This window comes from Methylocystis sp. (genome assembly GCF_021731785.1).
Classification (GTDB): domain Bacteria; phylum Pseudomonadota; class Alphaproteobacteria; order Rhizobiales; family Beijerinckiaceae; genus Methylocystis.
Window position 1 is genome coordinate 1 of record NZ_JAKFWS010000048.1, and the last position, 47,986, is coordinate 47,986.

A 47,986-nucleotide genomic window follows, 5' to 3' on the forward strand; every position below is an offset into this window, starting at 1 on the left:
AGCCCCCGCCGCCCCAGGAATCGTCTCCCCAGGAGCCGCCGCTCGGGGGCAATATGATCATCGGCCCGCCGCGTCGGTAGCCCCGATAAGCGCCCGCCCGACCGCGCGCGCTGCGCGCCATCCAGACGACGATGAACAGAAACAGCGCAAAAAAGATAAGCGGCGAAAGCTGATCGAAGCTCGTGGAATGGGGCCCCTTTGCACGTTTCGTCCATTCAGCGGAATCGCCGGAGAGCACCTCGATGATCCCCTCGACGCCGCGCTCGACGCCTGCGCCATAGTCGCCCGCTTTGAATCGCGGCGCCACCGCAGCCGCGATAATGATCTTCGACAGCGCGTCGGTGAGCGTTCCCTCCAGGCCGTAGCCGACCTCGATGCGCATCTTGCGTTCGTTCGGCGCAATGAGAAACAGAACGCCATTGTTCTTTTTTGCTTCTCCGAGCTTCCAGGCGCGAAACAGGCCGTTGGCGTAGGATTCGACGTCCAGGCCGTCAAGCGAATTGACCGAGGCGACGACGAGCTGAATGCCGGATTTGTCCTCAAGATTCTCCAGCTTCGTCTCGATCGCGCTTCGGGTCGACGGCGGAATGATATTGGCCTGATCGACGATTCGACCGGTGAGCGGCGGATAGTTCGCCGCCGCGAACGCGACCGAGGCAATGAGAAAGAGGAGCGGCGCGAGCCAGCGCGCTGCGCCGCGCATCGCTATTTGCCGTCGCACCGGGCGCAGCGCCCGGCGATTTCCACGACGCGCGTCCGAGCGCTGAAATTCGCCGCCCCGACGAGCGCCGCAAGTTCGCGGGCGAATCCTGGAGACGTCGCCTCTTTCACCTCGCCGCATTGCTCGCAGATGATGAAAACCACCGGCTCCTCGGCCTCATGCGCATGGCCGCAGACGATATAGGCGTTTTTCGAGGCAAGCCGATGCGCGAGACCATTGTCCATGAGATAGCCGAGCGCGCGATAGACGGAAACCGGCGCGGGGCGCTTGCCTTCTTCGTCGGCCATGAGATCGATCATCTCGTAAGCGCCGACCGGCCGGTTCGCTTCCGTGAGAATGTCGAGCGCCCGGCGGCGCGCCGGCGTCAGGCCGGCGACTTTGGACGGTGCAAGATTCTTCGATCGACTGCTCATTCGTATCAATTTAGTTGGCTCCGACACAAAAAACGAGGCTTTAGCGCTTGGCGCAGGCGGCAGCGAATTTCTTGAATTTCTCCGTCGCGTCGGCGAGGGGCGCCTTTCGCTGAGCCCCGCCGATGGCGATGTCGAGCGTTTCCCCGCTGGTCATCGCGGCGAAGATCGGGTCTTTCGCCGGAAGCGAGCCTTCAAAGCTCGGCACGCCAGCTTCCTCGTTGGGGACGAGCTTGCCGGCGACCTTCGTCGTTTTCTGGCCGACGGAGAGGGCCGCCGTCGCCTTGTCGCCGGCTTTTAGCTTGTCGCTGGTTTCGGCGATCCAGATTTTGACGAGGCCGCTCCCTGGCGCGCAGGTGAAGCTTCCCAGGCTGTCGTCGGTTTCGGGGACGCCATAGCCAAGGTAAATGCTGTCGGCGTCCTTTTCCTCCAGCCCGCCGAGCGTCCAGACGCGCTGGCCGGTTTGCGCGCAGAGATTCGACAGCGCGAGGATGGAAAGGACGCCCGCCAGGGCAAAGGTTCGATGCACGAGTCTCTCCCTGCGTGGACGTGCGGACCGTTGAGCCGCCTTGCGCTGGCGCGCACGGCGCCTATAGTCCCGCGCGCAGTCGCCGCCCGCCGAGCCAGAGCCAAAATGACCCGCCCGAAAAAAGAAATCAAACGCGTCGTCCTCGCCTATTCGGGAGGGCTCGACACCTCCATCATTTTGAAGTGGCTGCAGACGACATATGGCGCGGAAGTGATCACCTTCACCGCTGATCTCGGCCAGGGCGAGGAGCTTGAGCCGGCGCGCGCCAAAGCACTGCTTCTGGGCGTGAAGCCCGAAAACATCTTCATCGAAGATCTGCGCGAGGAATTCGTGCGCGATTACGTCTTCCCGATGTTTCGCGCCAACGCTCAATATGAGGGGCTCTATCTGCTCGGCACTTCGATCGCGCGTCCGCTCATCGCCAAGAAGCAGATCGAGATCGCGCGCCAGACGGGCGCCGACGCCGTCTGCCATGGCGCCACCGGTAAGGGGAACGACCAGGTGCGGTTCGAACTCGGCTATTATGCGCTCGAGCCGGACATAACCGTGATCGCGCCCTGGCGCGAATGGGAGTTCGCCTCGCGCGGCGATCTCATCGCCTTCGCCGAAAAGAATCAGATACCGATCGCCAAGGACAAGCGTGGCGAGGCGCCCTTCTCGACCGACGCCAATCTTCTGCACACGTCATCGGAAGGCAAGGTGCTCGAAGACCCGAACCAGGAGACGCCGGATTACGTCTATTCGCGCACCGGCGATCCCGAAGATGCGCCGGGCGCGCCGCAATATGTCACGATCGACTTCGAGAGAGGCGATCCGGTTGCGGTGGACGGCGTTGGTCTCTCGCCTGCGGCGCTCCTTGCCAAGCTCAACGATCTTGGACGCCTTCACGGAGTCGGTCGACTCGATCTCGTCGAAAACCGTTTCGTCGGCATGAAGTCGCGCGGGATGTATGAGACGCCGGGCGGCGCGATTTTGCTCGTCGCGCATCGCGGCATCGAGAGCCTGACGCTCGATCGCGGCGCCGCGCATCTTAAAGACGAGCTGATGCCGCGCTACGCCGAGCTGATCTATAACGGCCTCTGGTTCGCGCCGGAGCGCGAAATGCTGCAGGCCGCGATCGACAAGAGCCAGGAACATGTGACAGGCCGCGTGCGCATCAAGCTCTATAAAGGATCGGCGACGCTGGTCGGCCGCGAGAGCCCCTGGTCGCTCTACGATCAGGACCTCGTCACTTTCGAAGAAGGCGGAACCTACGACCAACGCGACGCCGGAGGCTTCATCAAGCTCAACGCCCTGCGGCTGCGCACGCTGGCCAAGCGCGCCGCGCGGGGGGCGAAGCAATAACGGACCGCGCGGATGATTTTTTCGCCGAACGCTTGGCGCCTTCCTCTCCCGCGCAGCGGGGGAGGGTAAGGGAGGGGGAATATATTCGAGCCGAGCGCAAACCGCATCGCCCCCTCTTCAACTCTCCCCCGCTTCACGCGCCAGAGAGCGATTGCGGGGCGGAGAAACGCTCGCCGCTGGATCAAGACGCTGCTGCTCTAACTCGCGCGCCGTCGCGCACGCTTACCTCGCTTGCCGATTTGGTTGACGCGCGCCTCATGAACGAGGTCAACGGTCTCGATGCGGTGGCGCTGCGCTACAGCATCGCGGTCACGCCGGAAATCGCGGCGCTGATCGACCGCGACGATCCCAACGACCCGATCGCGCGACAGTTTATCCCTGACCTGCGCGAGGCCGCGACCACGCCGCAGGAGCGCGCCGATCCGATCGGCGACGATGTTCATTCGCCGTCGCCGGGCCTCGTGCATCGCTATCCCGATCGCGTGCTCTTGAAGCTGCTCTCGGTTTGCCCGGTCTATTGCCGCTTCTGTTTTCGCCGCGAAACGGTCGGACGCGGCAAGGGCGATCTGCTGCCCGAGCGTCACGTCGCGGCCGCGCTGGATTATATCGCGGGCCGGCCGCAGATTTTTGAAGTGATCCTGACGGGCGGCGATCCCTTGATGCTGTCCGCGCGCCGGCTGGAAGCCGTGTCGCGCCGGCTTGCCGAAATCCCGCATGTCGCGCTGTTGCGGGTCCATACGCGCGCGCCGACGGCTGCGCCCGATCTTGTCACGCGCGATCGCCTCGCGGCGCTTCGCGAAAGCGGCAAGACGCTTTTCATCGCCTTGCATGTCAATCATTGGCGCGAATTGACCGAGCCGGCCCGCGCGGCGATCGCTCGGCTGCGCCAGTCTGGAGCGATCCTCCTGTCGCAGACCGTGCTGCTCAAAGGCGTCAACGACGACGTCGAGGTCCTGGAGCGCCTGATGCGTGATTTGGCAAGCATGGGGGTCAGGCCCTATTATCTGCATCATCCCGATCTCGCGCCGGGAACTGCGCATTTTCGGCTCAGCCTCGCGGCCGGGCGACGACTTTACGCGGAGCTGACGCGGCGCGTGACCAGCGTCGCGGCGCCGACCTATGTGCTCGACATTCCCGGCGGCTATGGCAAGGCGCGGGTCGCTGCTGGCGGCACCGAGCCGGACGGGCAGGGAGGATGGACCATCGTCGATCGAAACGGCGAGAAACGGCCCTATCACGACGAACTCGAGCCGCCGAAAGATTGATCGTTCATTCTCACGCTCCATCGGCTCGCTCCATTTAGGGAAAACATGTGCGCAAGCTGACTCTCCTGATCGCCATGTTGATTGCGACGCTGGCCGCTCCCCTGGCCGCTCCCCTGGCGCGCGCCGACGAAGCGCCGGACTCGATCGACCAGTTCAACGCTCGTCTCGATCGCGTCCGCGACACGCTCGATGAAGTGCAGAAGACGCTGGAACAGTCCGAGCTGTCCGACGCCGCCTTGCGCAATCTGCGCGCCCGCATCGAACCGCTGCCGCATGAGCTGGACGAGACGATCGAAAAGCTGACGCCGCGTCTGGCGGCCATCGAAGCGAGATTGAAGGAACTCGCGCCCGCTGCCACAAAACCTCAGGAAGCGCCGAAGGAAGCTCCCAAGCCGGCGGAGAAACCGCAGGAGCCCAAGCCGTCGTCTAAGCCTCCCGTCAAGAGCCGCGTCGAGAACGCGCCGCCGGCGCGAGGTCCGCCGGTCGCCGCGCCTGAGGCCGCGCCGAGCGAAGCGGAGCAGCCCGATGCGGCGGCGCGCGTCAGCGCCAACGCTGAGCTTGAAGACCAGCGTCGCCTTTTCGACGCGATCGACGCGACGTTGAAGCGCGCGCGCGCCATGCAGCTCGAAGCGCAACAAGTCGTCGTCGCGATCGTCGCGCGTCAGCGCGGACTCTTCGCGAAGAATCTTTTTCTACGCACCCCGAATTTTTTCTCGCCTGTATTGTGGCGCGCCGCGCTTGAAGAAGCGCCGACAGTCGCCAGCGCATCGGCGAACTTTCTTTCCGACCGAACGTCGAATCTCGTCGATCGCGTCAACAACGGCCAGCGCGCGCAGTTTTTCGCGGTTCTTTTTTTAATCGCGGCGGGCGTCGCGTTGGCGCTGTTCATGGCGCGCCGCATCGTGCGGCGCGTCGACCGCAACGCCACGCCGACGCCTTTGCGCAAGGCGGCGGGCGCCGGATGGTCAGCGCTCGTCGTGGCGGCTGTGCCCGTCGCCGCGATCGTGGCGCTGGGCTTCGCGTTCGATGCTTTCGATCTCATCGACTCGACGCTCGAACCGATTTGGCGGCGCTGTGTCGAAGGCGTAGCGCGCGTCGCCTTCGCCTATGCGATCGCGCGCGCGGTTTTCGCGCCATCGCATCCGAATTGGCGGCTCATCGATCCGGGCGATCGTCTCGCCAGACTCCTTACACAACTCGTCACGCTGGCTGCGCTGACATTTTCCACCGCGCGTCTCCTGGAGCAACTGGAAGAATCGGTGCAGGCTGGGCTTTCTCTCGTCATCGTGACGCGCGGGCTTGGCGTGATGATCGTCGCGGCGCTTATCACTATCGCGCTCTTCAACCTGCCAAGGCGCGTCGAAATCGGAAAGGGCGCGGTCGTTGCGACGGCTGAGGATCGCGACTGGGTGAGCGTCGCGCGTTTCTTCGGCGCCCTCCTCGCGGTCGTGCTCGTCGGCGCATGCGGGGTCGGCTATGTCACCTTCGCCAATTTCGTCATTCTGCAAATCGGCTGGACTGCGGCGGTCCTGGCGATTCTCTACGTCGTTGTGACGCTGCTGCGCGGCGGCGTCGAGGCCGCGTTCGCGCCAACAAGTTTCCTTGGCCGCAATATGATCAGCGGTCTTGGCGTGCGCCGCGAGCAGCTTGCTCCTTTCGCCGTGCTGCTGTCCGGCGTCGCCACGCTTCTCTGTTTTCTGGCGGCGGCGCTGGCGGCGATCGCGCCGCTTGGCTACGAGTCCGGAGATTTCCTCGTCAATATTCGTTCAGCCTTCATTTCCTTCAAGATCGGCGACGTCACCATCTCGCCCTCGAGCGCGATTGTGGCGATGCTGGTCTTCGCCGCGGCGCTTGCCGCGACTCAAGGCCTGCGCCGCTGGCTCGACACGCGTTTTCTGCCGCTGACCCGACTTGATCTGGGGTTGCGCAATTCGATCAGCGCGACGCTCGGCTATATCGGATTCATTTTCGCCGCGGCGCTCGCTCTGTCTTATGTCGGGCTTGGGTTCGAAAAACTCGCGATCGTCGCTGGCGCCCTTTCCGTCGGCATCGGCTTTGGCCTTCAGTCGATCGTCAACAATTTTGTCTCCGGACTGATCCTGCTCTGGGAGCGCGTGATCCGGGTCGGAGACTGGGTCGTCGTCGGCGACGAGCAAGGCTATGTCAAACGGATCAATGTCCGCTCCACGGAGATCGAGACCTTCGATCGCGCGACGATGATCGTGCCGAACTCCAATCTTGTCGCGGGCGTCGTGAAGAATTGGCTGCGCGGCGACAAAGTCGGCCGCATCAAGATCGGCATCACGCCCCATGCCGGCGTCGATCCCGAGAGAATGCGCGACATTCTTCTTGCCGTTGCGCGCGCGCAGGAAGGCGTATTGCGGATTCCCGCCCCTCAGGTCATGTTCCTCGGCATGGAGGCGAACGCCTTCAAATTCGAACTGTGGTGCTATGTCGAAGACGTCGAACAGTCGGCGCGGGTGCGCAGCGATCTGCACTTCGATCTTTACCAGCGCCTCAATGAGGCCGGAATCACGATTGGACCGGCCGCCGCCGCTCCGCCGCCGACGATCGTTCAGATACCGGAACTCGATAAGCTCGCCGCCGCCGCCGCCGCGAGCGCCTTGGCGATCGAGGCTGGTCTGGTGGGCGCCAAGAGCGACGATGAGCCATCCGCAAAGTCCGACGACTCGTTGGAAGAGGCCGCCCGATACGACCGCGCTCAGGCGAAGTAAAATCTCTGGGCGTTCATTGTTTCTCAAAGAATGGGGCGCGAGATGCGCGTGATGTCTCTGTCGCCACGTCCTAGCGTCGCCGTTCTGCTGGCGCTCGCCATGTTCGCGGGCTGCAACGCCGCGCCCGAGCCGGCGAGGCCGGCGGCGGAGTCGGAGCCGCCGATGTATCGCTCTCTGGCGAGGGCCGGCGCGCGCGTTGACCCCGTGGCGGCGCGCGACATGATCTCGCTGTATCGGCGCAATAGCGGGGTCGGCGCTCTGACGCTCGACGAAACTTTGCAACGCGTCGCCGAGGCGCAGGCGCGGGATATGGCGCAAAGCGGCGATCTTGCGGCCCGCGGCGAACTTGGCGACCGTCTCGCCGGCGCAGGCGTTCAGACGCCGGCGGCCGTGGAGAATGTTTCCGCGGGCTATCGCACGCTGGCGGAAGCCTTTTCCGGCTGGCGCGATTCGGCGCCGCATAATGCGCGGATGTTGGATAAGCGCGTAAGGCGCATGGGCATCGCAACGGCCTATGCGCCTAGCGCGAAATATAAGGTCTATTGGGCGCTAGTCCTTGCCGATTGAGTCAGCCGCGGCGCCGGCGCCGGCGCTTGCCGCCGGTCGGCGGCGCGCCGCAGGAGTCGGGTCCGGAAATCTTTTGTTGGTCGGAGAGAGCGTCGCCCATCCGCTCGTAACGCACGCCGAGAAAGAATAGGATCTCGGCGTCGCGCTCCAACGCGTCTTGGCGCATCGGCGCCGCTCTAGTGCGGCGCTGGAAGGCGATGACCTTCCCCATGGCGAACCCTCCGAAGCTCCTTCGGCCGACGATGAATCAGCTGTCCTGACGATTAGGAGTTGGCGAGGGTTAATGTTCCGTCAACGACCGGATGCTAAAATTTCTGCAAGTCGCGTAAGGGTTCGGGCGGTGATGAGTAATGGACGCCGATAAACAGCGTCGGATCGTTGATGCGTCGCTGCTTCGCGCGACCGTTGACCAGTTTGTCGAGCGATCGATGCATCCGGCCGCTGACATCCGGCAATTCGAAAAGCTCGCGCTCGGGCTGATCGACATTATCGACTCTGAAACAGTGGCCCGCGTGGCGCTGCCGCTCTGCTTCCATTCCGAGACGCCTCCCTCAATTTTCGCACGTCTGTTCGAGAAGGGCGGCGCTGCAGCTGCGCTCGCCTTTCAATTCGCGCCTAAGCTTGCGCGTCGCGACATGATGGCCGCCGCCGAGCAGGGGCCCGCGCAATTCGCGGCGGCCATCGCTCGCCGACGGGATCTCGATCGGGAGACGATGCTGGCGCTTGCTACGCGCAGCGAGGGGGAGGTGCTTCGCGCGCTGGCCGGCAATCTGTCCGCACACCTTGATTCGGCGTCAAGGCGCGCGTTGGTCATGGCGGCGCGAGACGACTTGGCGCTCGCGCGAATGCTGCTCAACCGCGACGATCTCGATCTTGATCCGGAACCGCTTTTCCTGGCGGCGAGCCGCCTCGAGCGCATGGCGATCGTGCTCAACGCCGCGCGCGAAATATTGGCGAGCGGCGCGACCGAGGCGCCGCTTCGCGCCGACGTCGACTTCGTTGCGAAAATGGAAGCGGCGGCGCGACGCTTTGATCGCGGCGCTATGGCCGTTCTCCTTTCCGAGGCGCTCGAGTGCCGAAAGGATCGCGCTCGCGCGATTGTCGTCGACCATCTCGGGGAAGCGTTCGCCCTCGCGCTCAATGCGATCGGCGTTCCGCTTGAAGCGGCGACGCGTATCCTGTTTTCCGCTTCTCCGAGCAGCGGACAGAACGCCGACGTCGTGCGCGCCTTGATCGGTTTGATTCGGTCGACGCCGCAGCGCGCAGCGTCGCGGATTGTCGGCGCAGTGACCGGCGCCGCGCGATCGGAGTGCGAGAGTTCTCGCCGCCCGATGCGAGAAGACACCGGTGGGTCGACGTGGCGCCGCACAGCGTCGCAATTGCCGCGGCCGTTGCGCAAACTCGATCAATCCGCTTGACGCTGGACCTCCAAGAGTCTGGAGCGCTCTACGCGGCGAGGTCGACGAACACGCGACCGTCGCGATCCTCGATCTCGACGATCCACAGGTCGGGGTCGAACATGATCTCGCGTTTCAATCGCTGCTCGGCTCCCGCCGGATCAAGCCAGTCGTCTGCATGGACCCGCGCGAACAGCCGGTCGACGCCCATCGGCAGTTCTTCGCTTTGCGGGGCAGGACCATAGACCGCGGCCCGTCCGTCCAGCCGATCGAGCTTTACGAAAATAGCACCCGCTTCGGCGGCGCCGCGCCGGCGCAGCATGGCGACGGCGCCTTGCACCTCAGCCCGGCGGATCAGCGCGGAGACGAATATGTCGGACCTCAATCGCATAAGGCGCAAATTAGCGCTTGAGCGGCGCCATTGTCGAACCCGAACCGTTTAGGGGCGCGCCAACCCTGAAAGCGTCGCAAGCAGCTTGAGAACCTTCGGCGTAATTTTGCCTTTGCCCGGCTGGCCGGCGTCGCGTTCGAACTTCTCCAAGGCGTGACGCGTCGCGTTGTTGAGAACGCCGTCCGCACGCACCACGTAGCCAAGCCTCAAGAGCGCGCGCTGCGCATAAAGGACGTTTTTGTCGACCTGCGCAGTTTTTTCAGGGCTTGCCGCCTTCTCGGTCTTGTCCGCCTTGTCGGCGCTCGCGGTCGGCGGCGCCTTGCTGAGAATCAACAGGCCGATGGCGTCGCGCGTCTTGTCCGTACGCGTCAAATCGGCCTTCGCCGGCTCGGTCTTGCCGGCCTCGAGGGGTTTGGCGTCGAGCTTTTCGAGCTTGCTGGCGATGGCGTCTTTGGGCGTAGGCCGCGCCTGAATGAAGGTCTCCCGCTCGGTTCGCGCAGCTTCGATCGCTGCCGGCCGCGTCGGAGGCGTCGGCGGGACCGTAATGGCATTTGAACGCTGAGCCGAGAAAAGCGGCGCCGGATGTCTTCCATCCTGAAAAAACAGCGCGTTCATCGGAACGCCGATCGCCGCCACCGCGGCGATGCCGAGGATCAGCGTCACGCCGATCCGCCTCGCTCCGAACATGCGTGCGAGGAATGAGCGGCGACCTTTGCGACTTGCGGCGCGCGGCGGCGCGCGGTCGCTGGGCGAAGCCTGAAAGCGTGAGGCGTAGAGCGAAGCGTCAGGCAATTTTCTTCACCGTTGCTGGTTCTGCGACGACGGCGGCCGCCGCAGGCGCGGCGCCGAGACGCGCAATCGCTTCAATTTTTGCCGGACCGCCGGTCGACCCGCGATGTTGGCAGTCGAGCGGCAGCCGCACGGAAACCGTCGTGCCGGCCCGCGGCTCGCTTTCGATGCTGATCGAACCATCGTGCAGACCCACGAGTCCGCGCACCATCGAAAGGCCGAGGCCTGTCCCGTCATGGCGGCGGTTAGATGAGGCGCGCGCCTGAAAGAAGGGATCGCCGAGACGTTCGAGGTCGGATGGGGCGATGCCCATTCCATCGTCGGCGACGGAGATGATCGCCTGGTTTCCTTCGGCCTGAAGCAGCAGCCTCACATTACCGCCGCGCGGCGTGAATTTCACCGCGTTGGACAGCAGGTTGATCATGATCTGCCTGCAGGCGCGCTTGTCGGCGACGATCTCGCCAAGGGTTTCGTCATATTCGCGCGCAAGCGTCACGCCCGATTGACTGGCTTTCAGCTGCATCATGTCGCAGCATTGATTGGCGAGCGCCTGCAGCGCAAACGACTCGGGCTCGATTTCCATGGCCCCGGATTCGAGCTTGGACATGTCCAGGATCGAGTTGACGATCTCGAGCAGATGGCGGCTTGAGTCGCTGATAATCGAGGCATATTCGCGCTGTTTGGAGGGCTCCGGCGGCGCAATCTCGTTGGTCGTCAGCATCTGGGAGAAGCCGATAATGGCGTTGAGCGGCGTGCGCAATTCGTGGCTGACATCGGCGAGCAAGCGCACGTTGCTCGGTCTGGCGCGCTCGGCCGCCGCGCAAGCCGCCGCGAATGCGATGTCGGCTTCTATTCCGGCGTTCGCGTCGCGCAGCGCGCAGAGGACGGCGTTCGGCGCGCCGGTCCCGCCGTCGGATGGGGCGCGACGCATGCGCGCCTCGAAATAGGCGAACACGGGCTCGACAAATCCGCCGGAAGGATTGCTTGCGACTCCAATCTGAACGCGAACGGCTGTGGTCGCCGTCGCCTTGCCGTCAAAGGCGTCGGAGACGAGCTGCAGAAAGGCCGGCCGGTCGGCGACATGAATCCGCTGAAAAAATTCGCGCCCGACCAGATCTCGGCGACTGAGATCGAAGGCGCGATGCCGGCCGCCCACGACCGCTCTGACGAAGCCGGCCCGATCGAGATGCAGCAGGATGTCGCCGACCGCTTCGGTTAGGCGCATGAGATCGAGGTCGTTGCGCGCTTCGGCCCGAGCGCGGGTCTTCTCCACGCGGACGGCGCCGAAGACGAGCGCGGCGACATAAACGAGCAATGTCGCCGCGAGGAAGCCGGTGGCTGCCGCATGTTCCGTCAGCAGTTCGTGGGACGCGTGCAGATTCTGGCCGGCGGTCAGCGCCAGAACGGCGATGGCGACGACTTCGACGACGACCATCGCGCCAATTTCGGGCGTAAGCGCGGACTCAATCAGCGCAACGAGCAGCAGCGCCACCGAAAACGCGTCGTAGCCCGGCATTAGCGCGCGGATGGCCGTCGCCGTCGCAATCCAACCGCCGATGGAGAGGCTCCGGGCGATGCGCAAATCTCCCGTGCGCGACAGAACGATGACGGAGACCAGCGGAATCTGCGCAAGAAGGAAGATTATGGACTCGCTCGCCGTCGGCGCGCCTCGCAGGAGCACAGCCAACAGCGTCGCGAGCAGGATGCAGCCGGCGACGATAAGCCGCGCGACGATGAACGCGCGATGGCGCGCTTCTTCCACAGGTCGTCCGGCCACCCGCTCATGCAACGCGGCGCTCACGCAAGACTCGTAATGGCTGTCGTCGGCGAAGCTACTCAAGACGCACGCTCCTAATCGCCTGAAAGGATAAGGGAGCGTTCTTAAGCAGCTGCTAAGCCGGGGCGAAAACCTCAAGAGTCATCCGGCGACGCGTCGACATGGTTTGCATATTATTGCCGAACCTCGCGAAGCAAAAAAATCCGCCGGGCGTTTACGAATGCTCAACCCAGCGGCGACATCCTTTTCAAGAAAGCCGCTGTCGATCACGGGGACGATTTTGGTTTTTCTCGTCAAATGCGCCATCTGCATTCTCCTCGTTCTCTGCGCGCTGCAGTGGCGCGCCGATCATGCGCCGGCTGCGAAGGACAGCGGGGTCGCGCGCCACCAGAGCCGGCAGAAGGCAGGCGGCCTCGTAGAGGACGCCATCGAGCAATTCTCTTCGCTCATTCATGCTGGCGGCGATGCGCTCGCCGGCGCCGCGCGCGACAAATGTTCGTCGGCGCCGCGCGACTGCCTGTCGGCTGCACAGCGACTGCAATCTGTGGCAGGCCGCGGGCATTGAATCAGGCAAATCCACGGCACCGCCGTGTGCAATAGCCGGCGCCGCTGCGGCCGATTTTGCCGAATCGGCTTTTTGACACTAAACATGGTCGCGCTTGGCGCGCGATTTTGAGGCCGAACCGCCACCGAGGCCATTTCCGTTGTGCTCGCGCGCGACCTGGTCGCCGTTTCGAGCCATCTCTCTCCAAAGGAGGCGGCCATGTCCGAAGAAACTCCGTCACAACCTGACGATACGGTGTCCCGCGCCGCATTGAACAATCTGCAGGAACAATTGAAAGCGACGCGCATGGAGCGCGACCGGCAGATTTTCGAAAAATCCGAGATCGTCGCCAAGGCCAACGCCTACGCCAAGGAGCGCGACGACCTCCGTGACAGCCTTGCGGCGATGACCGCCGAGCGCGACCGCCTCGCCGCAGAGAAGGCGGAGGCTTCGGCGCGCGCGACGCAGGCGTCGACGCAGTTCGAAGCCGCCAGTCGTCGCGCCGACGAAGCAGCGGCGGAGGTCGTGCGGTTGCGTCAGGCGATCGCGACGGCGCCGTCGTCCGATCCCGCCGTGGTGCTGTGGAATCTGATCGAGGAGAAGACCAAGCAGGGCGTCGGCTGGGTGAGGGGTAAAATTCCGGCGGACAGCCCGGCTTTGCCTTGGTTCGACAAGACGGTCGACGTCGTAACCCAAATCGGCTGCATCGCCGTGAAGGCGGCGGACGCCTTCATCCGCTGGGCAGTGCCCAAAGCCATCGAGCTTTTTAACAAGGGCAAGGCAGAGCTCGAGGCGCGGATGGAGAAGAAATAAGCCCTTCTTTCGGGCGCTTCGAGTCTTGCTGCGGGCGCGGAGCTGGCGCTGGCGTCGCCCGGCGCGCCCTTTCCTTCCTGGTCGGGCGCTGCTATCCCGCGCCCATGACCGCCCACAAAATCGAAAACATCCGCAATTTCTCGATTGTCGCGCATATCGACCACGGCAAATCGACCCTGGCCGACAGGCTCATTCAGGAGACGGGAACGCTCGCGGCGCGCGATATGGTCGAGCAGGTGCTCGACTCGATGGACATTGAGCGCGAGCGCGGCATCACCATCAAAGCGCAGACCGTGCGCCTCAACTACAAGGCGAAGGACGGCAAGGACTATGTCCTCAATCTGATGGACACGCCCGGCCACGTCGATTTCGCCTATGAGGTGTCCCGCTCGCTCAAGGCCTGCGAAGGCTCGCTGCTCGTCGTCGACGCTTCGCAGGGCGTCGAGGCGCAGACGCTCGCCAATGTCTATCAGGCGATCGACGCCGGCCATGAGATCGTTCCCGTCCTCAACAAGATCGACCTTCCGGCCGCCGAGCCCGACCGCATCAAGGAGCAGATCGAGGAGGTGATCGGCCTCGACGCTTCAGAGGCCGTGCTCATCTCCGCCAAGACGGGGATCGGCATCCCCGACGTGCTCGAGGCGATCGTTAACCGCCTGCCGCCGCCTTCCGGCGACGCAAAGGCGCCGTTGAAGGCGCTGCTCGTCGACAGCTGGTACGACGCCTATCTCGGCGTCGTCGTGCTGGTGCGCGTCTTCGACGGAACCCTGAAGAAGGGCCAGAAGATCAAGATGATGGCGGCGGACGCCCACTACGAAGTCGACAAGATCGGGGTCTTTCGTCCCAAGATGCAGGATGTCGCCTCGCTCGGACCCGGCGAAGTCGGCTTTATCACCGCGCAGATCAAGCAGGTCGCGGATACGCGGGTCGGCGACACGATCACCGACGACAAGAAGCCGACCGCCGAGGCGCTGCCGGGCTTCAAGCCGGCGCAGCCTGTCGTGTTTTGCGGGCTCTTTCCGGTCGACGCCGCCGATTTCGAGGATTTGCGCGCGGCGATCGGCAAGTTGCGTTTGAACGACGCGAGCTTCTCCTATGAGATGGAGACGTCGGCCGCGCTTGGCTTTGGCTTCCGCTGCGGCTTTCTCGGCCTGTTGCATTTGGAGATCATTCAGGAGCGGCTGCAGCGCGAATTCGATCTCGATCTGATCGCGACGGCGCCGTCGGTCATCTACAAGATTACGCTCACCAACGGCGATGAGATTGAGCTGCATAATCCCGCCGACATGCCGGACGTGGTGAAGATCGACGAGATCAAGGAGCCCTGGATCCGGGCGACGATCCTGACGCCCGACGACTATCTCGGCTCGGTCTTAAAGCTCTGTCAGGACCGGCGCGGCGTGCAGGTTGATCTCAACTACGTCGGCAAGCGCGCCATGGCGGTCTACGACCTGCCCCTCAACGAGGTCGTGTTCGATTTCTATGACCGGCTGAAATCGATCTCGAAGGGTTATGCGTCTTTCGATTATCAGATCACAGACTATCGTGTCGGCGATCTCGTCAAGATGAGCATTCTCGTCAACGCCGAGCCGGTCGACGCGCTCTCCATGCTCGTGCATCGCACGCGCGCCGACGGACGTGGCCGGCAGATGTGCGAGAAATTAAAGGAGCTGATTCCGCCGCATATGTTCCAGGTGCCGATCCAGGCGGCGATCGGCGGCAAGATCATCGCCCGCGAGACGGTGCGCGCCTTCCGCAAGGACGTCACCGCGAAATGCTACGGCGGCGACGTGACACGTAAGCGAAAGCTTTTGGAGAAGCAGAAAGAGGGCAAGAAGAAGATGCGCCAGTTCGGCCGCGTCGAAATTCCCCAGGAGGCGTTTATTGCGGCGCTGAAGATGGAGGAGTAGGGGGCTTCTCCCGCGTCATGCCGGCGCTTGTCGCGGGCATCCACGCGATGGGTCGCCCGCCAATCTTGCGAAATGGGCGCAACGTCTTGGCGTGGATGGCCGGGACAAGCCCGGCCATGACGGCGCTTGCAGTCACCCCCGCGCCAGCGCGATCATCACTGCCCCGATCAGCATTACCGCCGCGCCGAGCAATCTGCCGCTCGACTCCTCCTTCAACACATGCCCGCTCGCTAGCACGGTGAAGAGCGCCGAGAGGCGCTTGATGGCGATGACGTAAGGGGTGAACAGAATAGTCAGCGCCCACATTTGCAAGGTGTTGCCGAGGGCCATCGCCGAGCCCGCGCCAATTGCGTAGCGCAGCGCGGACAGGCGCGGCGCGGCGCGCCGTCCGGCGAACCAATAGATGAGGGCGCAGAGCGAGATGACGATGGTCACCGCCGTTATCCAGATGAGCGGCGTCGACGCCCTGACCCCGAGCTTGTCGATATTGGCGGTGACGCTCCAAATCACGGCAGTGCCGATCATCATGCGCGCGCCTTTGTCGCGCGCGAAAACATGGAAGTTGAAGCGGCGTCCGCTCGCCTGATCGGCGTCGAGCAGGCCGACGCCCAGCACGGTGAACAGCACGCCGAAGACGCCCATTGGTGGCGCCTGTTCGCCGGTCATGATCGGCGAGGTGACGAGCATCAGTACCGGCGTGAGCAGCACGAGCGGCGCCACCAGCGAAGCGTCGGACAGGCGAAAGGCGCGGATGTACAGCACATAGGCGACGACATTGAGCGCGCCCGACCAAGCGAGGAGAGTCCAGAATTGCGGCTGCGTCACTGCGGCGAGCGTCTCGCGCGGCGCGCTGAAGAGCCCCGGATAGAGGACGAAACACGCGATCGACAGCAGCAGCGCACCCGCGCACCATTGCGCGGCAAGGATGGCGCGATCGTCCGCCGTACGCGTCGCCGCCTTGGTGCCGAGATCGGTGACGGATTGGCAGATCGCGGTGACGAGCGAGGCGAAAAGAGCGAGAAGCGCAAGGTCCATGGCGCGCTATAGCGCATGAACGGCATGAGTTGGAACTGGCTCTAGGGCGCTCTTGGCGAAGACAGCGCTCCTCGCCCTCATGCTGAGGAAGCGGCGCAGCCGCTGTCTCGAAGCACGAGGGCGAAGCCGAGGATGCGAACGAAGGTTTCCTCCTCCTTCGAGACGCGCCTTCGATCTCGGGCCTGCCCGAGATCGACATTAAAATCCGCAAGTCGGGTAAACCGCGACTTGCGGGCGCTCCTCAGGATAAGGAAACCTTACGCGGCCGGCTTCGCCGCGGTCACCAGAGTGTCCACGCCGTCGCGGAATTCGACTCTGACCGGCGCGAAGCCGACATCGCGCAGCTGCTGCAGCGCGGGCTCGAAATACATGATGCGCCGAGGCGATTCATCGCTCAATAGGTGCACGACCCAGTCTTCAAGCAGATCGAGCCGGTTCATATCGATGAAAATCTTGAACCATCCGCGCACTACGGCTTGCGTATCGGCAAGGTGCGCCGCCGGGTCGTCCATCGCGTAGCGGTCGCCGTTGACGAACAGGCCGCCAGGCTTCAACGCGCGGAAAATCTCCGCGATCGCGTCCTTACGATAGTCGTCAGGGAAATTGTGGATCGCATAATTTGAAATGACGACATCCTTGCTTCCGTCTGGCAATGCGCGCAAAGCCGCGAGCGCATCGGCTTCGATGAATGTGACGCGGCCCGCCGAAGCCGATTCGGCGAGATTGACGCGCGCCTGAGCGAGCATTTCGCCGGCGCTGTCGACCGCAGTGAGCTTGAGGTCGTCGCACGCCGAGAGCGCCGCCAGCGTGCTGATCCCGGTGCCGCAGCCGATCTCGAATCCCTCGATCGGCCCGGCGGAGCGACGCCATTTCGCGACCTGCTCCCCGACCATCCGAGCGAGGACAGGCGCGTTTGGACACAAGAGCCGCAGCACGTCATATTCGGCGCCGATCGGTCCAGCGAAAGGATTATCTTGCAAGGCGGACATGGCGGCCGTTCTTCCATATTGCGCAAGGCCCCGCAAGGCCGCGGCTTTCCTTGCCGTCGCCGCCATGATAGCGAGACGCAGGCATTTGCCATGAGACAGCGATGACGCAGGCATTACGCAATGAGACGCGGTCAAGCGGCGCAGACGCGACGTCGAGCGACTCGTTTGTGGCGCTCGGGCGCGCCGCGCGCGCAGCGGCGCGGGCAGTAGCGCTGGCCTCAACCGACGCCAAGAACAGGGCGCTGCGCGCCGCCGCCGCCGAAATCCGCCGCCAAAGCGGCGTGATACTCGCCGCCAACGCGTGCGACGTCGCTGACGCCAAGGCGCGCGGAACGGCGGCGTCTTTCGTCGATCGTCTGACGCTCGATGTATCCCGCGTCGAAGCCATCGCCCGTGGGCTCGAAGAGATCGCCGATCTGCCTGACCCTGTGGGCCGTGTTCTGGCGCGCTTCGAGCGGCCGAACGGCTTGAAGATCGAGCGCGTCTCGACGCCGCTTGGCGTCATCGGCGTAATTTATGAAAGCCGGCCGAACGTCACCGCCGACGCTGGCGGGCTGTGTCTTAAGTCCGGCAACGCCGCGATCCTGCGCGGCGGTTCCGAGAGCCTGCGCTCGTCGGCCGCCATCCACGCCTGCCTTGTCGCGGGGCTAAAGGCCGCGGGGATTCCCGAAGCGGCGATCTCGCTTGTCGCGACGGCGGATCGCGCCGCCGTGGGCGCGATGCTCGCGGGGCTCGATGGCAATATCGACGTGATTGTGCCGCGCGGCGGCAAGAGTCTCGTCGCCCGCGTGCAGCATGAGGCGCGCGTGCCGGTTTTCGCACATCTTGAAGGCATCGTGCATGTCTTTGTGCATAGGGACGCCGATCTCGAAATGGCGAAGCGCGTGCTGCTCAACGCCAAGATGCGCCGCACCGGCATTTGCGGCGCGGCTGAGACGCTGCTCGTCGACAGGGCCTGCGCCGCGACTCACCTCCAGCCGCTGGTCGCGATGCTGATTGATTCGGGCTGCGAGGTGCGCGGCGACGAAGCGACACAGGCCGCCGATGCGCGGGTGAGACTAGCCAACGAAGAGGACTGGCGCGCCGAATATCTCGACGCGATCATCACCGCTCGGGTCGTCGACGGGCTGGAGGGCGCGATCGATCACATCGAGACTTACGGCTCGCATCACACGGACTGCATCATCACCCGTGACGCGAATGCTGCGGCGCGCTTCATGAATGAAGTCGATTCCGCGATCGTGCTGCATAACGCCTCGACGCAATTCGCCGATGGCGGCGAATTCGGCTTCGGCGCCGAGATCGGCATCGCCACCGGCCGCATGCATGCGCGCGGACCGGTCGGCGTGGAGCAACTGACCTCTTTCAAATATCGCGTCTACGGCGACGGCCAGGTGCGGGGGTGATGAGCCTCTTGGATGGCTTGTCACGCAACGCTTTGGAGTGTCCCATCTCCCGCTCGCGGGAGAAGGTGTCGCGCGAAGGCGCGACGGATGAGGGCCCTCACCCGACCCGGCTGCGCCGGGCCACCCTCTCCCGCAAGCGGGAGAGGGGATGATCCCGCGCCTCCCGCCTCACGCCCCCGACATGCGCATCGGCCTTTTCGGCGGCTCGTTCAATCCGCCGCATGACGGCCATGCGCTCGTCTCGCGCATCGCGCTGACGCGACTGAAGCTCGATCGGCTGTGGTGGATCGTCTCGCCCGGCAATCCGCTCAAGGATGCGGGCGAACTGCCGTCAATCGACGCGCGGATCGCCGCGGCGAAAAAAATCCTGCGCGATCCCCGCGTCGCCTTCACCGGCTTCGAAGCTGACATCAACGCGCGCTTCACCTGCGACACGCTCGATTATCTTCACGCGCATTGTCCGGGCGTGCGCTTCGTTTGGATCATGGGCGCTGACAATCTCCTGCAATTCCACCGCTGGCGGCGTTGGCGGGAGATCGCGCGGACGACGCCGATCGCGGTGATCGACCGGCCGGGCGCGACGCTCAAAGCGATGAGCGCCAAGGCGGCCGTCTATTTCGGGAATGCGCGGCTACCCGAGAGCGACGCCGCGCTGCTCGCCGCGACGCCGCCGCCGGCGATGGTCTATCTGCACGGACCAAGACTCGAGCGCTCTTCGACCGAGTTGCGCGCCGGAGCGCGTTGATGAACGCGCTCCGTTTCTTGGATTGACGCATTTTCACGCCGAACCGGCATCCGCTTCGGCGGAAAATGCTTCCCTATTTGCGTTCGAAGAGCGGCAATATCCAGCGCTTATAGGCCCAGAAGCTCAAGGGAATGCCGACGAAGATCGCGACCCACATAAGAGCCGAATTGTCGGTGCTGTGCTCGTAGAAGCCGCCGCCCTCGGTGACGGACTGCGTATAGGGATTGCGCACAAACAGCGTGATCGCGAATGAGCCGATGACGATCAGCGCGGTCGCGATGTAAAGGCTGCGCGGAATTACGAACTTCGGCAGCTGCGGCTGCGCCGGCGCCTCTCTGGGTAGAGGCGGCGGCGTTTCCTGCGGCGGCGTGGCCTTTTCCTGCGGTTCTTCGGTCATGGCGCGCTCTCCCTAATTTATCCCTGGCCCCAATATAGGGCTGCTCTAGGTCGCCGCGCCATAGACGTCGTAAGCCTCCGAGCGCTCGATTTTCACCGTGACGATGTCGCCGGCGCGCAGCGGGCGCCGCGACGCGACAAATGCCGCGCCGTCGATCTGCGGTGCGTCGGCCTTGGTGCGGCCCTTGGCGAGCGCGCCAGCCGGGCCGCCGCCTGGCTCATCGATAATGACCGAAAGGCGCTTGCCGATTTTGCGTTTCATCAGCCGCGCGCTGATCGCCTGCTGCTTCTCCATGAATCGGCGCCAGCGCATTTCCTTCACGTCGTCGGGCACAGCGGGGAGACCAAGCGCCTCTGCCGGCGCGCCGGCGACGGGCTCATATTTGAAAGCGCCGGCGCGGTCGATCTCTGCTTCCTCCAGCCAATTGAGCAGATAATCGAAATCCGCGTCAGTCTCGCCCGGAAAGCCCACGATGAACGTCGACCGCAACGCGAGGCCTGGACAGGCCTCCCGCCAGGCCCGAATGCGCGCCAGGGTCCGTTCATCATTTCCCGGGCGCTTCATGGCCCTCAGCACATTCGGCGCGGCGTGCTGAAAGGGGATGTCGAGGTAGGGAAGAATTTTTCCCTCCGCCATTAAAGCAATGACCTCGTCGACGTGGGGATAGGGATAGACATAATGCAGGCGCACCCATAACCCGAATTCGCCAAGTTCCCGCGCGAGATCGAGAAAGCGCGCGCGCACGCTGCGATCGCCGAAGATGCTTTCGGCGTAGCGGATATCGCGCCCATAGGCGCTCGTGTCCTGCGAGATGACGAGCAATTCCTTGACGCCGGCGCGCGCGAGCTTTTCCGCTTCGCGCAGCACATCCGCGGCAGGGCGGGAGACGAGCGGCCCGCGCAAATGCGGAATGATGCAGAAAGAGCAGCTGTTGTCGCAGCCTTCCGAGATTTTCAGATAGGCGTAATGGCGCGGCGTGAGCTTGACGCCCTGCTCGGGAAGCAGGTCGACGAATGGGTCGTGCGCCGGCGCGGCGGCGCGATGCACCGCCTCGACGACGCTCTCATATTGCTGCGGGCCGGTGATCGCCAGCACCTGCGGAAAGCGCTCGGAGATCGCCTCCGGCTCCGCGCCCATGCAGCCGGTGACGATGACCTTGCCGTTCTCATTGAGCGCCGCGCCGATTGCTTCGAGCGACTCGGCCTTGGCGCTGTCGAGAAAGCCGCATGTGTTGACGATGACCACATCGGCGCCGGCATGGGTGCGCGAGAGCTCGTAGCCTTCGGCGCGCAACCGCGTAACGATGCGCTCGCTGTCGACGAGCGCCTTGGGACAGCCAAGCGAGACGAAGGAGACGCGCGGGGCGGCGCTGAGCGGTCTGTGTCGATCCTGCATGGCGCCCATTGCCACGTGCGGACCGCCATTGCAATCGCGGCCGCGAGCTTACGCCGTCAGCGCGCCGAGAAGAGCAAAGAGCGCGACGGCGGCAAAGATGATGGCGTCGATCATGAACGCTACTCCGACAAGCCCCCAGCCAGGTCTAGCGGCGCGCAGCTTAAGGAAGGATTGACGCCCAGCTTTTGCCGGGCCCGCGGCGCGACCCAAGAAAGCCCATAAGTCAGCGCGGACGCAAGCGATTTAGACGAACGAAAAAGAAGATTTGCGCTTGGGCTAGGCGGCACTTAGGAATAGCGCTTCGCGGGCGAGCTTTAGCGCCGCCGCTCAGAAGGAAACGCCAGGTCTTGACGAATTCGATCGTTCTCGGAACAGGATCCTATGTGCCGCAGCGCGTCCTCTCCAACGCCGACCTTGAGAAGATCGTCAGGACGAACGACGAATGGATCGTCAGCCGCACCGGGATCAAGGAGCGCCGGGTGGCTGCGGACGATGAGGCGACATCCGATCTTGCGGCGGCCGCCGCGCGCGAGGCGCTACAGTTCGCGGGCGTAAAGCCTGACGATGTCGACATGCTCATCGTATGTACTGTGACAGGCGATACGCCGACGCCATCCTGCGCTTCGTTTGTCCAGGCCCGGCTTGGCGCGAGGAACGCTTTCGCATTCGATGTCGGCGCCGCCTGCGCCGGTTCGCTCTACGGTCTCGCCATCGCCGACCAGTTTATAAAAAGCGGCAAGGCGAAGCGCGCGCTTGTGATCGGCGCTGAGACCTTGAGCCGCTTCGTCGACTGGACCAATCGCGAGACCTGCGTGCTGTTTGGCGACGCCGCCGGCGCAATTCTGCTTGGCGCCAGCGAAGAGCAAGGACGCGGCGTCCTCGCCGCGAGCCTGCGCACGGATGGCTCTATGACCGGCATCTTGGGCATTTATGGAGGCGGCAGCCGACGTCCGCCGTCAGCCGAAATGCTGGAAGAAAAGTCCGGGAAGATCAAAATGCGCGGCCGCGAGGTCTACAAGGTCGCAACGCGGCTGCTGCCCGAAGTGCTGGGCGACGCTCTAAAAGCCGCGGGTCTGACGGCGACCGACGTCAACCACGTCATCGCCCATCAGGCCAACAAGCGGATCATCGAATCCGCGATGCAGAATCTCGGCGTGCCCCTTGAAAAATGCTGGATCAACATCGACCGCTACGGCAACACGTCGAGCGCCTCGATGCCGATTACGCTCGATGAGGCGAACCGCGCCGGACGGCTGAAAAAAGGCGACGTTATCGCCATGATGGCGATCGGCGCAGGCATGACCTGGGGCGGCGCAGTCCTGCGCTGGTAGGCGACGCCTAAACGGCGCGGGCGCGTCACGGCCGCAGCTGCGCTCTCGCGGTCATTTCGGTCAGCCGGGAACAGCGGTTGTAGCTCGACAGTTCAACATTCAGCCGCAGTTAGCGAAGGCCGGGGCGGGCCTCGTTGAAAGGACGACTGTTGACGCCGGATACCCAGCGATTGCAGACCGGCCCCGCCGAGCCCGCGACATTGCGCGCCGACGGTCCGGCCGGCGAAAACGACGTGAAAGGCATCACGGCGCGCGAAATCATCGATATCGAGGAGAGGGCGCAGCCACGCACGCCGGTTCTGTATGAAGTTGTGCGTCGCATGGGCGAAGAAGAGCTCGCGCGCCCGGCGGTGTCGCTCTTCTGGTCAGGCGTCGCTGCAGGTTTTTCGATGAGCTTCTCGCTTATCGCTCGGGCCGCGCTACAAATTAATTTGCCGCAAAGGGCCTGGACGCCGCTAATTGTCGCCGCCGGATATCCTGCTGGTTTCCTCTTGGTGGTGTTGTCACGCCAGCAGCTCTTCACCGAAAACACCATTACAGCCGTGTTGCCGCTGCTAAAGAGCTTTACCGCGCTGAATGTCGGGCGCGTTATAAGATTGTGGAGCGTCGTCTTCGCGGCAAATATGGCGGGCGCTCTGGTTGCGGCGCTCTTCTATGGCTTCACGCCCGCGCTCTCGCCGGAGCTTCACGACGGCATGCTTGAGATCAGCCGCGCGTTGCTCAGCAACAATTCAAAGGAAATGTTTTATAGAAGCATTCCCGCCGGCTTCCTCATCGCGGCGATGGTCTGGCTGATTCCCAACGCCGACTCCGCCCGATTCCATATGGTCGGATTGTTGACATATCTGATTGCGATCGGGGGCTTTACCCATATCGTCGTCGGCAGCGTCGAGGCTTTCCTTCTCATCTTCATCGGCGAGCTGGCGATTGCGCAGTTTTTCGGACAGTTCATGGTGCCGGTCCTCGTCGGCAACATCATCGGAGGCACGGTTCTGTTCGCGCTTATCTCGTACGCTCAGGTTATGAGCGAAATCTAAAAAATTGAGCTGCGCATTTCGTTCCACTTTTAGGAACAATTCTCATTTTTCCGCGTTTCCCTTGGTCGCCGGCAGATCTGCACCGACACGGGCATTCATATGACAGCCTCAAGCGCGTCCTTAACACGTGCATTCTCTGGTCGCTGGCCAGGCTAGCGACGCTTTACGGCGCAGTCGCCGTCTCTTTTGGCGAAAGGATGGACCAATGGCTCCAGACCCCAGTCCGCTCCCAAAAGGCAATGGACAAGCTTCGTCAAAAATCGAAGAGCTTCACGTGCTCTGGATCACCGCTGGGCTCGGCTGCGACGGCGATTCGGTTTCAATCACCGCCGCGAGTGAACCGAGCATCGAAGACATCGTCCTTGGGGCGATACCCGGCCTGCCAAAGGTCCACCTGCACAATGCGGTGCTGTCCTACACGGTTGGCGATGATTTTATGAAGCCGTTCCATCAGGGTGCCCACGGCGAACTCGAACACTTCGTCCTTGTTGTCGAAGGTTCGATTCCAAATGAAAATCTCAGCGGCGACGGATATTGGGCTGCCGTCGGCACCGATACCGCGACCGGCCAACCAATCAAAACCACCGAATGGATTGACCGGCTGGCGCCCAAGGCGCTCGCGGTCATCGGCGCCGGCACCTGCGCCACATTTGGCGGCATCCATGCGATGAAGGGAAATCCTACCGGCTGCATGGGGCTTCAAGATTATCTTGGAGTCGAATGGAAATCCAAGGCGGGCCTGCCGATCGTCAGCGTGCCGGGCTGTCCGGTCCAGCCGGACAATTTCATGGAGACGTTCCTTTATCTCCTGCGTCAGCTCGCAGGTCTCGCGCCGATGATTCCTGTCGATGGGCACGGCCGTCCACGCTGGCTGTTTGGTCCCACCGTTCATGAGGGATGCGATCGAGCCGCTTATTATGAGGAAGCCGATTTCGCGCATGAATATGGCTCACGAAAATGCTTGGTGAAGATCGGCTGCTGGGGCCCGGTGGTTCAGTGCAACGTGCCCAAGCGCGGTTGGATCGCCGGTCTTGGCGGCTGCCCCAATGTCGGCGGCATTTGCATCGGCTGCACCATGCCGGGCTTTCCTGACAAATTCATGCCGTTCATGGACGAGCCGCCCGGTGCCCGCATCTCGTCGGTTCTGGTCAAGCCCTACGGTGTCCTGATCCGCAATCTCCGCAAGATCACCAATCACACGCTGAACAAAGAACCGAAATGGCGCAAGAACACGCCGGCTTACGCCACCGGTTACGATCCTGATAGGCCGAACAAGACTCATCCACTCTAAATTAAGGGACCGCACCATGGTCGACCTCGCAACTCGACGTTCGGCGCCCCCGAGCACCCAAAAAGCCTCGCCAAACCTCGTTGAGAAGAACTGGGACCCGATCACCCGGATCGTGGGGAGTCTGGGAATCTTCACCAAAATCGACTTCGAGAATCGGCGTGTCGCCGAATGTCACAGCACGTCGTCGATCTTTCGCGGCTACAGCATCTTCATGAAGGGCAAGGATCCCCGCGATTCCCACTTCATCACCAGTCGCATCTGCGGTATCTGCGGCGACAATCACGCAACGTGCTCAGTCTATGCACAAAACATGGCTTACGGAATTAAGCCGCCTAATTTGGCCGAATGGATCATCAATCTCGGCGAAGCCGCAGAATATATGTTCGACCACAACATTTTTCAGGACAATTTGGTCGGCGTCGACTTCTGCGAGCAGATGGTCAAGGAAACCAATCCGAGCGTTTGGGCCAGGGCGCAAAGAACGCCGGCGCCGCACGCCGATGCGCACGGTTACCGAACCATCGCCGACATCATGACGGCGCTCAATCCGTTTTCGGGCGAATTTTATCGTGAGACATTGATTGTGAGCCGCTACACGCGTGAAATGTTCAGCCTGATGGAGGGGCGCCATGTGCATCCCTCCACCCTCTATCCCGGCGGCGTCGGCACCGTGCCGTCGAACCAGCTTTTCACCGAATATTTGACCCGTCTCGTGCGCTATGTCGAATTCATGAAGAAATGCGTGCCGCTGCACGACGACTTGTTCGACTTCTTCTATGAGGCGTTGCCGGGATATGAGGAGGTCGGACGTCGACGCATTCTGCTTGGATGCTGGGGCGCGTTCCAGGATCCGAACCATTGCGACTACACCTATAAGAACATGACCGACTGGGGTCGGAAAATGTTCGTCACCCCAGGCGTCGTCGTTGACGGAAAGCTTGTCACGACGGACCTCGTCGACATCAATCTGCAGATTCGCATCCTGCGCGGGCGGTCATTCTATGAGGATTGGGACAATTGCGAAACCTTCGTCAAGAGCGACCCGCTGGGCAATCCCGTCGATCAGAAGCACCCGTGGAATCAGACGACCATTCCAAGGCCGCAGAAGCGCGACTTCGCCAACAATTACTCATGGGTGATGTGTCCGCGCTGGCTCGACAAGAGCAGCGGCGACCATCTTGCGCTTGATACCGGCGGCGGCGCTTTTGCCCGGCTCTTCTCGACAGCGCTCGCCGGACTCGTCGATATCGACGGCTATGTCAAAGCCACCGGCGACAGCGTCAAGATTCATCTGCCCAAGACAGCGCTCAAACCAGCAGTCGACTTTGAGTGGAAGGTTCCCAAGTGGAGCAATGCGATCGAACGTGATCGGGCGCGCACCTATTTCCAGGCCTATTGCGCCGCGGCGGCGTATTATTTCCTGGAGCAGGCGTTTGCAGAACTGCAGGCGGGCCGCACGAAGACATGGACCGAGTTCGAAGTTCCCGAAGAGGCGATCGGCTGCGGATTCCACGAGGCGGTTCGCGGCGTGCTGTCACACCATCTCGTCATAAAAGACAAGAAGATCGCCAATTATCATCCCTATCCGCCGACGCCTTGGAATGCGACGCCGAGGGACGATTTTGGCACGCCCGGACCTTACGAAGACGCGATTCAGAACACGCCGATCTTTGAAGAAAATGGGCCGGACAATTTCAAGGGCATCGACATCATGCGCGCGGTGCGCAGTTTCGATCCCTGCCTCCCATGCGGCGTGCATATGTATGTCGGCGGCGGGAGGACCATTGAGACCAGGCATTCCCCGATGTTTGGCGCATCCCGAAAGCCATCGCCATGAGCTCAGAAGCGCGCGAGGAAGAGACGCTGGAGCAGGGCTTGGCGCGGCTGGACGCGCTGACCGGCGCGCTTGAGCGCGTCGGCGACGCGAAGGCGCAGGAGGCGGCGCGGGATCTGCTCGCGCTTTTGCTGGACCTGCACGGCCGCGCATTTGACCGGCTTAGCGCGATCATTGCGGCTTCGAGCGACGGTCCGGCCTTGTTCGAACGGATCGCCGAGGACAGAGAAATTTCAGCGGTCTTGCTTCTTCATGGCTTGCACCCCAAGAGCGCCGAGGAACGACTGCAGGAGGTCATTGCGCGCATGCAGCCGCAATGGAGCGCGCGCGGCCTGCGTGTCGCGCTCGTCAGCGCAGGACAGGCCTTCGCGATCGTCCAGCTTAAACGTAATGGCCGCGCGGAGCCGCCAGAGCGCTTGCGGCTTGAGATCGAAAATGCGCTCATCGATGCGGCGCCCGATCTCGAAGATATCTTGATCGAATTGGACATGACCGAAACATGCGCCGAAGCCGCCGCTTAAGAGAGAGGCGTGAAGGCATGGAAAGGATACAATTGGGCGGTTGGGCCTCTCGGCTTCGGCGGTTCGTTACACTGGCGAAAGAGGAGCGTTGCGACTTCTGCTCGAAGGTCATCGCAGCTCGCCACGCGCATTTGATCGAGCGCGCGACTCGAAAGTTCTTTTGCGCCTGTCCTCAGTGCGCGATCCTTCTGGGCGCCGGCGACCGTTACGCCGCCTTACGCGCGCGCACGGATGTGCTGCGCGACTTCGATCTCAACGACGCCGAATGGCAGGGCTTTCGTATTCCTATCGATCTCGCCTTCGTTTTCCGGAGCACGCCGGCGCGGGGGCCGGTGGCGATTTATCCCGGGCCGGCTGGCGCGACCGAGTCGCAGTTTTCCGACGAGTGCTGGTCGCGGCTGGCCGCAGCCAATCCGGCGCTTGCCGACCTGGATCCGGATGTGGAAGCGTTGCTTGTCAATCGAATGAATGGCGCGCGGGAATACTACCTCGTATCGATCGATCACTGCTACGCGCTCGTCGGACTGATCCGCAAGCAATGGCGTGGACTGTCTGGCGGCGCAGAGGTCTGGGAGGCTGTGCGAGACTACTTTCAGAAGCTGCGCGACGGCGGCGGAATAGAGGACGTCCTCCATGGTTGATCTCGACTTTCGCATCGAGGATGTCAAAATCGAGAAATATTCGGCTGCGCCGCTGCTGCTGTTCGCGCTGCATGTCGTCAACCGGACGCCTGAACTTCCCGTCCTCAATGTGATGCTGAATTGTCAAATACGCATTGAACCAGCGCGGCGGCGCTATGAGGGCGAAGAGCAGGAACGTCTTTCCGATCTCTTCGGTCAGGCGTCGCGCTGGGGCGAGACGCTGCGCAGCCTATTCTGGACGCACGCAAGCGTTTCAGTTCCCTCGGTCGATCCCGAGCGCAAAGTCGAACTGCCCGTACCCTGCAGCTATGATTTCAATATTGCGGCGACGAAATATTTCCACGGGCTCGAACACGGCGACGTTCCGCTCAAACTCCTATTCAGCGGCTCGATCTTTTATCGCGACGGCGAAGGCAGATTGCAGATCGAGCAAATTCCTTGGAGCAAGGAATGCGCCTATCGACTGCCTGTCGCAACATGGCGCGCCATGATGGACCATTACTACCCGCAGAGCGCATGGCTCTGCCTGCATCGTGACGCCTTCGAGGAGCTGGACAGCTATCGGCGGCGGCGAGGATTCCCGACATTTGAGCGCGCCGTGCAGGCGCTGCTCGAAGCAAGCGCGGCGGCGGCGGCATGAGGCTCGACTCCATCAAGGCGATCGCCAACGCCGTTCTTTACGAGGGCTACATCCTCTATCCCTATCGCCCGTCGTCGATCAAAAATCGTCAGCGCTGGACCTTCGGCGGCGTGTTCCCGACGTCCTTCGATCAACAGGGCGACGCCTCCTTTATGGAGACTCAGGTTCTGTTGCGCGGCGGGGAACAAGCGGCTTTTGGCGCGCATTTCCGCTTCCTGCAGGTCGTCAAGCGCGAGATCGGCCTTCTCGCGGCGCCGGCGGACAAACTTCCGAAAGACGGGGCGCCGGCGCTGACGCTCGTTCCGAGACTTGATGTCGACGGTCGTGAGTTGCTTGCGTGGGAGGAGGCGCTAGAGCGTGAGGTCGTCCTGGGTCCGCTGCGGCCGGCCGATATTCAGGACGCCGCCTTCGTAACGCCGCCTCGCTTCGAGCCGGCGCGCAGTTTCGAGCCGGTTCGCGACAGAAAGGGCCGAATCGTCGCCGTCCTCGTCCGCACATCGCTTGCGATCGATGGCGTCGTTGAAGCGAAAGCGCGAAGACTCGCGCCTGAATTATGGAAGTTGACGCTGCGGATCGAAAACGTCACGCCGCTTGCCGAGGCCGATCGCCGGGACCGGGCCGCAGCGCAAACTCGCGCCTTCGCTTCGACACATGTGATCATCACCATCGAAGGCGGCGAGTTTATTTCGTTAGTCGATCCTCCCGAAGCTTTGCGCACGGCGGCGGCGCAATGCACACATGTTGGCGCCTTCCCGGTCTTGGTCGGCGGTCAAGACAATCGCGCCATGCTCGCCTCGCCGATCATCCTTTATGATTATCCGGCAATCGCGCCGGAAAGTCCCGGCGACCTGTACGACGGCACTGAGATCGACGAAATCCTGACGCTCCGCATTCTCGCGATGACTGACGCCGAGAAGCGCGAAATGGCCTCTGTCGACGCGCGTGCGCGGGCGCTGCTGGAGCGCACGCATGCGTTGACCGCTGACGACATGGCGCGTCTGCATGGCGTGATGCGTGACGGCGCGTCGCAGGCGAGTGAGCTTGAGCCGCCGCCGGCGATCAAAAACCGCGAGACGCCGCGGCTCGTTTCGCTCATCGACAATGGCCGCCCTCTATGCGTTGGCGCGCGCGTTCGGCTGCGTCCGAAGTCTGGCGGCGACGTCATGGATATCGCATTGAGAGACAAGCTTGCGGTCGTTGAGGCGATCGAACGCGATTTCGAAGACCGCATTCACATCGCGGTGACTTTGCTCGACGATCCGGGCCGCGATCTCGGCGCCGCGGGTTTTCCCGGACATCGCTTCTTCTTCAGCCAAGAGGAGATCGAGCCGATTGCAGCGGGAGACGCGCCATGACGTCAATTCTCGTCGCTTGCGTCGGCAATATTTTCAACGGCGACGACGGTTTTGGGGTCGAGGTGGCGCGCAGGCTTTCACAGGTGAAGCTGCCAAATGGCGTGCGGGTGATCGATTTCGGCATTCGCGGCATCGATCTCACTTACGCGCTGATGGACGGTTATGACGCCATTATTCTCGTGGATGCGGCGCAACGAGGGGAAGCGCCGGGCGTCGTCTCCATTGTCGAGCCGGAACGCGTTGAACTGGAGGATCCTTCCTCAGAGGACTTGGCGCTTTCGCCGCATGAGCTCGATCCGGCGAATGTTCTTCGTCTGGCGTCGGCGCTCGGCGGAAGCTGTCAGCGCGTGCTTCTGGTCGCCTGCGAGCCATTGGCGCTCGGCGGCGAGGAAGGCGTCATGGGGCTGAGCGAGCCTGTCGCGGCGGCGGTCGGCGTCGCGGCGGAAACGGTGGAAGAGCTGATCGATGAAATGACGCGGCGTAGCCGGCACAGCGCTGTCGGGATCGGCGCAACAGGACAAACAAGGAGAAGTGTCATGAGCGGATGGGAAATTGCAGGAATCGTTCTCGGGCTTATCGTCCTTGGCCTGCTGATCATGAACGCGAGGGACATCTATCGCTACATCAAGATTAGCAACATGTAAGATTGACAGGACGCGATGAGTTTCTCGGCGGACCAAACGCAGACCCTCGAATTTCGAGTGCGCGGCACAGTGCAGGGCGTCGGCTTTCGCCCGACGGTCTGGAGGATCGCGCGCCAACTTGGGCTTGCCGGCGAGGTGCTCAACGATGGCGAGGGCGTATTGGTCCGCGTCTGCGGCGATCAGGCGCGAATTGAGACGCTGCTTCGACGACTGGCGCGAGAGCCGCCGCCGCTGGCGCGGATCGACGGCATCGAGAGGCACGAATACGCCGGCCAACTGCCGCAGGATTTTCGCATCGCCGAAAGCCTCGGCGGCGCCGTTCGCACGCAAGTCGCGCCGGACGCTGCAATCTGCGGCGCCTGCGCGGCGGAGCTGCGAAATCCTGGTGAGCGGCGCTACCGCTATCCTTTCGCCAATTGCACGCATTGCGGACCGCGTCTCAGCATCGTGACGGGCATTCCCTATGACCGCGCGACGACGACGATGGCGTCCTTCATCCGGTGTGAAGCATGCGAGGCGGAGTATCGCAATCCCAGCGATCGCCGGTTCCACGCCGAAGCTGTGGCCTGCCCCGCATGCGGACCGACGGCGTCCCTCATCGCATTGGGGCGAGCGGAGGTTCCCGATAATGGCGGCGTCGATGCGGTCGAGATCGCAGCGCGCTTGGTCGCGCGGGGCGACATCGTCGCCGTCAAAGGGCTTGGCGGCTATCATCTGGCGTGCGACGCGACCAATCCCGACGCCGTTGCGCGCCTGCGTCGACTTAAGCGCCGTGACGCTAAGCCCTTCGCGCTGATGGCGCGCGATCTTGCGGTCATACGGCGCTACTGCGCGTTCGGCGCTATCGAGGAGCGCGCGCTCACGAGCGTCGAGGCGCCGATCGTGCTGATGCGCGCGACAGGCCCGCGCCGTTTGCCGGAGGCGATCGCGCCGGGATTGAATACGTTAGGCTTCATGCTGCCGACGACGCCGCTGCATCTCTTGTTGATGGATCGGTTTGAACATCCGCTGGTGATGACGAGCGGCAATATTTCGGACGAGCCCGCCGTGATCGACGACGGCGAGGCGCGAGGGCGGCTTTCCGATGTCGCATCGTTCGCCTTGACGCATGACCGCGCCATCGCCAATCGCGTCGACGACTCGGTGGTGAGGATCATGTGCGGGCGGTCGAGGGTTTTTCGCCTTGCCCGCGGTTATGCGCCCGCGCCGTTGCGTCTGCCGAAAGGCTTTGCCCATGCGCCCGACGTGCTGGCGTTGGGCGGCGAGCTGAAGGCGACCTTCTGCCTGGTCAAAGATAGCGCCGCGCTCATGTCGCAGCATCAGGGCGACCTTGAAAACGCGGCGACGTTCGACGACTATCGAAATAATCTGCGTCTCTATCAAAGACTTTTCGATCACGCGCCGTCGGCGATCGTCATCGACCGGCATCCGGAATATCTTGCGTCGAAACTGGGCCGGGTCGAGGCCGAACGGCGCGGCCTGTCATTGATCGAGGTTCAGCACCATCACGCCCACATCGCCGCCTGTCTTGCCGAAAATGGCCGGCCGCTCGACGCGCCGCCGGCGCTGGGGATTGTGCTCGACGGATTGGGCTTTGGCGACGACGGGACCATATGGGGCGGTGAATTTTTGCTCGCCGACTATCTCGGCTATGAGCGGCTGGCGCGATTGAAGCCCGTCGCCATGCCGGGCGGCGCGCAGGCGATTCGCGAACCCTGGCGCAATCTTTATGCGCATCTCAAAGCGGCGGGCGCGTTCGACGCGGATAGGCTTTCACCTGCTGACGATTGGCAGGCGTTCGATGGCAAACCGCTGGCGATGATCGACAAGATGATCGCGCACGGCGTCAATTCGCCGTTGGCCTCATCTTGCGGTCGCCTGTATGATGCGGTCGCCGCGGCGCTCGGCCTATGCGCCGATCGTCAGGCCTATGAAGGCGAGGCGGCGGCGCGACTAGAGGCTCTTGCAGCCGCGGCGCCGAACGAGCGCCGCTTCTATGAATTCGACATGTCCCAGTCGGCGGTGATCGAACTCGATCCGGCGCGTTTTTGGCGGGCGATGCTGGACGATCTGCGGCAGGGCGTCGCCGCGCCGGTCATCGCGCGCCGCTTCCACCTTGGCCTTGCTGAGTCGATCGCGAAAGTGGCCGTTCGGCTGGCCGCTATGCGGCGTTTTGAAACAGTGGCGCTGTCGGGCGGCTGCTTTCAAAATCGCCTGCTGTTCGAAAGCGTTCACGACAGGCTGTGCGAAGCGGGATTGGAAGTGCTGACCCATGCAGACGCGCCCGCTAATGACGGCGGGCTCTCGCTGGGTCAGGCCGCAATCGGAGCCGCGCATCTGATCAGAAGCGGCGTGAAAAGTGATGGAGAGGACCAGACATGTGTCTCGGCATTCCCGGCTGCATTGTCAGCATAGACGATGCCGATGATCTCGTCGCGACCGTCGACGTGAGCGGGGTGCGCCGTCAGATCAATATCAGCTGCGTCGTCGATGAAGCGCACCCGGTCGAGTCATGCGTCGGCGATTGGGTGCTCGTCCATGTCGGGTTCGCAATGAGCCGGATCAACGAGGCGGAGGCCGCCGAAACCTTAAGGCTGCTTCGAGAGCTCGGTGAGCTTCAAGCCGAACTTGAGAATATGCAAAGGCCGACCGACGCCGTCGCGGCGGAGGAACAGGGATTATGACCGGCAATAGCGCGTTGGAGAGTCTTTACCCGTTCCTTCATGGAAAGGAGCAGGATCCTGCCGCGCTCGACGCAGGCCTGCTGCATTCGATCGAATCGAAAGCGCGCGAGTCGCGCGATACGAACGCGCGCTTCTTCGATCAGCAGGGGGGCGTGCTGCTCGACGCCGCCAAAGCGCTTGCCGCCGTTTATCGACGCGGCGGCCGGATGTTCGCCATGGGCAATGGCGGTTCGAGTTGCGACGCAGCCCATGTCGCCGTCGAGTTTCTGCATCCGATCACCGCCGGTCGGCCAGCGCTTTCAGCAACAAATCTCACCGCCGACGTTGCGATGACGTCCGCCGTCGCCAATGACGTGGGATTCGAGCATGTCTTCGTGCGTCAGCTTATCGCTCACGCCCGAGCGGGAGACGGACTCGTCGGCCTCTCGACCAGCGGCAATTCCGCAAATCTGATCGCCGCCTTCGCCAAGGCGAAGGAGATGGGCCTGACGACTATCGGCCTTTCCGGCGGCGATGGCGGCAAAATGGCGAAGGTCTGCGATCACTGCCTTGTGGCCCCGACGACGTCGGTCCATCGCATTCAGGAATGTCACGTCGTCGCCTATCACATCCTCTGGGACCTCGTTCACACGCTGCTCGCCGACGATCGGGGCTCGGCCATAAGCAAGGACGTCGCGGCATGAGATATGTCGACGAGTTTCGCGATCGGGCGAAGGCGGATGTCCTGGTCAAGGAGATTGAGCGGCTGATCGCGCGAACCGGGCGTGATCAAAATCGGCCGCTGCAGATCATGGAAGTCTGCGGCGGGCACACGCATTCGATTTTCCGCTACGGCGTTGAAGGGATGCTGCCCAAATCGATCGAACTGGTGCATGGACCTGGCTGTCCCGTTTGCGTGCTGCCGATGGGACGCGTCGACGATTGCGTCGCCATCGCCGAGCGTCCGGAGGTCATCTTCGCGACCTTCGGCGACGCCATGCGCGTGCCGGGCTCACGCAAGAGCCTGTTGCAGGCGAAAGCTGACGGCTGCGACGTGCGCATGGTCTATTCGCCGATGGACGCGCTGGCGCTCGCGCGCCGGAATCCCGAACGCGAGGTGGTCTTCTTCGGCATCGGCTTCGAGACGACCATGCCGTCGACTGCATTGACGGTGCTGCAGGCGGAACGCGAAGCCGTCGAGAACTTCTCGATCTTCTGCAATCACATCACCATTGTTCCGACGATCAAGGCGATCCTCGATAGTCCCGATCTGCGCCTCGACGGATTCCTCGGACCAGGGCATGTCTCCATGGTGATCGGCGACGCGCCCTACGAATTCATCGCGCGCTACTATAAAAAGCCGATGGTGATCGCGGGCTTCGAACCGCTCGACATTCTGCAGTCGATCTGGATGCTGCTCAGGCAGATCGACGAAGGACGCTGCGAGATTGAAAATCAGTACGCGCGCGTCGCTCCAGCAGGGGGCAACGCCGTCGCGCTGCAGGCGGTTGCGCGGGTGTACGAACTGCGCGAATTTTTCGAATGGCGGGGGCTCGGCTCGATCGATCACTCGGGCGTGAAGATACGCGACGCCTACGGGCGCTTTGACGCAGAGCGGAAATTCGCGGTGCCCAACGCAAGGATCGCAGATCCCAAGTCCTGTCAGTGCGGCGAAGTTCTCAAGGGCGTCATCAAGCCTTGGCAGTGCAAAGTCTTCGGCCGCGCCTGCACGCCTGAGACGCCGCTCGGCGCGCTGATGGTGTCGTCCGAGGGCGCATGCGCGGCATACTATCAATATGGCGGCGTGAAGCGTGGACGAGACGAAGCGGAGGCGAGCGTCGCATGAACATGGTCTCCTTCCCGCCACGTCGGCCGCGCGGCAAGGTTCATGTGCCGACCGTCACGCTCGCGCATGGCGGCGGCGGCAAGGCGATGAAGGATTTGATCGACGACGTGTTTGTCGCTGCCTTCGACAATCCGCTGCTGGCGCCGCTCGACGACCAGGCGCGCATCGATCTCCTGGACCTTGCGCAATTTGGCGACCGGCTGGCCTTCACCACCGATTCCTTCGTTGTCGATCCATTAGTGTTCCCCGGCGGCGACATCGGCAAGCTCGCGGTCTGTGGCACCGTCAACGACCTCGCCGTGGGCGGCGCGCTTCCGCTCTATCTCTCCTGCGCCGTGATCGTCGAAGAGGGCGTCCCGATTGATCTCCTGCGGCGGATCGCCCAGTCGATGGCGGCGACGGCGCAGGAAGCCGGCGTGAAGATCGTCACCGGCGACACCAAGGTCGTCAACAGGGGCGCCTGCGATCGCATGTTCATCACCACGACCGGCGTTGGCGTCGTCGCGGCGGGCATCGAGCTTGGCGCGCATCGCGCGAGACCCGGCGACGCTGTGTTGGTCAACGGACTTCTCGGCGATCACGGCGCCGCAATTCTTGGCGCGCGCGGCGATATGGCGCTGCAGTCGCCGATCGAAAGCGACTGCGCGCCGCTGCAAGGTCTTATAGCGCGCCTGCTCGAGGCGGCGCCGAACACGCGCTTCATGCGCGATCCGACGCGGGGCGGGATCGCGACCGTGCTCAATGAAATCGCCGAAGCGTCTCAGATCGCCATCGAAATCGACGAGACGGCGACGCCGCTTCGGGACGAGGTGCGCGGCTTTTGCGAAATCCTCGGGCTCGATCCCCTCTACCTGGCCAACGAAGGCAAGATCGTCGCGATTGCGCCGCCCGATGAGGCCGCGGCGGCGGTCGACGCAATGCGGGCGCACCCGCTCGGACGACAAGCGGCCATCATCGGCAATGTCATGGCCGGCGAGCCGGGTCGCGTCACCATGCGTACGATTTTTGGCGGCCGTCGCATCGTCGACATGCTGGTCGGCGAGCAATTGCCGCGCATCTGCTAAAGGAGCCGACGTGCACGAACTCTCAATCGTCTGCAGCATCGTCGACTTGGCGTCGCAGGCCGCCGAGGGCGGCGTCGTCCGGCGCGTGACGATCGAGATCGGCAAATTGTCTGGCGTGGCGCCCGATGCCATCGCCTTCTGCTTTCCGGAAGTCGCCCGAGGCACGCCGGTCGAAGGCGCGGCTCTGGACATCCGCGAAGTCGATGCCGAGGCGCGCTGCGATGTCTGCGGCGCCGAGTTTCCGACGCCCGACCTGCTCTCCGAGTGCCCTTGCGGCTCCCGTCAATTCAAGCGCCTGCGCGGCGAAGAGCTGAACATCAAGAGCATCGAAATTGAGGAGGCTGCATAATGTGCGTGAGCTGCGGCTGCCAAGGGCAAGGGACCACAATGACCAACATGCAGACCGGCGCGAACGCCGAGATCGTGCCGCCGCATGGGGCAGGCCATTCGCACGGCGCGGGAGCGGACCATGGCCTCGGTCATTTCCATGATGGACATTATCACGTCCATGATGAGCATCATCACGCGCACGGGCACGATCATACGCATGAGCATGATGACAGTCGCTCTCACGATGACCCCCATCATGATCATCATCATGCTCAGGAACGGCTACACAATCACGTTCACGAGCATCCCCACCGCCAGGTCGACATGGAAGCGCGCATCCTCGCCAAGAACGACGCGATCGCCGCCAAATGTCGCGCCTGGCTTGCGGGTCGTGAAATCGTGGCGCTCAATCTCGTCAGCTCTCCCGGCGCCGGAAAGACGGCGCTGCTCGAGCGCGCCATAGCGGACCTCTCGGGCGAGTTGCCGCTGTTCGTCATCGAGGGCGATCAGGCGACGTCGAACGACGGCGCGCGCATTCGCGCGGCAGGCGCTCCGGTGGTCCAGGTCAACACCGGGACCGGATGCCATCTCGATGCGGAAATGATCGCGCGAGCGCTTTCCGAACTCAAGCCGAGCGTAGGTTCCCTCGTGTTCATCGAAAACGTCGGCAATCTGGTATGTCCGGCCCTGTTCGACCTTGGCGAGCACGCCAAGGCGGTGATCTTCTCGACGACCGAGGGCGAGGATAAGCCTCTCAAATATCCGCATATGTTCAGCGCCGCCAAGCTCGTCATCTTCAACAAGATTGACCTTCTGCCGCATCTCGATTTCTCGATGGAGCAGGCGCGAGAGAATATTCGCCGTGTCAATCCAGGCGCCGAGATTTTGGAAGTTTCTGCGCGTACCGGAGTCGGCATGCCGGCCTTTTACCAATGGATATTCGCGCAGCGGACTGTCGCCGAGCGGTTGATCGTCATCTGACGACGAGCGCTGGCGCTTCGCGCATCTCGTCGCCGACGCGCGCTCGACCGACATCGCCTTGTCGACGTTGGGACCGGAATCGCCAACCGTTGCGCGGGTCGCGTCGAGGATGAAAGAGAGCCGCTAGAGCCGGTCGGCGACCGGCGTAGGCGCGACCATGGCGATCAATCAGCAACAGGCCTGGGCTGCATCTCACGTGAGCGATGCAATCGACGACGACGAAACGTCGCTCGGCTGGACAGTGCACGAGACGCAACGCGCAGCATTCTGTTCGCCTCACAAGCTCTCCAGTGATTACTTGCGAGCCGTTTTGTTTAGACCTTAGCCAATAAAGAAGCATGCTTTTTGTAATAAGAATAAATCCAAGTAAAACACGACAAAAGTACCACATAGTACGTAAAAGACTTCCGAAAACTGATTCCATCAATTGACTGTCAAAGAACAGGTGAGCTAATTCGGGAGAGAATTCGTGCTCTCCAATAGTAAAGGCGGAAGAATGACCCAGGATCATTCTCGATTTTCCGGCCGCGCTTTCTCGACGATCGGGAAAAAATCCCTGCTTGTATGTCGCCTCGGCGCGCCGGTCGTGATCGCGCTCGAAGTCGCATCGGCCCTGGCGCAGAACGGCTCGCAAACCTTGCCACCGGTGACCGTGGACGCGCCGCGCGAAAAGCCGCAAGCCAAAATGCGGCAACAAGCGCCGCGCCCGGTCGCGTCGAGCGTGCGTGCGAGCCGCGTTCACCCCAGCGGTCCGAGACCGCATGTGGCGTCGACGCCGCGCGGCGGGACGTCCGCCGCCCAGCAGGTCGGTCCCGCGCTACTTTCCGGGCCGAGCGTCGCGCCGACTCCGGCGCAAGGCGAAATCGGCAATCTTCCGCCGGCCATGCCGGCGGCGAGATCGCTCGCGGCGCGCGGCTTGGCATGCTTGGCAATCGCGACTTCATGGACACGCCGTTCAATGTAACGAGCTACACGTCGGCGCTTATTGAGAACCAGCAGGCGCGCACTCTACAGCAGGTGCTGGAGAACGATCCGTCGGTTCGCATGAGCACGTCGGCGGGGCATATTCGCGAGAATTTCAGAATTCGCGGATTTCCGGTGCTCGGCAGCGAGCTCGCGCTCAACGGCATGTATGGGCTGGCGCCCGACGGCCATGTCCCGACAGAGTTTCTCGAGCGGGTCGAAGTGCTCAAGGGCCCGGGCGCGTTGCTCAACGGCATGGCGCCTTTCGGCGCGGTCGGCGGTTCGATCAATCTCGTCACCAAACATGCGGGCGATGCGCCGATCACCAGCGTCAGCACCGACTACACATCAAGTTCTCAGTTCGGCACGCATATCGACGTTGGGCGGCGCGGCGGCGACCATAATCAGTTCGGCCTTCGCTACAACGGAGTTTACCGCAGCGGCGGGACCGCGCTCGACGAACAGTGGAAAGTGCGCGGCCTGAACGCGCTGGCGCTCGATTTCCGCGAAGAGCGCGTGAGGCTGTCGATTGACGCCTACCACAGCCAGGAAATCTTCAAGAACGGCAGCGCATTCTTTGCGAGCTTCAGCGGCATCGGGGTGGCGGCGGCCCCTAGCGCAACCAAGAATCTATTTATAGGTTCGAACGCCCGATTCGAGAACGCGGCGATTGAGGCGCGCGGCGAGCTGGACGTCGCCGAGAATGTCACCGTTTTCGCCGGCATCGGGTTTTTGGACAGCCGCAACTTCGGCTTCACCAATGGAACCCAGGCCCCCAGCGTCAATCTGCTCGGCAACTTTACTGGGCCGCGAATCGTCAATCTGCGCGGCTACACCAATACCCTGTCGACGCAGGGCGGCATTCGCGGCCAGTTGGACACGGGCCCGCTGCGCCACCAATTCGTGCTGAGCGCCTCGGCGCTGAAATTCAGCCAAAGTTCCGAGTTCGGCTTCAGCGGGTCTTACAGATCTAACATCTATCTGCCCGTCGTGCCGCCTCAGGCGCCGCCGCCGCCGGTCGTTCCGAACACCGCGTTTAATCCCAGTCGGCCCTATTTCGTAACCGATCCGAGAAAGACCGGAGAGACCTATCTAGCGAGCCTCGCCTTCGCCGACACCATTTTCCTTCCCTGGGGGCGCTGCGAACCATCATCGGAAACGCGCCATGAGTCAGATTAGACGCCACTGGTTCAGCAAGACATCGGCCGGCGTCATTCTCGGCTTCACCCTCGCGCTCGCGTTTGCCGGGCTGTTTGCCTGGTTGGCTCCCGGAGGTTTGGCCGCTCCAAACAAATTTCAGCTCGTGATGTGGCTGATCGCGCCGATCTGGCTGACGACGCTGAGCCTTTGCTTCCTGTTTTTCAGCGGCGTGCGCGCCTGGCTCTGGCTGGGCGGCGCAAATCTCATCGCCTACGCCGGTCTCTTCGCCTGTCGTCACATCCTTCGCTAATTGGGACAACGCACGATGCGCAGCGACGTTGTTCGACTCTATAAGACTGTCCATACTTGGACCGGCATCACCACCGGGATGTTTCTGTTCATCGCCTTCTACGCCGGCGCCATCACGGTGTTCGCGGAGCCGCTCGCGCGCTGGGCCTCTTCTCCCGCTCCAGTCGGACTCACAGCGCTGGCGCAGTCGGACGAATTGATCGCGCGCACGCTCACCGCTCGGCCTGACGCCGCCAAGGAATTTACGCTCCATCTGGGCGAGACGGAAGATGTGTGGGCGCGCCTCACATGGCGGAAGGGCCGCGACGACAAGGCGCCCTGGTCGGCCGATTTGTCGCCTGGTGGCGAGTTGCGGCTTGCGCAGTCATATCGCTCGAGTCTTGCCGACTTCGTCGACAACATTCACCGCACAGCGGGCATTCCGGGCGCCAATGACATCGGCGAGACCGTCATGGGCGTCGTGAGCGCCGTCTATGCCGTCGCGCTTGTGTCAGGCTTGATCGTCATTCTGCCTTCGTTCGTCAAGGATCTGTTCGCGTTGCGGATCGGTCCTAATCTCAAGCGCATGTGGCTTGACGCGCATAATGTCGTCGGCGTCGCAAGCCTGCCGTTCCACATCGTCATCGCGCTAAACGCCGTCGTTTTTTGCCTGCATGAGCCCTTGTACGACGCGCTCGACTACGTCGTCTACGAGGGCCGCCTGAAGTCGATTATGGCCGCGAGCAACCCCTTCAACGCCATCAAGAAGGACGAGCGGCCCGCGCCGATGCTGCCCGTCAACGCGCTCCTCGACCGCGTGAAGGCGGCGTCGCCAAGTTTCGTCCCTGTCGAGATGCGTTACCGAAGCGCTGGACAGCGCGGCGCGTCCGTTCAGATTTGGGGACACGACGCCCGTTATATGACGAGAGGCAAGGGGTTTGCGGTACTCAGTCCGGTCACCGGCGAGATTGCCAATACGGATTATCTGCCCGGCAGGGAGGGGATTTGGACGGGCGTCGTGGCGACGTTCTTCGCCTTGCATTTCGCCACCTTCGGCGGCGACGTCGTGCGCGTCTGCTATTTTCTTCTCGGCATTGCCGGCGCCTTTTTGTTCTATTCCGGCAATTTGCTTTGGATTGAATCACGACGCCGAACCGAGCGGCGAAATGGCGGGCCCGTAGATCAGAAGATGTCGACGGACCCTCCATTTAGCGAGCAAGCGTCCGAGCTACGCCGCAGAGGCCCTGCGGGCGCTACGCAGCGCCTTCCCGCACTATCTTGATATGCCCGCCGGTGATCTGCACCGGGCAACTGTAGTGAGAACGTTCGACGCCATGACACGGAGGGGAAAGGCGGCAATGGCGGCGAGAACGGCAGCCTATGGCAAGGCGGCCTTTGGCTGGGCAATGAAGCGCGGCGTCATTCAGTCCAATCCCTTCATCAACTTGCCGCTCGCGCCCATCACAAGGCGTGATCGCGTCCTCTCGGACGATGAACTCGCCGCCGTCTGGCGCGCAACCGAGGGAGTTGGGCCGTTTAACGGCATCGTGCGGATGCTGATACTGACCGGCCAGCGCCGCCAAGAAGTCGGTGACATGACGTGGGCCGAATTGTCCGACGACCTCTCGATCTGGACGATTCCCGCTAGCCGCGCCAAGAATGGCGCAACGCACATCGTCCCGTTGTCCCCGCCAACGCAGGCGCTATTGCGCGATCTCCCGCGGCTTGGCGATGTTGTCTTCGCGGGCGTTCATGGGGCGTTCAACGGATGGTCAAAGGCGAAGGCGGCGCTGGACGCACGATCAGGCGTGACTGATTGGCGGTTGCACGATCTGCGCCGCACGATGGCGACGGGTTTACAACGGCTCGGCGTGCGCCTCGAAGTGACCGAGCAAGTGCTCAATCACGTCTCCGGCAGCCGCGCCGGCATCGTCGGCATATACCAGCGGCATGATTTCGCATCCGAGAAACGCGCGGCTTTAGAGGCTTGGGGAAAACACCTTAGCGGCGTTGTCGAGGGGCGAGCCGGGGTGTCCAATGTGGTGCTCATGCAGCCCCGAACGTGATCACCAAAAACCGAAGACGCTCAACCCATAAACGGTGAGCACCTTCGCAAAAGATGATCACCTTCGAGGCTAAAAAATTGGCCCGGGAAGGCGTTGGAGCGCCGGCCGGGCCTGATCGATCAACGTGAAGGAAGCACGTCGATGACCATTGAGACTCATAATGCGCAGCCGATCGCGCCGCAAGCCAAGAGGCCAAATCACGTCCCCGCATGGCTAAGTTTGCGGGCTGCCTTGAGACTTGTTCTCGATTTCGTAAGGAAGGACCAACGGTGCATTGAGCGCGCAAAGGTTCTTCAAGACCCATCCAAAACTTATCTGTTGACAGTCAAGGAGATGGTCCTTCGGGATAGAGGCGACGACATCGGCGACATCGATTTATTTGATCGGGCGATTAAGAAAATCGCGCGAGAGAGCCTCGAACGGCTGCTCAAGCAGGGGCGGATTCGCGGTGATGGCTTCCGCGAGGACATTCACCAAAGAGCGGAGATCACGGAGATTGAGTGGGCAACTCGCCGAATTGAATTCGGCATTAGCGCCTTGCTGCCCCCGCGGGGCTATCGCGATCACCCCGCCGATCGAGGCGATCTATTGCGCGCCTCGCTGCACCCGCGCGATGACAATCAATGGGAAAAGTCCTTCCCGCCGATCACGGGTGTGATGGTGAACGCTGATGACATTTGCGCCGCGTTGGAGCACCCAGCTAAGGCAGATGCGGTTCCTGCGGACAAGCTCGCCGGAAAAACACAGCCGTCAAATAAGGAATTGCGCGAATTTCTGATCGAACTCGGTCCGTACAGTGAGCAGCGCGCGCGTGAAGAGGTTGAAAAGCGATTCGAGACGAGCGTCCCACGGGACCGGATTCGTGAAATCCGTAAGAAGGCGGGCATCAAAGGGCGGAAAGGGCGCCCTCCACGCCCTCCAAAAATTTCGCCGACACCCGCTGATGGCGGAGTTTCGCCCGAAAACCTTTAATTACAGAGGCTAAGAAATCTCGCCAAAAAATCAAATGGCAGAATTTGCAGTATTAGGCGGCGGGTTTTTTCGGTGTCACCCTTTGGCGCATATCGCGACTCAACAAGGGGAAGGCAATGCAGCTCTGGTCGAAAAAGGAGTTGGCCAAGCGGGCGGACATATCCACCAGAACGCTTGATCGTGAGATCGCCCGAGGCAAAGGACCGGCGGTCGTTCATATCTCCGAGAGGCGGATCGCCTTTATCGACGAGGATGGGGAACGTTGGATTCGCTCTCGCCGCCGTGCGGCGCCGGGTCAGGAGCTGCCCTCTACCACAACCGCCATCGCGCCCCCGGGCCAGGAGGTGCACCCTATCAGGGCCTGCGCCTCTAATCCGCCGCTCGTCGCCACAGGAGAAGAGCCGCGTCGCACCCCCCGCGTTCGCCGCGCCAGAGCGAAGGCTCCGCGATGAGTTCCCCCGGCGCGGCGAAGCCTACCCACGATCGACGTCTGCTCGCGTTCGATTTTCTTTGTGAAGTCGGCGACTCCTTTATCACGCTGGGCGCGGCGATCTGCGCGGCGGCGGCGGCGGAGAACATTGTCGTCCTCGAACTGGCGTTGCGGCAGGTGCGCTCGACGCTGCTTGAGGGGATCGCGGAGTTCAAAACCATTGCGTCGGAAGGGACTGGCCAATGAGACAGCCGCCCTTCCGTCCTCGTTCGCAATTCGCCGAGGCCGCGCTTGAGCATCGGCGCGAGACCGAACGCGTGACTCCGCCGCTCCCTATCAGGCGGGAGACGGCAGCCGACCGCGCGTCGTCGCGCAATGGCAATGACGACGTGACGATACGAGTCACGGCACCGGAGCCGGAAGGGGCGGGAGGCTTCGTCCCCGCCTATACAAAAGGGCTCTTGGCGCTTACCGGCGCGGAACTGTTGAAGCGAGAATTTCCCGCGCGTGACTTTCTGATGTCGCCCTGGCTGCCTTCGAAGGGCTTGGCGATGATCTTCGCAGAGCGCGGGATAGGTAAGACCTGGGTAGGATTGAATATCGCCCATGCCATCGCGGTCAAGGGTTCATTCCTCGGCTGGAAAGCTCTCTGTTCAAAGCGCGTCGTTTATATCGACGGCGAGATGCCGGCGGCGATGATTAAGGATAGATACGCCACGATCGTCGCTGGCGCAGACTTCGACGCGCCCGAGGATAATTTCCGGCTCGTAGCCGCCGACCTTCAACAGGACGGGTTGCCAGACCTCGCGGACCCGGTGGCGCAACGGTTCTACGACGCCGAGATAGCCGACGCCGACCTCATCATCGTCGACAATCTTTCGACGGTGTGTCGGGCGCTCCGCGAGAACGAAGCAGACTCCTGGGGCCCGGTGCAGGCGTGGGCGCTACGTCAGCGCGCCGCCGGCAAATCGGTCCTGCTGATCCATCACGCCGGCAAGGGTGGCGGGCAACGCGGCACGTCGCGAAAGGAAGATGTTCTCGACACTGTCGTCTCGCTCAAGCGGCCGGTCGACTATGACGCCTCAGAAGGCGCGCGGTTCGAGGTGCACTTCACGAAGTCGAGGGGCTTTTTCGGCGACGACGCAGCGCCATTCGAAGCGCGGCTGATCGAAGGCCGATGGGAGACCGGCGAGATCGTCGTCGACGACAGCGCCGACACCATCCGCGCGCTGAAAGAAGGTGGCGCGAGCGTGCGAGAGATCGCCGACCGGCTCGGTATGTCCAAGTCGTCGGTCGATCGGAAGCTGAAGGGAGGTCGCGAATGAGCCTCCGCGAGCTGGCCAAAAAGCATCTGGCGAAGACAGCCTGTCCCACACTGTCCCAGGCGGGACAGTATAGGGGTGTCCCAGCGGGACAAAACGGCTCAAGCCCATATTTTTCTATGGACTCCGCTGTCCCAGGCTCTGTCCCAGGTGGGACAGCAAATCGGGACGCTGGGACAGTTTGTCCCGCTGGGACAATGCGAGACGGTGGGACACTTGGGACGCTTGGGACGCTTGGGACGCTTGGGACGCTTGGGACGCTTGGGACACCTGGGACGCTTGGGACAGTTGGGACAAGCTCCCCTCGCAATCCAGCGCCTGTTTCTCTCGAAGACCGCCGCGCCTTTGTCGAAGCGATCTACGCTCGGATGGACGCCGTGCGCAAACGGCGTCGGGATTGGTGGGCGCAGTCCGTCGACGATCCTCCCGGCCGGCTGACGATCCGCAATATCGCCCGCGACGAGACGACCGTCGTCGATCTTCGGAAATGGAGGTCGGGCCGATGATCCGCCGTCGCCTTCCAAACCGCCGCGCACATGAGGCGGTCGCCTTCGCCTTCCGGGGGAGGCCCTACACAGCCGGCGTGGGCCGGTTCCCTGACGTCTCGGTGGCCGAAATCTTCATCGATGCGGAAAAGCAAGCCACCGATGCCGCAGACGATGCGCGTGACGCCGCCGTGACGCTCAGCCTTGCCTTTCAGCCTGGCGTCCGGCCCCAAGCCATCCGCGCCGCCGTTACCCGCGAGAGCGACGGCCGTCCGTCCGGCATTGCCGGCGCCGTGCTCGACCTTCTCGAACAGGAGCGGTCAAAATGATCGTGCTCGGAATAGACCCTGGCCTCGGTGGCGCGATCGCCCTCATCGACGCTAAGACGGGCGCGCTCGTCGAAATCCACGACATGCCGACGCTGCACGATGGCGCCAGGACGCCGCGCGGTCAATCCGGCGCTCTTCGCCAGCATCATCTATTCGACGCATGCTGGACACTGCTTTGTCGAATATGTCGGCGCTCGACCTGGGGAAGGCCCCACAGGGGCTTTTTGCTTCGGACGGTCCAAAGGCATCATCGAAGGCGTTTGCGCTGCCGCTGGCCTTCCTGTGACGTTCCTGACGCCGTGCGCCTGGAAGCGCGCGGTGGGCATCCCGCCGGGCAAGGAGAACAAAGACAGCGCCCGCAGCGTCGCAATCAGCCGTTGGCCTTCGCAGGCCGGCCTTTTTGCCCGCAAGTGTGACTGCGACCGCGCCGAAGCGGCGCTCATCGCAGTCGCCGGCATAGCCAAACTGAACGCCGTCGCATTGGCCGCCCAGTGAAGGAGGACCAACCATGACTGAATCCATCGAAACTCTCCGAATCGAGCATCGCAAGCTCATCGATAAACAAGAGCGCGCAGAAAAGCGGCTCACATCCGTCCAGCGCGACCTCGCCGACGCGGAGCGCGGTGAGGCGGTCATGGCGAAGCGGCGCATGATCGAGGCGGCGCTCGCGGAAGGACAGACGCCGGCGGCCGTGCGACATGAACTGAACTTGTCGCAGCACGAATTTGAGACCTACGCGCCGCGCGTTGGCGGTTAGACGGCGGAAAGGCAGGGGCGCGGCATGACTGCAAATGCAGAGAAGAAGCAGCGGGGCAGGCCATTCGTAAAGGGTCAAAGCGGCAACCCCGGCGGCAAAGCGAAGGGCGCAAAAAACCACGCCACGCGCGCTGTCGAAGCCCTGCTCGATGGTGAGGCCGAAGCGTTGACGAGGACGGCTATCGACAAGGCGCTGGAAGGCGATGGCGTTGCTTTGCGCCTCTGTCTCGAACGCTTGTGCCCGCCTCGACGGAGTCGCCACATCTCTTTCGCTTTGCCGGCAGTAGCGAGCGCCGCCGACGCGTCGAGCGCGATGGGCGCCGTAATCGCCAACGTCGCTGACGGCAATCTGACGCCAGAAGAAGCGGCCAGCGTCGCCGGACTTATCGAGAGCTATGTGAAAACCCTTGAAGCGCGCGATCTTGAGGAGCGGATCAAGGCGCTCGAACAGAAGGTTGGTGCGCATGACTAAGGATGAAGCGCGCGCCATGCTCGACATGACGCGGCAGCTTGCCGAGGCGACGGCCAGATTGATCGCGCGGTGGGCCGACACAATCGATCCTGAAAAGCTGTCGGCGGAAGAGGCAGAAGAAATCGCCAAGGCGCTTAAGCAACTCCGCAAGGCCGGAGCGCTCCGCACACACTAAACGCGGCTAGCAGAAAGAGGGCGATTCATGGCGACGAGAAGACAACGTGTTGAGGCCCTTGAGGCCAAGGCCAAGACCATGGCGCTACCACAGGACGCACAAGCCGCGCCAAAATTTGACATTGAAGAATTTGAGAAGAGGCTCGAACGAGAAAGGCGCCTGCGGCGCGAGGGCCGAGAGGCGGAGATTCCGCCACCGCCACCGATCGATCCTGGCCATCGCTTCGCCCGAACTATCGAGTATCTCGATAAAATTATATCTGAAGAGAACCGGAGGGGCGCGTCTGCGGGGTTTCACGGTCGGCAGCGGTAGCGACCAGTGAATCGGTAAACAAGGATGCGCCGATCTCTCGCGCTTCCAGCGGATTGGAGAAATAAAATCGCATGCTGTGTTTCGCCGGACTGCATCACCTTCGGCACCCACGCAGGCTGCTAACAAATGCTAACGTCCGCGCCCGTATCGGCCAAATTCGCGATGAAGCCTCGGCAGACGCTCACCCAACCTTACAAAAGATCTTCAAAGCGTTGGAAGAAGCTGCGTTGGAAGACATCGGCTCTGGCTCTTTGCGATCAGCCTGCAAGAAAGCCGAGCAATATTCAGAAATGGCCCTCAGGCTGTCCCGGCTCCCTCACTGACGCAGCTCGCGCCAAGGCGACAAATTCGACCAGAGCAATCCGGCTTTGGCCGTTTTCTATTGTTGCAACAACTGACTGATGCCGACCGAGCTTCTTGGCGACCATCGCCTGAGCCAGGGCCGCCGCTTGGCGCAGAGAGACCAATTGGTCCGGCGCGCCTGCGCCAAGGATCACTTTGACTTGCGCCCCTGCGTCTTGAGCAGGTCGACCAGCGCTTGCGCCTCGAGCAAGTGGGATTCGTAATAGGCCGCGTTCGGCGCGTGGCCGCCGGCGCGCATGACGTCGCGCGCCGCGTCGATTTGTCGAAGCGCCGTCGCCGCGGTTTGCGCATCTTTTTGGCGCTCGGCGAGACGCAGCAGCGCGACGCCCTGATTGCCGGTGGTCATCGCCCAGTAGAGCGGCGCGCGGTCGCGGGTATATTCCTTCAGCGCTTCGCGATAGGCGGCGACCGCCTCATTGAGCTTATCCGTCCCGCTCTCGCGCTCGCCGAGCCTTGCGAGCGCATTGCCGAGGTTCATCTGCGTCATTGCCCACTTTGGCGGCGCGCGGTCGCGGGTATATTCCTTCAGCGCCTCGCGATAGGCGGCGACCGCCTCATTGAGCTTATCCGTCCCGC

Annotated in this window: 52 protein-coding genes and 1 pseudogene; 40 read left to right on the forward strand and 13 right to left on the reverse strand. The window is 62.8% G+C overall.

Going from position 1 to position 47,986, the window contains the following annotated elements:
* The 3 genes from QZ964_RS09810 to QZ964_RS09820 form a co-directional block, all read right to left on the reverse strand.
* Positions 1-703 (reverse strand): TPM domain-containing protein (locus tag QZ964_RS09810; protein ID WP_292531316.1); only part of this gene is annotated, 703 nt, incomplete at its 3' end.
* Between the two features lie 2 nt (positions 704-705).
* Positions 706-1,134 (reverse strand): transcriptional repressor, encoded by a 429-nt coding sequence (locus QZ964_RS09815; protein WP_292531318.1) that lies wholly within the window; start codon positions 1,132-1,134, stop codon positions 706-708.
* Positions 1,135-1,174: 40 nt separating this feature from the next.
* On the reverse strand, positions 1,175-1,660 hold the full coding sequence (locus QZ964_RS09820; RefSeq protein WP_292531320.1) for a hypothetical protein: 486 nt from the start codon (positions 1,658-1,660) through the stop codon (positions 1,175-1,177).
* 105 nt (positions 1,661-1,765) lie between these two features.
* On the opposite strand from QZ964_RS09820, the gene QZ964_RS09825 reads away from it, so the two are divergent.
* The 4 genes from QZ964_RS09825 (at position 1,766) to QZ964_RS09840 (ending at position 7,571) form a co-directional block, all read left to right on the forward strand.
* A complete protein-coding gene (locus QZ964_RS09825) occupies positions 1,766-3,004 on the forward strand; it encodes an argininosuccinate synthase (protein WP_292531322.1) in 1,239 nt (412 codons plus the stop codon).
* Between the two features lie 239 nt (positions 3,005-3,243).
* Complete coding sequence (locus tag QZ964_RS09830) at positions 3,244-4,269, forward strand: lysine-2,3-aminomutase-like protein (RefSeq protein WP_292531324.1); 1,026 nt, start codon at positions 3,244-3,246, stop codon at positions 4,267-4,269.
* A 47-nt stretch (positions 4,270-4,316) separates the two neighbouring features.
* Complete coding sequence (locus tag QZ964_RS09835) at positions 4,317-7,004, forward strand: DUF3772 domain-containing protein (protein WP_292531326.1); 2,688 nt, start codon at positions 4,317-4,319, stop codon at positions 7,002-7,004.
* A gap of 42 nt (positions 7,005-7,046) precedes the next feature.
* Complete coding sequence (locus QZ964_RS09840) at positions 7,047-7,571, forward strand: CAP domain-containing protein (protein ID WP_292531328.1); 525 nt, start codon at positions 7,047-7,049, stop codon at positions 7,569-7,571.
* A 1-nt stretch (position 7,572) separates the two neighbouring features.
* Here QZ964_RS09840 and QZ964_RS09845 read toward each other — a convergent pair whose 3' ends face one another.
* Positions 7,573-7,782, reverse strand: a complete 210-nt coding sequence (locus QZ964_RS09845) for a hypothetical protein (protein WP_292531330.1) — start codon at positions 7,780-7,782, stop codon at positions 7,573-7,575.
* 139 nt (positions 7,783-7,921) lie between these two features.
* Between QZ964_RS09845 and QZ964_RS09850 the strand changes: the two genes are divergently transcribed.
* Positions 7,922-8,989: a DUF2336 domain-containing protein gene (locus QZ964_RS09850; RefSeq protein ID WP_292531332.1), complete on the forward strand. Its 1,068-nt coding sequence runs from the start codon at positions 7,922-7,924 to the stop codon at positions 8,987-8,989.
* A 28-nt stretch (positions 8,990-9,017) separates the two neighbouring features.
* Here the strand turns inward: QZ964_RS09850 and QZ964_RS09855 are convergent, their stop codons facing one another.
* From QZ964_RS09855 to QZ964_RS09865, 3 genes are all read right to left on the reverse strand, one after another.
* Positions 9,018-9,359 (reverse strand): DUF1491 family protein, encoded by a 342-nt coding sequence (locus QZ964_RS09855; RefSeq protein WP_292531334.1) that lies wholly within the window; start codon positions 9,357-9,359, stop codon positions 9,018-9,020.
* A gap of 48 nt (positions 9,360-9,407) precedes the next feature.
* Positions 9,408-10,022, reverse strand: coding sequence for a peptidoglycan-binding protein (locus QZ964_RS09860; RefSeq protein ID WP_292531336.1), 615 nt, complete (start codon positions 10,020-10,022; stop codon positions 9,408-9,410).
* 121 nt (positions 10,023-10,143) lie between these two features.
* The gene (locus QZ964_RS09865; protein ID WP_292531338.1) at positions 10,144-11,988 is read right to left on the reverse strand and encodes a HAMP domain-containing sensor histidine kinase; all 1,845 of its coding nucleotides are present in this window, start codon (positions 11,986-11,988) and stop codon (positions 10,144-10,146) included.
* A 157-nt stretch (positions 11,989-12,145) separates the two neighbouring features.
* Here QZ964_RS09865 and QZ964_RS09870 point away from each other — a divergent pair, with 157 nt between their 5' ends.
* The 3 genes from QZ964_RS09870 to lepA all read left to right on the forward strand — a co-directional run bounded on the left by QZ964_RS09870 (position 12,146) and on the right by lepA (position 15,192).
* Complete coding sequence (locus tag QZ964_RS09870; RefSeq protein ID WP_292531340.1) at positions 12,146-12,490, forward strand: hypothetical protein; 345 nt, start codon at positions 12,146-12,148, stop codon at positions 12,488-12,490.
* 198 nt (positions 12,491-12,688) lie between these two features.
* Positions 12,689-13,282, forward strand: coding sequence for a hypothetical protein (locus QZ964_RS09875; protein WP_292531342.1), 594 nt, complete (start codon positions 12,689-12,691; stop codon positions 13,280-13,282).
* A gap of 104 nt (positions 13,283-13,386) precedes the next feature.
* Positions 13,387-15,192 (forward strand): translation elongation factor 4, encoded by a 1,806-nt coding sequence (gene lepA / locus QZ964_RS09880; protein ID WP_292531344.1) that lies wholly within the window; start codon positions 13,387-13,389, stop codon positions 15,190-15,192.
* A 132-nt stretch (positions 15,193-15,324) separates the two neighbouring features.
* Here lepA and QZ964_RS09885 read toward each other — a convergent pair whose 3' ends face one another.
* Together QZ964_RS09885 and QZ964_RS09890 are read right to left on the reverse strand one after the other, a co-directional pair.
* Positions 15,325-16,227, reverse strand: coding sequence for an EamA family transporter (locus tag QZ964_RS09885; RefSeq protein ID WP_292531346.1), 903 nt, complete (start codon positions 16,225-16,227; stop codon positions 15,325-15,327).
* Between the two features lie 257 nt (positions 16,228-16,484).
* Complete coding sequence (locus QZ964_RS09890) at positions 16,485-17,216, reverse strand: class I SAM-dependent methyltransferase (protein ID WP_292531348.1); 732 nt, start codon at positions 17,214-17,216, stop codon at positions 16,485-16,487.
* A 101-nt stretch (positions 17,217-17,317) separates the two neighbouring features.
* Between QZ964_RS09890 and QZ964_RS09895 the strand changes: the two genes are divergently transcribed.
* Together QZ964_RS09895 and QZ964_RS09900 are read left to right on the forward strand one after the other, a co-directional pair.
* The gene (locus tag QZ964_RS09895; protein WP_292531350.1) at positions 17,318-18,622 is read left to right on the forward strand and encodes a glutamate-5-semialdehyde dehydrogenase; all 1,305 of its coding nucleotides are present in this window, start codon (positions 17,318-17,320) and stop codon (positions 18,620-18,622) included.
* A gap of 148 nt (positions 18,623-18,770) precedes the next feature.
* On the forward strand, positions 18,771-19,367 hold the full coding sequence (locus QZ964_RS09900; RefSeq protein WP_292531352.1) for a nicotinate-nucleotide adenylyltransferase: 597 nt from the start codon (positions 18,771-18,773) through the stop codon (positions 19,365-19,367).
* Between the two features lie 73 nt (positions 19,368-19,440).
* On the opposite strand, the gene QZ964_RS09905 is transcribed toward QZ964_RS09900, so the two are convergent.
* Positions 19,441-19,764: a hypothetical protein gene (locus QZ964_RS09905; protein WP_292531354.1), complete on the reverse strand. Its 324-nt coding sequence runs from the start codon at positions 19,762-19,764 to the stop codon at positions 19,441-19,443.
* 45 nt (positions 19,765-19,809) lie between these two features.
* Positions 19,810-21,159, reverse strand: a complete 1,350-nt coding sequence (gene rimO / locus QZ964_RS09910) for a 30S ribosomal protein S12 methylthiotransferase RimO (RefSeq protein WP_292531395.1) — start codon at positions 21,157-21,159, stop codon at positions 19,810-19,812.
* A 347-nt stretch (positions 21,160-21,506) separates the two neighbouring features.
* Here rimO and QZ964_RS09915 point away from each other — a divergent pair, with 347 nt between their 5' ends.
* The 30 genes from QZ964_RS09915 (at position 21,507) to QZ964_RS10060 (ending at position 46,735) form a co-directional block, all read left to right on the forward strand.
* On the forward strand, positions 21,507-22,490 hold the full coding sequence (locus tag QZ964_RS09915) for a beta-ketoacyl-ACP synthase III (RefSeq protein WP_292531356.1): 984 nt from the start codon (positions 21,507-21,509) through the stop codon (positions 22,488-22,490).
* A gap of 149 nt (positions 22,491-22,639) precedes the next feature.
* Positions 22,640-23,527: a formate/nitrite transporter family protein gene (locus QZ964_RS09920; RefSeq protein WP_292531359.1), complete on the forward strand. Its 888-nt coding sequence runs from the start codon at positions 22,640-22,642 to the stop codon at positions 23,525-23,527.
* Positions 23,528-23,732: 205 nt separating this feature from the next.
* The gene (locus QZ964_RS09925; protein WP_292531361.1) at positions 23,733-24,818 is read left to right on the forward strand and encodes a hydrogenase expression protein HypE; all 1,086 of its coding nucleotides are present in this window, start codon (positions 23,733-23,735) and stop codon (positions 24,816-24,818) included.
* A 16-nt stretch (positions 24,819-24,834) separates the two neighbouring features.
* A complete protein-coding gene (locus QZ964_RS09930; protein WP_292531364.1) occupies positions 24,835-26,655 on the forward strand; it encodes a nickel-dependent hydrogenase large subunit in 1,821 nt (606 codons plus the stop codon).
* On the forward strand, positions 26,652-27,173 hold the full coding sequence (locus QZ964_RS09935) for a nitrogen fixation protein NifU (protein WP_292531366.1): 522 nt from the start codon (positions 26,652-26,654) through the stop codon (positions 27,171-27,173). The genes QZ964_RS09930 and QZ964_RS09935 overlap by 4 nt, the downstream gene beginning before the upstream one ends.
* Positions 27,174-27,190: 17 nt before the next feature.
* Positions 27,191-27,814, forward strand: coding sequence for a DUF5947 family protein (locus QZ964_RS09940; protein WP_292531367.1), 624 nt, complete (start codon positions 27,191-27,193; stop codon positions 27,812-27,814).
* A complete protein-coding gene (locus QZ964_RS09945; RefSeq protein ID WP_292531370.1) occupies positions 27,807-28,454 on the forward strand; it encodes a DUF6084 family protein in 648 nt (215 codons plus the stop codon). The genes QZ964_RS09940 and QZ964_RS09945 overlap by 8 nt, the downstream gene beginning before the upstream one ends.
* On the forward strand, positions 28,451-29,809 hold the full coding sequence (locus QZ964_RS09950) for a hypothetical protein (RefSeq protein WP_292531371.1): 1,359 nt from the start codon (positions 28,451-28,453) through the stop codon (positions 29,807-29,809). Before QZ964_RS09945 ends, QZ964_RS09950 begins: the two co-directional genes overlap by 4 nt.
* On the forward strand, positions 29,806-30,453 hold the full coding sequence (locus tag QZ964_RS09955; protein WP_292531372.1) for a hydrogenase maturation protease: 648 nt from the start codon (positions 29,806-29,808) through the stop codon (positions 30,451-30,453). Before QZ964_RS09950 ends, QZ964_RS09955 begins: the two co-directional genes overlap by 4 nt.
* A gap of 15 nt (positions 30,454-30,468) precedes the next feature.
* Positions 30,469-32,868, forward strand: coding sequence for a carbamoyltransferase HypF (gene hypF / locus QZ964_RS09960; RefSeq protein WP_292531373.1), 2,400 nt, complete (start codon positions 30,469-30,471; stop codon positions 32,866-32,868).
* Positions 32,832-33,137, forward strand: a complete 306-nt coding sequence (locus tag QZ964_RS09965) for a HypC/HybG/HupF family hydrogenase formation chaperone (RefSeq protein WP_292531374.1) — start codon at positions 32,832-32,834, stop codon at positions 33,135-33,137. The genes hypF and QZ964_RS09965 overlap by 37 nt, the downstream gene beginning before the upstream one ends.
* A complete protein-coding gene (locus QZ964_RS09970) occupies positions 33,134-33,820 on the forward strand; it encodes an SIS domain-containing protein (RefSeq protein ID WP_292531375.1) in 687 nt (228 codons plus the stop codon). The genes QZ964_RS09965 and QZ964_RS09970 overlap by 4 nt, the downstream gene beginning before the upstream one ends.
* Complete coding sequence (gene hypD, locus QZ964_RS09975; protein WP_292531376.1) at positions 33,817-34,962, forward strand: hydrogenase formation protein HypD; 1,146 nt, start codon at positions 33,817-33,819, stop codon at positions 34,960-34,962. The genes QZ964_RS09970 and hypD overlap by 4 nt, the downstream gene beginning before the upstream one ends.
* Entirely contained in the window at positions 34,959-36,026 is a 1,068-nt protein-coding gene (hypE, locus tag QZ964_RS09980) for a hydrogenase expression/formation protein HypE (RefSeq protein ID WP_292531377.1), read from the forward strand. The genes hypD and hypE overlap by 4 nt, the downstream gene beginning before the upstream one ends.
* A 10-nt stretch (positions 36,027-36,036) precedes the next feature.
* Positions 36,037-36,375, forward strand: a complete 339-nt coding sequence (locus QZ964_RS09985) for a hydrogenase maturation nickel metallochaperone HypA (protein ID WP_292531378.1) — start codon at positions 36,037-36,039, stop codon at positions 36,373-36,375.
* A gap of 38 nt (positions 36,376-36,413) precedes the next feature.
* On the forward strand, positions 36,414-37,337 hold the full coding sequence (gene hypB / locus QZ964_RS09990) for a hydrogenase nickel incorporation protein HypB (protein ID WP_292531379.1): 924 nt from the start codon (positions 36,414-36,416) through the stop codon (positions 37,335-37,337).
* 496 nt (positions 37,338-37,833) lie between these two features.
* The gene (locus tag QZ964_RS09995; RefSeq protein ID WP_292531381.1) at positions 37,834-38,301 is read left to right on the forward strand and encodes a hypothetical protein; all 468 of its coding nucleotides are present in this window, start codon (positions 37,834-37,836) and stop codon (positions 38,299-38,301) included.
* On the forward strand, positions 38,259-39,479 hold the full coding sequence (locus tag QZ964_RS10000) for a TonB-dependent siderophore receptor (protein WP_292531382.1): 1,221 nt from the start codon (positions 38,259-38,261) through the stop codon (positions 39,477-39,479). The genes QZ964_RS09995 and QZ964_RS10000 overlap by 43 nt, the downstream gene beginning before the upstream one ends.
* Positions 39,466-39,750: a hypothetical protein gene (locus QZ964_RS10005; RefSeq protein ID WP_292531383.1), complete on the forward strand. Its 285-nt coding sequence runs from the start codon at positions 39,466-39,468 to the stop codon at positions 39,748-39,750. Before QZ964_RS10000 ends, QZ964_RS10005 begins: the two co-directional genes overlap by 14 nt.
* A gap of 15 nt (positions 39,751-39,765) precedes the next feature.
* Positions 39,766-41,010 (forward strand): PepSY domain-containing protein, encoded by a 1,245-nt coding sequence (locus QZ964_RS10010; protein ID WP_292531384.1) that lies wholly within the window; start codon positions 39,766-39,768, stop codon positions 41,008-41,010.
* A gap of 76 nt (positions 41,011-41,086) precedes the next feature.
* Positions 41,087-41,794 carry a site-specific integrase gene (locus QZ964_RS10015; protein ID WP_292531385.1) on the forward strand — a complete coding sequence of 236 codons (708 nt, stop codon included), beginning with the start codon at positions 41,087-41,089 and terminating at the stop codon, positions 41,792-41,794.
* Between the two features lie 141 nt (positions 41,795-41,935).
* Entirely contained in the window at positions 41,936-42,766 is an 831-nt protein-coding gene (locus QZ964_RS10020) for a hypothetical protein (protein WP_292531386.1), read from the forward strand.
* A 448-nt stretch (positions 42,767-43,214) separates the two neighbouring features.
* Entirely contained in the window at positions 43,215-43,442 is a 228-nt protein-coding gene (locus tag QZ964_RS10025) for a hypothetical protein (protein WP_292531387.1), read from the forward strand.
* On the forward strand, positions 43,439-44,521 hold the full coding sequence (locus QZ964_RS10030) for an AAA family ATPase (RefSeq protein ID WP_292531388.1): 1,083 nt from the start codon (positions 43,439-43,441) through the stop codon (positions 44,519-44,521). The genes QZ964_RS10025 and QZ964_RS10030 overlap by 4 nt, the downstream gene beginning before the upstream one ends.
* Positions 44,522-44,895: 374 nt before the next feature.
* Complete coding sequence (locus QZ964_RS10035) at positions 44,896-45,024, forward strand: hypothetical protein (protein ID WP_292531389.1); 129 nt, start codon at positions 44,896-44,898, stop codon at positions 45,022-45,024.
* The gene (locus QZ964_RS10040) at positions 45,021-45,332 is read left to right on the forward strand and encodes a hypothetical protein (RefSeq protein ID WP_292531390.1); all 312 of its coding nucleotides are present in this window, start codon (positions 45,021-45,023) and stop codon (positions 45,330-45,332) included. The genes QZ964_RS10035 and QZ964_RS10040 overlap by 4 nt, the downstream gene beginning before the upstream one ends.
* A gap of 282 nt (positions 45,333-45,614) precedes the next feature.
* Entirely contained in the window at positions 45,615-45,827 is a 213-nt protein-coding gene (locus tag QZ964_RS10045; RefSeq protein WP_292531391.1) for a hypothetical protein, read from the forward strand.
* Positions 45,828-45,840: 13 nt separating this feature from the next.
* Positions 45,841-46,089: a hypothetical protein gene (locus tag QZ964_RS10050; RefSeq protein WP_292531392.1), complete on the forward strand. Its 249-nt coding sequence runs from the start codon at positions 45,841-45,843 to the stop codon at positions 46,087-46,089.
* A 24-nt stretch (positions 46,090-46,113) separates the two neighbouring features.
* Positions 46,114-46,560 carry a DUF5681 domain-containing protein gene (locus tag QZ964_RS10055; protein ID WP_292531393.1) on the forward strand — a complete coding sequence of 149 codons (447 nt, stop codon included), beginning with the start codon at positions 46,114-46,116 and terminating at the stop codon, positions 46,558-46,560.
* A complete protein-coding gene (locus QZ964_RS10060) occupies positions 46,553-46,735 on the forward strand; it encodes a hypothetical protein (RefSeq protein WP_292531394.1) in 183 nt (60 codons plus the stop codon). The genes QZ964_RS10055 and QZ964_RS10060 overlap by 8 nt, the downstream gene beginning before the upstream one ends.
* A gap of 596 nt (positions 46,736-47,331) precedes the next feature.
* Here the strand turns inward: QZ964_RS10060 and QZ964_RS21525 are convergent.
* Together QZ964_RS21525 and QZ964_RS10065 are read right to left on the reverse strand one after the other, a co-directional pair.
* Positions 47,332-47,544 carry a helix-turn-helix domain-containing protein gene (locus tag QZ964_RS21525; RefSeq protein ID WP_367119262.1) on the reverse strand — a complete coding sequence of 71 codons (213 nt, stop codon included), beginning with the start codon at positions 47,542-47,544 and terminating at the stop codon, positions 47,332-47,334.
* Positions 47,541-47,986: pseudogene (locus tag QZ964_RS10065) on the reverse strand (hypothetical protein); the annotation flags it as partial. The gene QZ964_RS21525 and the pseudogene QZ964_RS10065, both read right to left, overlap by 4 nt.

Bases quoted from the DNA above. Each gene is read 5' to 3' on its own strand.
- QZ964_RS09815 (WP_292531318.1), bottom strand. From the start codon at position 1,134: ATGAGCAGTCGATCGAAGAATCTTGCACCGTCCAAAGTCGCCGGCCTG.
- QZ964_RS09825 (WP_292531322.1), top strand. From the start codon at position 1,766: ATGACCCGCCCGAAAAAAGAAATCAAACGCGTCGTCCTCGCCTATTCG.
- QZ964_RS09840 (WP_292531328.1), top strand. From the start codon at position 7,047: ATGCGCGTGATGTCTCTGTCGCCACGTCCTAGCGTCGCCGTTCTGCTG.
- QZ964_RS09845 (WP_292531330.1), bottom strand. From the start codon at position 7,782: ATGGGGAAGGTCATCGCCTTCCAGCGCCGCACTAGAGCGGCGCCGATG.
- QZ964_RS09850 (WP_292531332.1), top strand. From the start codon at position 7,922: ATGGACGCCGATAAACAGCGTCGGATCGTTGATGCGTCGCTGCTTCGC.
- QZ964_RS09855 (WP_292531334.1), bottom strand. From the start codon at position 9,359: ATGCGATTGAGGTCCGACATATTCGTCTCCGCGCTGATCCGCCGGGCT.
- QZ964_RS09870 (WP_292531340.1), top strand. From the start codon at position 12,146: ATGCTCAACCCAGCGGCGACATCCTTTTCAAGAAAGCCGCTGTCGATC.
- QZ964_RS09875 (WP_292531342.1), top strand. From the start codon at position 12,689: ATGTCCGAAGAAACTCCGTCACAACCTGACGATACGGTGTCCCGCGCC.
- lepA (WP_292531344.1), top strand. From the start codon at position 13,387: ATGACCGCCCACAAAATCGAAAACATCCGCAATTTCTCGATTGTCGCG.
- QZ964_RS09885 (WP_292531346.1), bottom strand. From the start codon at position 16,227: ATGGACCTTGCGCTTCTCGCTCTTTTCGCCTCGCTCGTCACCGCGATC.
- QZ964_RS09890 (WP_292531348.1), bottom strand. From the start codon at position 17,216: ATGTCCGCCTTGCAAGATAATCCTTTCGCTGGACCGATCGGCGCCGAA.
- QZ964_RS09895 (WP_292531350.1), top strand. From the start codon at position 17,318: ATGACGCAGGCATTACGCAATGAGACGCGGTCAAGCGGCGCAGACGCG.
- QZ964_RS09900 (WP_292531352.1), top strand. From the start codon at position 18,771: ATGATCCCGCGCCTCCCGCCTCACGCCCCCGACATGCGCATCGGCCTT.
- QZ964_RS09905 (WP_292531354.1), bottom strand. From the start codon at position 19,764: ATGACCGAAGAACCGCAGGAAAAGGCCACGCCGCCGCAGGAAACGCCG.
- rimO (WP_292531395.1), bottom strand. From the start codon at position 21,159: ATGCAGGATCGACACAGACCGCTCAGCGCCGCCCCGCGCGTCTCCTTC.
- QZ964_RS09925 (WP_292531361.1), top strand. From the start codon at position 23,733: ATGGCTCCAGACCCCAGTCCGCTCCCAAAAGGCAATGGACAAGCTTCG.
- QZ964_RS09930 (WP_292531364.1), top strand. From the start codon at position 24,835: ATGGTCGACCTCGCAACTCGACGTTCGGCGCCCCCGAGCACCCAAAAA.
- QZ964_RS09935 (WP_292531366.1), top strand. From the start codon at position 26,652: ATGAGCTCAGAAGCGCGCGAGGAAGAGACGCTGGAGCAGGGCTTGGCG.
- QZ964_RS09940 (WP_292531367.1), top strand. From the start codon at position 27,191: ATGGAAAGGATACAATTGGGCGGTTGGGCCTCTCGGCTTCGGCGGTTC.
- QZ964_RS09945 (WP_292531370.1), top strand. From the start codon at position 27,807: ATGGTTGATCTCGACTTTCGCATCGAGGATGTCAAAATCGAGAAATAT.
- QZ964_RS09950 (WP_292531371.1), top strand. From the start codon at position 28,451: ATGAGGCTCGACTCCATCAAGGCGATCGCCAACGCCGTTCTTTACGAG.
- QZ964_RS09955 (WP_292531372.1), top strand. From the start codon at position 29,806: ATGACGTCAATTCTCGTCGCTTGCGTCGGCAATATTTTCAACGGCGAC.
- hypF (WP_292531373.1), top strand. From the start codon at position 30,469: ATGAGTTTCTCGGCGGACCAAACGCAGACCCTCGAATTTCGAGTGCGC.
- QZ964_RS09965 (WP_292531374.1), top strand. From the start codon at position 32,832: ATGTGTCTCGGCATTCCCGGCTGCATTGTCAGCATAGACGATGCCGAT.
- QZ964_RS09970 (WP_292531375.1), top strand. From the start codon at position 33,134: ATGACCGGCAATAGCGCGTTGGAGAGTCTTTACCCGTTCCTTCATGGA.
- hypD (WP_292531376.1), top strand. From the start codon at position 33,817: ATGAGATATGTCGACGAGTTTCGCGATCGGGCGAAGGCGGATGTCCTG.
- hypE (WP_292531377.1), top strand. From the start codon at position 34,959: ATGAACATGGTCTCCTTCCCGCCACGTCGGCCGCGCGGCAAGGTTCAT.
- hypB (WP_292531379.1), top strand. From the start codon at position 36,414: ATGACCAACATGCAGACCGGCGCGAACGCCGAGATCGTGCCGCCGCAT.
- QZ964_RS09995 (WP_292531381.1), top strand. From the start codon at position 37,834: ATGACCCAGGATCATTCTCGATTTTCCGGCCGCGCTTTCTCGACGATC.
- QZ964_RS10000 (WP_292531382.1), top strand. From the start codon at position 38,259: ATGCTTGGCAATCGCGACTTCATGGACACGCCGTTCAATGTAACGAGC.
- QZ964_RS10005 (WP_292531383.1), top strand. From the start codon at position 39,466: ATGAGTCAGATTAGACGCCACTGGTTCAGCAAGACATCGGCCGGCGTC.
- QZ964_RS10010 (WP_292531384.1), top strand. From the start codon at position 39,766: ATGCGCAGCGACGTTGTTCGACTCTATAAGACTGTCCATACTTGGACC.
- QZ964_RS10015 (WP_292531385.1), top strand. From the start codon at position 41,087: ATGGCGGCGAGAACGGCAGCCTATGGCAAGGCGGCCTTTGGCTGGGCA.
- QZ964_RS10020 (WP_292531386.1), top strand. From the start codon at position 41,936: ATGACCATTGAGACTCATAATGCGCAGCCGATCGCGCCGCAAGCCAAG.
- QZ964_RS10025 (WP_292531387.1), top strand. From the start codon at position 43,215: ATGAGTTCCCCCGGCGCGGCGAAGCCTACCCACGATCGACGTCTGCTC.
- QZ964_RS10030 (WP_292531388.1), top strand. From the start codon at position 43,439: ATGAGACAGCCGCCCTTCCGTCCTCGTTCGCAATTCGCCGAGGCCGCG.
- QZ964_RS10040 (WP_292531390.1), top strand. From the start codon at position 45,021: ATGATCCGCCGTCGCCTTCCAAACCGCCGCGCACATGAGGCGGTCGCC.
- QZ964_RS10050 (WP_292531392.1), top strand. From the start codon at position 45,841: ATGACTGAATCCATCGAAACTCTCCGAATCGAGCATCGCAAGCTCATC.
- QZ964_RS10055 (WP_292531393.1), top strand. From the start codon at position 46,114: ATGACTGCAAATGCAGAGAAGAAGCAGCGGGGCAGGCCATTCGTAAAG.
- QZ964_RS10060 (WP_292531394.1), top strand. From the start codon at position 46,553: ATGACTAAGGATGAAGCGCGCGCCATGCTCGACATGACGCGGCAGCTT.